The organism is Cetobacterium sp. (assembly GCF_051653945.1).
In the GTDB taxonomy this organism is placed as follows: Bacteria; Fusobacteriota; Fusobacteriia; order Fusobacteriales; family Fusobacteriaceae; genus Cetobacterium_A.
The window spans coordinates 1-57,027 of sequence record NZ_JBOFXD010000055.1 but is presented as its reverse complement, the minus strand read 5'-3'; the positions used below and the strand labels follow the sequence as shown (position 1 = coordinate 57,027).

The following is a 57,027-nucleotide window of genomic DNA, read 5'->3' as shown; positions in this document are numbered from 1 at the left end:
AATTCTTATCTCTCTACCAGCTTGAATTGCATAAGAAGATTCTACTCCATCAAATGAAGTTGCTATCTCTTCTAAACCTTCTAATCTTTTTAGGTATGTTGATAACGTTTCTCTTCTTGCTCCTGGTCTTGAAGCTGATATTGCATCTGATGCTTGAACTAAAATAGCCTCTACACTTTCAAATTCAACTTCATTATGGTGAGCCATAACAGCATTTATAACTGCTGGTTTTTCACCAAACTTTTTCAAGAACTCTCCTCCAATTATTGCATGAGAAGCTTCTATATCATGATCTAAAACTTTTCCTACGTCATGTAAAAGTCCAGCTCTTTTTGCTAACTTAGTATCTGCACCTAACTCAGCTGCTAGATTTGCAGCTAGTTTAGCTACCTCTATTGAGTGAGTTAAAACATTTTGACCATAACTTGTTCTATATTTTAACTTACCTAATGTTTTAATTATTTCCATATGCATTCCTGGAATTCCTAACTCTAAAAGAGCTTGTTCTCCAGCTTCAATAATATCTTTATCAATCTCTTTTCTAGATTTATTAACAACTTCTTCTATTTTACCTGGATGAATTCTTCCATCATTTATAAGTTTTTCAATTGCTCTTCTAGCAACTTCTCTTTTTACACCATCAAAACTTGATAAAACAACAGCTTCTGGAGTATCATCTATTATTATATCTACACCTGTTAAAGCTTCTATTGTTCTGATGTTTCTTCCTTCTCTACCTATAATTCTACCTTTCATCTCATCATTTGGTAGATTTACAACTGACACAGTCGCATCTGCAACAAATTCTGAAGAAGCTTTTCCTATTGCTGTTGATAGAATTCTTTTTGATAATCTATCTTTTTCATCTTCTAATTTATTCTCATACTCTCTTATTGCTAAAGCAGTTTCATGAACCAAATCATCTTTTAATTTAGAAATTAACATCTCTTTAGCTTCATTTCTTGTCATCTCTGAAATTCTTTCTAAAGTTTCCTCTTGAACCTTTTTTAGATCCTCTATTTCAGTTTTCTTATTTTCTAAGTTTTGATTAATCTCTTCTAACTCTACAGCTCTACTTTCAACTTTTTCGATTTTAGACTCTAAAGTTTCCTCTTTTTTAGCTAATCTTCCCTCTTTTTGTAATAACTCATTTTTAGCTATTTTTATCTCTTTTTCAGCTTCCTCTTTCATTTGGTAAACTGTTTCTTTCGCTTTTATCTCTATTTCTTTACTTTTTGCTAAAGACTCTTTTTCAGCTCTTTCTAATATCTCTTTAGCTTTTATTTTAGCTTTTAACTTTTCATCCTCTAAGTTATTAAGCTCCTCTATCTTCTTATCTATAGTAGATTTTTTATACATAATACTAAATATTATTGCAAACCCAACTATAGCTAATCCAACTCCTAACATTAAGTTCATAGTCTCTCCTTTTTTGTAAATATTATCTAAAACTAGCTATTGCTTCCTCTTCTGTTCCATAAATATCAAATAATTCATCTAATCCAATCATCTCAAATATAGTTCTTATATGATCATTTAATCCAACTAACTTTATATCTCCACCTAAATCTCTTACAACTCTTAATTTTCCTCTTAAAATACCCATAGCTAAACTGTTTATATGAACTAAATCCCCAAAATCTATCACAAATTTATTTATATCAAGCTCTATTTGTTTTGCTATTCTTTCTTTTAATTTTGGTGCCACTAGTGCATCTAATTCTCCACATACCTTGATTACTCTTATGTCGTCCACTGTTTTTTCAATTATTTCAAAATTTGTAGTCATGCTAAATTTCCTCCTTAACTCTCTTTTCAACTTTTATTTTTGTTCCATTAATCTTCTTTTCAACTTTAAAATTATCTGCCATAGCTTTTGCTAAAAAAAGCCCCATTCCGCCTTCATCTTTACTAATCTTAGATTCATCAAACCCAACTCCATTATCTTCAACTACTAAATGAATAATGTCATTGTTTTTTTGAAGCTCTATAATTATATCACCAGATTTATATTCATAACCATGCTCTATAACATTTGTTGCTAGTTCATCAACAATCGATAAAATCTTCATTATATCTTTTTGTTCAACTTTTTGATGTTCTAAATATGTTTTAGTCATTGCCCTAATGATAGAAAGATTTTTTAAAGAGGATGGAACATACAGCTTTATTTCATTCTGCATTTTTTCACCTTCTCTCTGTAAATTTGGTTATTTTCCAATCACCATTTAAATATTTATACTCTACATTAAAATAAAAAACTTCTTCACCAAACCTAATTCCTATAGTATTTTCACCTAAATTTCTAGAAATTTGTGGTTTTGTAAAGTAGAACTTTACTTTAGACAAGTCATATTCTGAAAGTTTATTTATAGTATATCTCTCACTAAAGGAGATATCTAAGCTTTCTTTTAATCTTGTCACACTGTTCACCTGTAAATCTTTTTGAATGAGCTCTAATTTAGATACCAACTTTTCGTCAATATTTGATAAATTTTCATTATATCCTTTATCTAAATTTGAACAAGAAGCAGTCAAAATCATTAAAAATATAACATAAATCTTCTTTATCATCCAACACTTCCTTTTAAAGCTTTTCTGTACAATAATACCATACGAATACTTTTTTATCAAGACTATTATTTTCGGTAATTTTATGAAATAGTAGAGTAATTAAACCTTTATAAGGCATTAAACCTTTGTAAAATATCTGAAAAAATTTCATCTTGGGTCATTTTATCTAAATCGTACCAAATATACTCATGATCATTTTTAAACCATGTAAATTGTCTTTTAGCATAATTTCTTGAATTTTTCTTTATCAACTCTTTAGCATCCTCTAAAGTTATCTCTTGATTTATATACGAAATTAACTCTGAATAACCTATGATATTTATTTTTTTCAACACATCTCCATATTTTTCATAAAGATATCTTACCTCTTCTAAAAGTCCATTTTGCATCATTATCTCTACTCTTAAATTTATTCTATCATATAGATGTTCTCTATCTCTTTCTAAAGCAACTTTTAAAAATTTAAAATTGTTTCCTTTTATATTCTTTTTAGATAAAATCGAAAACTTCTCTCCAGTTTGATAGAAAACTTCTACTGCTCTTTCAACTCTTCTTTTATTATTGGGATGAATACTCTCAGCACTTTCTGGATCAATCTCTTTTAAAATCTCAAAAAGTTTATCTCCATCTTCATTCATTAATTTCTCTCTTATAGTTGGATCACTTTCTGGTAAAGCAGACAATCCTCTTACCACTGAATCTATATAAAGTCCTGTTCCCCCTACTAATAAAATATTTTTTTCTTCATCAGAATTTAATATTTCATCAACTTTTCTCTGATAATCACCAACACTATATTTTTTTATAGGTTTAACAACATCAATCATATGATGTACAACCCCTTGCATCTCATCCTCTGCTATTTTAGCTGTTCCTATATTCATCTCTTCATACACTTGTGCAGAATCTGCCGAGATAATTTCAGCATTTAAAGCTTTTGCTAATTTTATTGATAACTCTGTTTTTCCTACTCCTGTAGGTCCGGCTATAACTATCCCTTTCAATTTTTCACCTCTAAAATTTTTAAATAGATAAAAAAGCTGAACCCTAATGGCTCAGCTTAAAAAATAATTCTTTACTACTCAACGAAATCAAATTCTGTATCAGCAATTCTTACTGTATCTCCATCTTCAACACCAGCATCTTTTAAAGCGTCTTCTAGTCCTAAATTTCTAAGCATGTGTAAGAATGTAACAACTGATTCATCATCATGAGTTATAATATATTTAGCTAGCACGCCATCAACAATTGATCCGTCAACAACAAATACTCCTTCTTCATCTTGTGTTACAACAAATGGTTCTTTTCTAGTTCTATTAGCTTTCAATACATCAATAATGTCAGCTTCTTCCTCTAGCTCTTCTCTCTCTGTTTCTTGTAAAACATGCCAAGTTCTATTTAAAACCTCTTTTAATCCATCACCTAAAATAACAGATACTGGGAACACTTCATTTCCTTGTGCTTCCACATGAGATTTAAACTCTTCATATTTATCCATATCCCAAATTAAATCCATTTTATTTGCCAAAATAATTTGTTTCTTATTTGCTAATTTTTCACTAAACTTTACTAACTCATTATTTATTCTCTCATAATCTTCAATTGGATCTCTTCCTTCAATTCCAGCCACATCTACTATATGATATATCATTTTACATCTTTCAATATGTTTTAAGAATTTATCTCCTAATCCTACACCTTCATGAGCTCCTTCAATTAGTCCTGGTATATCCGCTACAACAAATGATCTACCTTCACCAAGTCTAACAACTCCTAATTTAGGCTCTAAAGTAGTAAAATGATAGTTTCCAACTTTAGATTTAGCTGCCGATATTTTATTTATTAAACTTGATTTTCCAACAGAAGGGTATCCAACTAACGCAACATCTGCTAAAAGTTTTAATTCTAATTTAACTCTTAACTCTACACCCTCTTTTCCTTTTCCAGCCATTGTTGGTGTTCTTCTAACTGAGTTTTTGAAGTTTGTATTTCCTAAACCTCCTCTACCTCCTCTTAAAAGAACTCTCTCTTCACCAGGAATACTCATATCTAAAAGTAACTTTCCTGTTTCCATATCTCTTACTTGAGTTCCAATTGGAACTTTTATTACTAAATTTTCTCCAAATTTTCCAAACATGTTTTTCTTTGCACCATTTTCACCGTTTTCTGCTTGGAACAATTTTTTGTATTTGAAGTCTATTAGTGTATTTATATTAGAGTCAGCTACGAAAACTAAGTCTCCTCCTCTACCTCCATCTCCACCATCTGGACCTCCAAATTGTATGCATTTTTCTCTTCTAAAAGTAGCGGCTCCATCTCCACCGTTACCTGCTTTTACCGTTATAATTACCTCATCTATAAACACAATTATCTCCTCCAAATATATTCAATCTATAATATAAATTCTATTTCATTTCAATGCGTTAATTGTTATATTCTACACCTTTTTCTAATATTTTGCAATTAATTTTACTATGTTTTTATTTAATATTTCTAATGTTTTATGTTAAAATTAAATTATACACATTATTTTAATTTAGGAGGATTTTATGAATAGTTTTGGTTCTCTTTTTAGAGTACATATTTATGGAGAATCTCATGGTTCTGGCATTGGAGTTTTAATCGATGGTGTTCCATCTGGAATAAAGCTTACTCTTGAAGATTTTACTAAAGATCTTTCTAAAAGAAAATCTGGAAAAGTGGGGACTACTCCTAGAAAAGAGGATGATATTCCAAAGATTATTTCAGGAGTTTTCAACGAATTTACAACTGGAGCTCCAATAAATATTTTTTTTGAGAATAAAAATACTGATTCTAAAGTTTATACTGACTTTAAATCACACCCTAGACCTGGTCATGCTGATTTTTCTGCTACTAAAAAATATTCAGGTTTTAATGATATTCGTGGTGGAGGCCATTTTTCTGGTAGACTAACACTTGCTCTTGTTGCAGCGGGTGTAATTGCAAAAAAAATTTTAAATAATATTATGTTTTCTAGTGAAATTGAATCGATTGGTATTTTAAATAAGTTAGAGTTTAATGAGAAATTAGAAAATTATTTACTTGAAACTACACATTCTGGTGATTCTTTAGGAGGTACAATCTCCTTAACTATTAAAAATGTTCCAATTGGTTTGGGAGAACCTTTTTTTGGATCTGTAGAATCTGTTATTTCATCTATAGTTTTTTCAATTCCAGGTGTTAAAGGAATCGAATTTGGTGCTGGTTTTAAAGGAAGTGAATTTTTAGGTAGCAAATTTAATGATTGTTTTATTGATAAAAATGGTAAAACTTCGTCTAATAACAATGGAGGTATTAACGGTGGAATTACAAATGGTAATGATATCTTTTTAAAAGTTGCTATTAAACCAACCTCTAGTATTTTTAAACCTCAAGAAACTTTTAACTTTAAAACTGATAATATTCAGACTTTGAAAATTAACGGAAGGCATGATGTCGCATTTCTTCTTAGAGTTCCTATTGTTTTAGAAAACTCTGTGGCTATTGCTCTTGCAGATTTATATTTACAAAATAAATAAATATTTTTTAATTTAGGAGGATAAAATGTCAAAAAGAGCTAATTATATTGATTGGGATGAGTACTTCATGGGAGTTGCAATTCTCTCTGCAAAACGTAGTAAAGATCCTGGAACACAAGTTGGAGCATGTATTGTAACTCCTGATAAAAGAATTGTTGGAGTTGGTTATAACGGACTTCCAGCAGGTTGTTCTGATGATGAGTTCCCTTGGGACAGAGAAGGGGATTTTCTAAATAGTAAATACGCATATGTTTGTCACGCTGAATTAAACGCTATTTTAAATAGTACTAAAAATTTAAAAGGATGTACTATTTATGTTGATCTTTTTCCATGTAATGAGTGTGCTAAAAGTATTATTCAAAGTGGAATAAGTGAAATAGTTTATCTTTCAGATAAGTATATTAATACGGATTCTAATACAGCATCTAAAAAACTTTTAAATGCTGCTAATATAAAATTAAGACAATTAGATCCTAAATTTGATACACTTGTTTTAAATTTTAGAAAGAACGGATAGGAGGTATCTATATGAATAATACACTGACTAGGTTAGAAGAATGGGTTAACTCTATGACTCACTACTTTGGTGCTATTCTAGCACTTATTGGAACTGGCGCTCTTTTAGTTCACTCTTTAAAAACAGATAATATTGGCTATATCATTGGTTCTATGGTATTTTGTTTTTCACTCGTTTTACTATATACCATGTCTGGAACCTACCATATACTTTGTGTTGGAAAAATTAAAAGGCTTTTTAAAATACTCGATCACTCAGCTATTTATATTTTAATATCTGGATCTTATACTCCATATCTCCTTGGAGTTTTTGATGGAACAACTAAATGGGTTCTTTTCTTTGTACAATGGGGAATGACACTTTTAGGAATACTTTTTAAAGTCTTTTTTGTTGGGAGATTTAATTTTATTTCTACCCTAATCTATCTTTTTATGGGATGGATGGTTATGTTTGTATTTAAAGATTTACAAATGCTTGCCTCACCACTCTCTTTCAAGTTACTAATTTGGGGTGGTATCAGTTATTCTGTTGGAACTATTTTTTATCTAATGAAAAATAGAAAGTTTGCTCATGGTATTTGGCATCTTTTTGTTTTAGCAGGTAGCATTTTCAATTATTTTTCAGTGTATTTTTTAATATAATATTTTTATAGGGGGAGTATTTTGCAAGATTTAAGTTTAAAGTTTGAAAAACAGAGTACCTTAACCACCATTTTAAAGTTTAGTATACCATCATCATTTGGTGCTATTATAGGTATGCTTTGTGTTTTAACTGATAGATATTTTATTGGTCAAGTGGCAGGAAGAGAGGGCATGGCAGCTATTGCCCTCGTTTTTCCTTATGCTATGATTATAAATAGTTTTAATTTCGCATTTTCTGGAATAGCTATTATAATTGGAGTTAAGTTAGGATCTAAAGATAGAGAAGGCGCTGAAAAAGTTTTATGTACTGGATTTTTATGGATTTTTATTGTAGGAGTCCTTTTAACTCTTTTTCTTTTTCTTTTTAATATTCCAATTCTGAGAATTTTAGGAGCTAGTTCTTCTAATATTACATCAGCTATAGAATACACAAATTTTTTAATTCCCATTGCAACTTTTCAAATTATTTTGGGACAAAGTACTCTTATTAGAGGAATTGGAGATTCGCTTACAGCTATGGGGGTAAATATTTTTACAGGTGTTTTCAATGTTATTTTGGATTATCTTTTTATTATCAAATTTGATATGGGAATTGGTGGAGCTGCATTGGCTACTTTAATCGCTACAGCTTTAAGTGCTTTTTATATTCTTTTTTATTTTTTCAAATCAGATGTTATTACATTCTCTCCAAAGTATCTCTCTCTTGATTTAAAAATCTTAAAAGAAATCTTTAAAATAGGAAGCCCTCGTTTCTATAATCAACTTCTACAATCTTCAGTTATTACGGTTACAAATAGAGAGGCTGGAGTCTATGGAGGAGATATTGCTACTGCTGCAATTGGAATTATCTCAATTTGTAGAAGTGTTATTAATACAAGTTTACAAGGTTTTAACCAAGGAACAGCGGCCATAATCTCATATACATTTGGATCTAAAAACTATGAACGTGTTAAAGAAGTCCTAAAAATCCAACTTTATACAGTTGTTAGTGTTTCAACTATTCTAGTTCTTCTTATGCTTTTTAACACTGAAAAGGTTGTTTCATTTTTTATAAAAAATGATCCTCCTTTAGTTGAATTTACAGTTTCAGCTATGAGGTTAAATCTTTTTTTAATGCCTTTCACTGCAATATTTTTAGCATGTAATAACTTTTTTCAATCTATTAAGGATAGCATTATAGCCACACGTTTTTTTATGCTAAGAATTGTTATTTTAAATATTCCCCTTGTTTATATTTTAGGATACTTTTTCAAAGAGATAGGTGTTTGGTTAGCTTTTCCTATATCGGATACACTAGTAGCCATAGTTATGTTTTTCTTAACAATAAAAAAAATAAGAAAGATATCACCAGACAATTGAGTTTAAAGAAAATCTATGCTATAATAATATATAATTTAATAATTGGGGATGCAAAGGTTTCGACAGGGTTGTGAGGTTATCGGTAGCAGGCCAGGTTGATCGCTGTGAGAGATCAACTCATCGTTTAGATGGAAACAGAAATTACGCTTTAGCTGCATAATGTCAGCTCACCTCTGAACATTCTCTTCTGTAGGAGCGTTCAATCAAGGTGTCACTTAAATACAGATTACCCTAAACGATTTCTCTAAGTTATAGGGGACATTTTAGAGGATAGCTTTAGTTAGCCCTGTTTGCGGGAGTAACTATTGCGAATTTAAATAGCAAACTAAGCTTGTAGAAGCTTATGGCGCTTGCAATTTTGGACACGGGTTCGATTCCCGTCATCTCCACCAATGAATCCACCAACTAAAATTTAGTTGTTGAAATAGTAAGACCGTATTGAACTTTTCAATACGGTCTTTTTATTTTTCTATTTAAAATGTTATTTCATCGGGATCAGGACCTATTCTCTCCTCTTTATTTAATGAATCAATATATTTCATATCCTCTTCATCTAAAACAAAATCCAATTGAAAATTCTCCATAATTCTAGATGGTGTAACTGATTTAGGCAACGGTAATAATCCATTTTGTAAGTGCCACTTTAAAACTATTTGAGCTACAGTTTTTCTATTTTTTTCAGCTACTTTTTTTAAACCTTCATGATCTAAAGCTCCCTGCATTAATGGACTCCAAGCTTCTACAATAATCCCATTTTCATCACAGAATTTTTTTAATTCTCTTTGTTGTAAATATGGATGTAACTCAATTTGATTTACCGCAGGTACTATTTCAAAATTATTCATTATATGTTTTAAATGGTGTTCTTTCATATTACATACACCTATAGCTCTAACTTTACCACTTTTATAAAGTGTTTCTAAAGCTCTCCATGTCTCCCAAGTTTTATTTAAATCTTTTGGTTGTGGCCAGTGAATTAAATACATATCTATATAATCTAATCCTAACTTTTTTAAAGATTCTTCATAAGCTTTTAAAGTTGTCTCATAACCTTGTTCAGTGTTCCAAACTTTAGTTACAATAAAAAGCTCTTCTCTTGAAACATCATTATTAGTTAAAAATTCAGCTATTCCCTCTCCTACAGCATCTTCATTTCCATAAATAGCAGCTGTATCAATATGTCTATATCCCATTTCTAAAGCTGTTCTCACTGCATTTTTACACTGCTCTTTATCAGTTGCTTTCCATGTTCCAAAACCTACTTTCGGAATTTTCAAACCATTATTTAATAGATACATATTTCCCCACTCCCCTTTTATTTTAAATTATTCTTATTAAAAAGCCTTTTAAGTACTCAGTTTCAGGAACTGCTACTGAGATTGGATGACATGAACTTTGATGTAATTGATTTACTATTACCGCTTTTACTCCCGCATCTTTAACAGCATAAGCTAAAGCCATTCTTAAATCTGCACTTGTAACTGCACCACTACAACTATAAATTGAAAGTAATCCACCTTTTTTTGTAAGTTTTATTCCATTTAAAATTATATCCTTATACGCTTTTAAAGCTTTATCTAAATCTCTTCTATTTGGTGCCAATTTTGGTGGATCTAGATTTACTACATCCCATTGACGTCCTTCTTTTACTAAATCTCTTAAAACATTAAATAGATTTCCCTTTATGAACTCAACATTTTCATATTTAATCAAATTTTTTCTAGCAACATTCAAAACATCTTCACTGACATCTATTAAAGTTGATGAGTTTGCTCCATTTACCATAGCATGAAGTGAGAACCCTCCAGTATAACTACATACGTCTAAAAAATCTTTATCTTTTGATAGAGAACCCATTAAAATTCTATTATCTCTTTGGTCTGAGTAAAATCCTGTTTTTTGTCCTTTTAAGTCTATTGTGAACTTAGCCTCTCCTTCAAAAATTTCAATCTCATCTGGAACTTCACCAAAAAGAATTCCTGAAATTTCAGGAAGACCTTCTAACTTTCTTCCATCCCCTTCGCTCTTTTCATATATTCCCTTTACATTTGGAATCTCTTTTTTTAAGGCTTCTATTAAAATCTCTTTATCTTTTTCCATTCCTAAAGTTGAAGCTTGAACTACTAAATAATCTCCAAAACGATCTACTATAACTCCTGGTAAAGAATCTGATTCACTATGGATTAACCTATACCCATTACTATTTATATTTATCATTTCTCTTAAAGCATATGCTTCTTTTACTTTTTCAGAATACCAATTTAAATCTATTTTTTTATCGATATCTTTTTCTAGCATACGTACCATAAGTTTTGAATTTTTATTATAATGACCATATCCAATAAACTCTTTTTTCCAATTGTATACTTCTATAACTGATCCTGCTTCTGGATTTCCTTCTATCTTTTCCACTGCTCCAGAATACATCCATGGGTGTCCACTCTGCCACATTCTCTCTCTATCTTTTTTTATAAAAATTTTACCCAACTTTTCACGTCCTTTTAGTTTTTAAAAACTAATATATTATATTACATTTTATAACTATATCTAAAAAAATACAATTAGTTTTGTGAAAATAGAAGAGTATCACCCATTAAAAGTGTCACATCTCCTTTTGGAGTTATGTAATTTTCATCTCTTTTTATAGATACAATTAGCATTCCTTGAGGTAATTCAAGTTCTCTAATCTTTTTATTAATATATTCTGATTGTTCATCTAGTATCATTTTCTTCAAAGCTAGTTCTTCTAATTCATCTACTTCTATAATTTTATCTTCCTCTTGACCCTCTTCAAATAAATTTAATTTTTTTCCTACATATTTTAAAGTCATTCCTTGAAGAAGAACTGAAAATACCACAATATAAAAAGTTAGATTAAACATTCCTTGGGCATTAGGTAATCCCTCCGTTATAGCCATTGTGGCAAAAATTATAGGAACTGCTCCCTTTAGTCCTGCCCATGATATAAAAAATTTCTCTTTATAATTAAATTTAAATGGCCATAATAGACTATAAACAACAAGCATTCTTATAACTATTATCATAATTACAGATAATAGACTTCCTATAAATATATATCCTAACAATTGACTAGGAAAAACCAATAATCCTAACATTACAAACATCCCTATTTGCATAAACCATGTTATCAACCTCATATTTCTAATTGAATTTAATTTATAGTTAAACTTCTTATTTCCAATCATTATTCCAGCAATATATATTGCCAAAAATCCATTCCCATCTAAAACTGTTGCTAAGCCAAAACAGATAAACAGTATAGCAATTAGATGTATAGTTAAAAACTCTTCTCTCACTATTTTTATATAATTAGCTAACGGTAATGTTACCACTCCAAATATATACCCTATAATTGCTCCTAAGGTTATTTGTTTTAAAAGAAAAATTATTCCTGTTACAATTGATGTACTTTCTCCCTCTTTAAAAAATGATAATAAAAAAAGAATTAAAGCATAGGCCATTGGGTCATTACTTCCTGACTCTATTTCAACAACTGATTTTATTTCTTTCTTTAGCTTTGAATCTCCTAAAATAGACATAACTGCTGCTGCATCTGTCGATGATACCATAGCACTAAATAGTAAAGCTTCTTTTAAAGTGAAATCTGTTAGGTAATATACAGCTACTCCCGACAAACCAGCAGTTAATAAAACACCTAAGGTTGCTAATGTTCCACTAGGATAAAAGCATTTCTTTACGTCCTCTTTTTTAGTTTCTAGCCCTCCTGAAAAAATTATAAACATTAGAGCTATCGTTCCTAAATTTTGAGCGACCAAAGCATTGTCAAAATAAATTCTACCTATTCCTTCTGATCCAGCTAACATTCCTACTAATAAAAACATTATCAACAAAGGTATCTCTAACTTTTTAGATATCCTTATTGAAAATAAACTTAGTAGTATAATTATTCCAGCAATTAGTATCTCTACTCCCATATATCCACCTACCTTGAAATGCCATATTTGATTATATATTCTAATAGCTTAAAAGTAGTCACTCCTACTAACATTAAATATGACCCAACAAACATCATTAAAAATAACACTTTAAAAATCTTATCAAAAAAGCTTTCCTTTTTTCTTAAAATTTCATTCTCTTCAGTTAATAATAGTTTTTTCATTTTTTCCTCCAATTTTATTTTAATATTATTGAAAAAACTATTTCTTTAAATTCTTAACACTCGATTTTCGTATCTATTTAAAATAGTATATATTAAATCATCATTTTTGGAAAAACTTAAAAACGAACCTTCATTTAAATTAATTCTAAAAATTGGAGAAAAATTAGAATTAATAAGATAAGTTACAGTATCGTCATTTCCTAAATCGTCATCTTTTTTGTCTCGACTAAATGTTGTTATTATTTTAATATCTTTACTCGATATATTTAAAAGTACATGCCTATCATTTCTGTAATTTTTCGACTCTTTTATTTCTGAAGATACAAAAGTATATAGGTGAGATCTATCTTTAATCTCCTCCCTAATACTTCCAAAAATTGAAATAATAGAAAGAAGTAAAAATAGAGATAATCTTTTTCTCATTTTTTTCACCTCTTAAATTTATTCTATAAGTTTAAATTTTTTCTTTTTTTATCTATAAATTTAATTAGACATTATACATGTTTTTTGACCACTTTCCAATAAAAATAAAAACCATGCAATCTACTTGCATGGTTTTTCAATTAATGACCGCAGCTACATCCACATCCACCTGATGATTGTCCATTTTCATCAACGAATTGAGCGATTTGATCTAATCCTATAAAAGTTTTTGTTCCGCTACACTTCTCTACAATTAAGCATGGTACAGATCTAACTCCATACATTCCTGCTAACTCTTGATTTTCCATAGCATTTATAATCTCTACACCTTCAGTATCTGCTAAAAGCTCCTTTGCTGGACCACAATATTGACAAGTTGGTGTTGTAAATAACATAATTCTCATTTTTTCATACCTCCATTTATACTTTTTCTGTATATATTATTATCATATAAAACTTTAGTATAAAAGTCAAGAATTTTTATATCTTTAATATTTTATTTTTCATACTCCATTAAAACTATAGGATTCTCTATAAAAAATGCTGGACATTTAAATTTAGGCAAATTTTCTAGCACCCCAGCTTTTTCTTTTGTCGCTATAACTATTTTTTTTTCGGCTCTATTTATTGTTTCCATACTTAAGGTTATTCTTTTGTGTGGATGGTTTGAACTTTCAGTTATAAGAGTTGGCTCTAATACTTCTACATCATCCATTGTAAATATTGATCCTGTATGTCCATCCTCTCCTATTCCTAAATAAACTGCATCAAATTTTATATCACCTTTAAAATACTTTAGTAATCTTTTTTCATAATCAATCTTTGAATCCAATGGAGTTTTTAATATCTCTATTTTATGTATATTTTTTTCAGGAATATCAATTTTATCTAAAAGATTCTTTCTTAAAAGATTGTAATTGCTATTATTACTATCCAATGGTACAAACCTTTCGTCCACTAAAAATATATTTATTTTTTCCCATTCTATATCCTCTTTTGATAGTTTAGTAAAAAATTCTTTTGGAGTTCTTCCCCCTGAAAACGCTATATTAACAATGTCTTTTCCATATGTTGTCTCTTTAAATATATCTATTGCTTTTTTATAAAGATCACTTTTTTTAGAAACTTTGATTAATCTCATATTACTCCCTCCTTTTCATTCACTAGATTTCTCTATGTAGTATTCTTGATAATTAAACTTTGGTATTGATTTTTTTGACTTTTGGTTTACTAAGGAATAACTACCATCTTTATTTTGAACTCTCAATTTGACATTATCTTTCAAAATATCTTTTATAAGTTGAGTAACTTTTTTCCGATCCTCTTTATTTTCTAAAGGGAAGATTGTTTCCACTCTTCCATCTAAATTTCTTCTCATACAATCTGCACTTCCTAAATATAACTCCTCTTCTCCATTGTTTTCAAAGTAATATATTCTATCATGTTCTAAAAATCTTCCAACTAAACTATAAACCTTTATATTTTCACTTAATCCAGCTATTCCACTCTTTAGGCAACAAGCTCCTCTAACAATTAGAATAACTTCAATCCCTGCTTTAGAAGCATCATAAAGCTTCTCTATTATTCCTTGATCCGTTAAGCCATTTACTTTAATAACTATTTTTCCTAGCCCACCTTTTGAAGTATTCTCAATCTCTCTATCAATAAATCTATATAGTGTATCTCTTAAGTGAGTTGGTGCTACTACCAGCTTTTTCCAATCATCTATCTTTGAAAATCCAGTTAATTTATTAAAAAGATAGCTTGCATCTATTCCCATCTCCTCATCCATAGTAAAAAAAGAGTAATCTACATATAATTTTGCTGTTGAATCATTATAGTTTCCTGTTCCAAAATGTACATATCTTTTTATCCCCTCCTCTTCTTTTCTAATTATCAATAAACATTTAGCATGAGTTTTTAGTCCACTTAATCCATAAATTACATGACACCCTGCTTCTTCTAACTCTCTCGCCCACTTAACATTTCTTTCTTCATCAAATCTAGCCTTTAACTCTACTAACACCGTTACTTGTTTCCCATTTTCAGCAGCTTTTTTCAGATATTTTATTATTGGAGAATCACCACTTACTCTATATAAGGTTTGCTTTATAGCCAGAACTTTAGGATCTTGAGCAGATACTTTTACTAAGTCTACTACATGATCAAAACTTTCAAAAGGATGTCTAAGTAAAATATTTCTTTTTGATAAAACCTTAAATATATTTTCACCAGCCAACTCTTTGTAATACCTTGGAATATTTTTTTCAAATTTTAACTCTTCAACTCCATCAACATCCATCATTCCCCATAAAAATGTCAAATCTAAAGGTCCTAAAACTGGATAAAAATTCTCCTCTTCAAGTTCTATTTGCTCTTTTAAAAATTCTAAACTTTTATTCGAAACTCCACGAATATATTCAACTCTAACTGGGTTACCCCATTTCCTATTTTTTACTTCTTTTTCTATTTCAACTAATAGATCCTCTGCACCACTATTTTCATCTATACCCAAATCTTCATCTCTTGTAATTCTAAAATACCCTATATCTATTATTTCATAACCATTAAATAATCTATTAAGATTATTTTTTATTACCTCTTCTAATAAAATAAAATTATTTTCACCAGGTAGTTTGATTAATCTATTTACAACTCTTGGAATTTCAACTATAGCAAAAGATATTCCGTCCTTCTCTTTTACATTTAAAATCAAATTTATGGCTCCGCTATTCAAGTGTGGAAATGGTCTAAAAGTATCTATCGCCATTGGTGTCAATATTGGAAATAAGGTTTCATTATAATAATTTTCTATAAATCGTAACTCTTTTCCTTGTAACTCCTCATACCCCTTTATTGAAATTTTCCCTTCTACTTTTATTTCATTCATAATTGTACTATAAAGTTTATATTGTTTCTCAATAACTTTTGTGACCTCTTTTTTTATTATTGTTAACTGCTCTTTTGGGAGTAGACCTGCTATATCTCTCAACTCTAAATTTGATTCATCTTGAGCTTTTAATCCAGCAACTCTTACTTTAAAAAATTCATCAAAATTTGAACTTACAATTGCTAAAAACTTTATTTTTTCTAAAAGTGGATTATCATTTGCCTCTGCTTCAGAGAGTACTCTTTTATTAAACTCTATCCAACTTATCTCTCTGTTGTAAAAGTCCTTTCCAGTATAGGTACTCATTCTCCAAACCTCCTATTTATTTTAAGCTCTATATCTAAGTCAAAAAGATATTTAAAAAGTTTCGATTGTTTCTCAAAACTACTTTTTTCCATATAAAAATCCTCTTTTGTATCCATCTCTATTATTAAATTATTTTTAGTTAAATTTATTTTTTCGTTATACAATCTTCTTTTTTTTCCTCTATCTAAAGATGTCGCTATTTTAATAATTGCTATAATTTTTAATAGTTTTATCAACTCTTCCCCTTTAAATCCATCGTTATAAAGTGATTCTAACTTTGTATTTGACGTATGAGCTCCAACTATAAAGGCTATTTTTTCAACCATCTCTCTATTCAAACCAAATATTGTTGTATTTTCAAGTATATACACTGAATGTTTACTATGATTTTCAAAATCTATTGCTTTTCCTATATCATGTAAATAGGCTGCTATTATAAAATATTTATAATCTTTTAATCCTAAAGAGTGATACCCTTTCAATTTATCTAATAATTTTATACCTATATTTTTTACAAACTCTGAATGCTCTCTATCAAAATCAAATTTTTCACCTAAATCTATAACTGAATCCAATGTTATTTTCCACAATGTTTCCTCAAAAGAGTATCTAATTTCAGGATAAAATTTCTCTAATGCGCATAAATCTTTTATATTAAAATCTAAAAATTTAATCTCTTTCACTTCAAAATAATCAGCAAAACTTATAATTAAACAGATTGATATAACCATCAATTTTGCAGTAGGCACACTACACTTATATTTTGTAGAAATTTCATTGTATGAATGTTCTTGTAAAAACTTTAATTTTTCTTTTAATTCACTTAATGTTAAATTTTTTAAATCTTTTTTTCCAAAAATTAACTTCAAAAGTTTTTCCTCTAACTCCCCTTCTAAAATAAGTTTTTTTATAATTTTTCTTCCCACATCTCTTCTTATAAACTCAACATAACTTTCCATATAATCACAAATAAAATCAAAAGCCTTCTTTGAGTTTATATTATTCTCTTCAAGTATTAAGTACAACTTTTCTGTCCCTAAATTTATATGCTCATTTATGGATAGTTCTCCTTTATAAAATAGATATACCCCTGAACTGAAAGATTTTAAATTAAAAAATAATCTACTCTCTTTTTTTGAAAAAACCTCTTTTTCTAAATGAATCAATTTTTTTATAGAATAATATGTTTTCTCACTTAAATCTATATTTTCTACAGGTAAATTTACTTTTAGTTTTATTTGATCTAAGACCATTGGAAAATTAGTTATTGTTTTAAAAAATTCACTAAATATAATTTTCTTTTCTGTAGATCCATAATCTCTAGATAAGTTATCCATTTTTTTTAATATCTCACGTAGTTTTCTCATTTTTTCTAGAGAAATTTCATCTTTGTCCTTAATCTCTTTAAAAAGATTAATATCTTCTGTAACTTTTTCTAAAACTTTATATCCATTTTCTTTTTTTTCATATATTTTCATCTCTATAAAAGTTGAATTAATCTCTATTACTGTGTAAGTCCCCATATCTTCTCCGTTCTATTTATTTCATTTTAAACTTCAGTTTTTTATCAAAAGTATTCACAAATTTTTTCTGAGACACAAATAGATCAATAATTTTTAAATCCTCTTCATCTTTATCTTTAATAAAAAATATAATCTCATCTTTTGTAATTTCTATCTCAAAATTTTCCTCTTCTAATAATAAATCATCATAAAATATATTCGTTATATTCAGTATTTTAGAAAGCATCATCAGCTCATCTATTTCGCTATCTTTAAACATCTCTTTATATTTTTCTAATCCTTTATATTTTTTATTTCCTCTGGCTACAATTAATGATGATGCAACAAGCTCTTTGTGTTCAATACCTTTTACTCCTAAATTCAATATCATATAAGCTGAATGTAATGGATAATTTACAAAATTAATACTCTTTCCTATATCATATAAATACGTCACTATCTTTATTATTTTCTCATTTATTCCTTTAAGTTTATATTCTCTATCTAATGATGAACATATTTTTTTAAAAATTTTATACTGTTTTTCTTTTATTACTGTATTAATATCTAAAATCTCTAATATCTCTTTAAAACCATCTTCAAAAGGGTCTTGAATAACTTTTCCACATTCGCTAAGTCTTTCATATAAAACCCCCTCTCTTATTCCATAACCACTAATTATTAACTCTTTTAAAGTGAAATATGTCAATACCTCTTCTACCGCTATTGCTGCCCCTATAAATACGTCAGCTCTAGCTTTAGATAATCCTTGTACATCTTGTTTCTCCTTATAGTCTTTATCTTTTAAAAAATCTACCACTTCTTTTACACCTTCAACACTTACCTTATAATTATGTAGTAATTCTAAAGGATAGTCGTTCATATATAGATTTACTCCTCCAATATTTCTAACTGTACCTCCTACCCCTATTAAAGGCAGACCTTTTATTTTATCTTTCCACTGAACTAATTTAAGCTGATCTTGTATAAATTCCCTTAATATCTCCTCATCTTTTTTACTTAACCTATCTTTTAAATTTACAATTTCTGATAAAGTTACTGCTCCAAAATTTAAACTAACTCTTTCTAAAGCCTCTCTATTTTCAAAATGAACTATTTCTAAACTTGATCCACCTAAGTCAATTACAACTCCATCTTTTATATCTAATGTATTTATTGCTCCTTCAAAAGAAAAATATGCTTCATCCTCACCTTTAAAAATAATTACATCTATTCCTGTTGTTTTTGAAATCTCCTTTAATAGATGTTCTCCATTTGTAGCAATTCTTAAAGCAGCTGTCCCAAAAGCTACAATTTCATCTACATTATTTTTTAAACATACTTTTTTAAATAACTGTATTGTTTTTAACGCCAATTTTATTTTTTCATCCTTCAACTCTTTTTTATCATTTATCCCCTCTCCTAACCTAACTGTTTCCTTTATATCCTCTATTGGAATAAAAGATTTATTTGGGGTAATTTCATATATAACCATTCTAATAGAGTTAGAGCCAATATCCATAACGCAAATTCTTTTTCTTAAAGTCATTTTAACGCCTCCAAAACTTTTGTATTTTTAAGGATTTACTGCTTTTTTATCACTCTTCCTTTTCAAAATAAATTTCAACTTTTATTTTGAATTTATAAAAGGAAATATAGGTATTTATATGTACTCTAATTATAATAATGAAAACAAAAGGAGGAGGCTATGACTAGTACAAATAATAATTCTACTGATCTTGTTAATATAAGGGATTTGTTGCCAGAAGATATTCCAATTTTACCTCTTGTAATAAGACCTATTTTCCCAAACATTCTAACTCCAATCGCTTTCACAGGAGAGGATTTTTTACAAGCGATAAAAGATGCAGAGGAACATTACAACGGTTTTATTGGTTTAGTTTTTGTAAAAGATATTGATGATAATGATTATTTCAATTCAACTCTATATGATGTTGGAACTGTTGTTAAAATTAATAAAGTTACATCTATCTCCCAAGACTCTGTTCAAGCAATTGTTTTTGGAATAGAACGATTTAAAAAGAAAAAAGTTATACCTGGAAATTCTAGATTATGTTGGAAGGTTAAATATAACAAGGAATCAATTGATTCATCAGTTGAACTTAAAGCTTATATGCTTGCTATTATGACATCTTTAAAAGAGATTTTTGAGGTCAATCCTATCCTAAAAGAGGAGCTAAAACTTTTAGTTTCTCAAGCATCTTACGATCATCCAAGTATTTTTATAGATTTTGTTTCTTCCATGTTAAAAGCTGAAGCTAAAGATCTTCAAGAACTTTTAGAAGAGTTTAATATCGTTAATCGTTCACAACAACTTTTAACTATGTTGAAAAAAGAATTAGAAATTTCTCAACTTCAAGCTAAAATTTCTAAACAAATCGAAGATAAAGTTAGTAAACAGCAAAAAGAATACTTTTTAAAAGAACAACTTAAATTAATAAAACAGGAACTTGGATTAGAAAAAGATGAAAAATCAGCAGTTATTGATAAAATTGTAGATAAAATAAATCATATTCATCTATCTCCAGAGGCTGAAAAAATAGTTGATGAACAACTTGAAAAACTCTCTCTACTTGATCAAGGTTCTCCTGAATACCATGTGGCTCGAACATATATTGAATCCATTGTTGAACTTCCATGGGGAGTTTTTTCTAAAGATAGATTAGACATAAAAAAAGCTAAAACAATTTTAGACCGTGATCACTATGGTCTTGAGGATATTAAAAATAATATTTTAGAATTTGTAAGTACAGTTATAAAAACTGGAAATGTTAACGGGTCTATTCTTTGTTTAGTTGGACCTCCAGGAGTTGGAAAAACATCCATTGGTAAGTCAATAGCAGAGTCATTAAATAGGAAATTTTATCGTTTCTCTGTTGGTGGAATGGTTGATGAAGCTGAAATCAAAGGACATAGAAGAACATATATTGGAGCTATGCCTGGAAAAATTATTCAAGCTTTAAAACTTGTACAAACATCAAACCCTGTTATTATGATTGATGAAATAGATAAAATTGGAAATAGTTTTAGAGGAGATCCGGCATCTGCTTTATTAGAAGTTCTAGACCCTGAACAAAATAAGGATTTTTTAGATCACTATTTAGATATTAGATATGATTTATCTAAAATTCTTTTTGTTACAACTGCAAATCAATTGGATACAATTCCAAGACCACTACTTGATAGAATGGAGATTATTCATTTATCAGGTTATATTCTTGAAGAAAAATTACAAATAGCTCAAAAATACTTAATTCCTCAACAGCTTAAAGCTCATGCTTTAGATAGTAAAGAGATTACAATAAGTAAAAATGCTCTCAAATTTATAATAGATAAGTATGCTAGGGAAGCTGGGGTTAGAACTTTAGATAAATCTATTCGAAAAATTATGAGAAAAGTAAATCTTAAAATTGCTGAAGGTAATAAAGAAAAGGTTAGAATAAATGAAAATAATGTTGAGTCTTACTTAGGAGTTCCAATTTTTACTACAGAGGAACTTTATCAAAATGAAATTCCTGGAGTTACTCTTGGATTAGCATGGACATCTATGGGTGGAGCAACATTATATATCGAAGCAGCTAGTATCAGTAATAAAGAAACTGGACTAAAGTTAACAGGACAATTGGGAGATGTTATGAAAGAGTCTGCAGAGATTGCATACTCATACATTAGATCATTACTTGCTAAAGATAATACTCTTCCTACTGAAGTAAAAGAATTTTTTGATAAAAATAGAGTTCACTTACATGTACCCGAAGGGGCTACTCCTAAAGATGGCCCATCCGCTGGTATCACAATGGCCTTAGCTCTTTACTCTTTAGCTACCAATACCCCTATTAGAAGAGGTCTTGCTATGACTGGAGAGTTAACTTTAACTGGTAAAGTTTTACCTATTGGAGGAGTTCGAGAAAAAACTATTGCTGCTAGAAGAGTTGGTGTGTTTGAATTACTTCTTCCTAAAGATAATAAAAAAGACTTCGATAGACTTCCAGATTTTTTAAAAACAGGTATAACAGTTAATTATGTTGATTATTTCACTGACGTTATTAAGTATGCTATAAAAAAATAGAAAAGGAATGCTTCAATGCATTCCTTTTTACTTTATTTCAATCTCTTTTATAATATCACCATCTAAACTTTTTACACAGAAATAATTATCCTCTAAAATCCCATAACTATTTACATTTCCACCTTTCGGTAAAGATATAGAACCTGGATTTAATCTATATATACCATCTTTTTCATATGCTACAGGTAAATGAGTATGTCCATACATAAATACATCTCCTTCACATATATTAGGTAATTTTTCTTCACTATATATATGACCGTGTGTTACAAAAATTCGTTTCTCTTTTAAGAAAATCGTAGAATAATCCCCTAAAATTGGATATTGTAACATCATTTGATCCACTTCACTATCACAATTCCCTCTGACAGCAATTATTTTATCCTTATAATTATTTAATATATCTGCAACTTCTTTTGGGTTATATTCCAATGGCAAGGGATTTCTTGGTCCATGATATAATTCATCACCTAATATCAATATATATTTAGCCTCTTCTTTTTCATAAGCTTCTAACGCTTTTTTTAAGAAATAACTCGATCCATGAATATCTGATATTACAAAAATTTTCATAGTTACTCTCCTTAAGATATTTTTTTTCATTATATATCAATTTTTTAGAAAAAAAAAGGAATTTATTTATTTTTTTTTAATAATACTTTAAGAAAAAAGTTGCCATTTTAATATTAAAATGGTATACTTCTGTCGAGTATATATTCAAAATGTATATTTATACTTAATTAAATTTATTTTAGGAGGTTATCATGGCTTATAGAATTAACGAAGAAATCTGTATCGGATGCGGAACTTGCGAAGCAATCTGTCCTGTTAGCTGTATTTCAGAAGTTGACGGTGGAAAAAGAAGAATCGACGAAGACCAATGTATTGATTGTGGTGCTTGTGCAGGTTCTTGTCCTGTTGAGTGTATCTCTCCAGCTGAGTAATAACTTATAATAAGAGATCAAGAGATTGATCTCTTTTTTATTATATATTTATATTAAAAAGGAGAGATTGATGAAACTTATTTATAAAGTTGATATTGATGAAATTGGAGAGTTTATAGATAGACCTAATAGATTTACTGCATCTCTAGAGCTCAATAGCAAGGAGATTATTACTGCTCATGTCCATGATTCTGGAAGAATTAAAGAGCTTCTTTTTCCTGGAAATAAAGTTTTTTTAAGAAAAGCAAAAAATATTGAAAATAGAAAAACTTTATGGGATGTCATTGCTGCTTATGCAGATGATAATGAAGAGATTTTAATTAATTCATCTATTCATAGATATATCACTGATAACTATTTTAAAAATGAAGAGATTTCTATTTTCGGAAAAATAGATTTTATAAAACCTGAAATAAAATTTGGTAATAGTAGGTTAGATTATCTAATTAAAAAAAATGGCGAAAATATATATATTGAAACTAAAGGAGTATCTCTTTCTAACAATAAAATTGCTACTTTCCCAGATGCCCCGAGTATAAGAGCAACAAAACATTTAAATGAGCTCATTGAAATTAAAAAATCTGGTCATCGTGCTGCTGTTATTCTTATTATTTTAAGGGATTCTGATTTTTTTATTCCTAATTATGAGACTGATCCAACTTTTTATGAAGCATTTTATAAAGCCATTAAAGAAGGTGTTGAGATTTATCCATTACAATTTACTTTTATCAATGGAGAAATTTTCTTTAAACATAAAGAAATTAAAATTATTCCTTATAAACACAACTTCTAAATATAGATTTCTATACATTTTTGTATTTTCATATTTTTATGATATAATAGTAATAAAAATGTTTGGAGGTCACTGTGGAAGACAAATTTTTAATTGAATCTTTAAATAATTTACTTAAAGATGATCTTTTTAAAATCTTAGCTAAATTTAATATAAAAATTGCTAAAAGTACTGTAAAAGGAAAAATTATAGAAAAGGTTACAGAAGCTTATGAAAATAATACTTCAGCTTTTTTAGAGATTTTTTCTAAGGATACTATATCTTTAATCTCTCAATTTAGTTTTGAGAAAAACCAAGTTAGTGAACAAGACTTCTTTGAGTACGAAGAGTTTTTACTACCACTACAAAGTTTTGGATTTATATCTAAAAATATTATAAAAGAGAAAGATAATAACCACTATATTATCTCAACATGGTTTATCGAAACTATAAACTCTATTTCTCAAAAAGAAGAGAACAAGGTCTTAATTGACTCTTACCAAGAGCTTGAGATGCTAATTTTAGGAATGATTAGATTCTATGGTGTTATTGATGAGCATAAGTTATTAGAACTTTTACTTCCTACATTTAAAGATTTTACTTTAGAAAAAATTCATGCCTTTATTGATTCTAGATGGATTTTAAATGTATTTATATCAAAATTGGAAGATTCTGGAAGCAAAACTATCTATTTGGTAGCTGATTCTGTTTCTGAACCTGTTGATATTCTGCATGAAACAATTAAATACGATGGTTTAGAGTATAAAATATTAACAAATGATGAATACAAAAACTATTGGAATTACTTCTTCATTGAAAAAACTCAAGAGGTTGCTGATTTAATAGCTCTTCTGATGTCTCATAAAATGCAAGGAGCTCAAATTGGATTTGAAATTACAACAATAATTGATAGATTAAAAAATAATATGGCTATAGAAGAGATTGTTTCTGATTGCAAAACAAGAATTGAATTTGACAATTCTAATTCTGAATCTATCTTTGTAGCTCTTATAACTAAAATTTCTAAATCTTTACCTCTTTGGACTCTAAAAGGACATTCATATATTGAAGTTTTTGGTGAAAATCAACCACCAAGAGTGGTTAATAAAGTTGGTAGAAATGAAAATTGTCCATGTGGATCAGGAAAAAAATATAAAAAATGTTGCGGAAAATAAAAAAAATAGGAGCTTGGCTCCTATTTTTTTATTCAATTATATTTGGTTTTAGTTAATTTCTATACCTTAATAGTATAGTATTTGTGCGATTTTGTCAAGAATTTATTTTTTTCTTCATTTTAATGTATTTTTTATGTATAATATATAGAAAAATAAAGGAGTTTTGTATGAATTTTTTAAACAATTTTTTTAAGATCAAAGAAAGGCATAGTAGTATCAAACATGAAATTATTGGAGGAACAACTACTTTTCTAACCATGGCTTATATTATTTTTATCAATCCCGCAATTCTTAGTGAATCTGGAATGGATAAAGGAGCCCTTATTACCGTTACTATTATTTCAGCAGCTATTGGAACTCTTATATCTGCTCTTTTAGCTAATGCACCTTTTGCTTTAGCTCCTGGTATGGGATTAAATGCATTTTTCACTTACTCTCTTGTTATTGGAAGAGATATTCCTTGGGAAACAGCATTAGGTATTGTTTTTCTTTCTGGAGTATTTTTCTTTTTTTTATCAATTGGAGGAATTAGAGAAAAAATTGCAAACGCTATTCCACTTTGTTTAAAAATATCTGTTACTGGAGGAATTGGTCTTTTTATCGCTTTTATTGGTCTAAAAACTTTAGGAATTGTTTCTTCTAATCCAGCAACAATTATTGGTTTGGCAAGATTCAACTCACAAATTTTAATTGGAGTTATTGGTTTATTTATTGCAATTATATTAGAAATAAAGAAAGTTAAAGGTGGAATACTAATAGGTATAATCTCATCTACTGTTATCGGTTTATTTACTGGTGATACTGTAATGCCTAGCTCTATTGTATCTATGCCACCTAGTATTGCACCAATAGCTTTTAAATTAGATATTTTAGGTGCTCTAAAATTATCTTTGTTAGGTCCTGCATTTTCTTTTATGTTTGTTGACCTTTTTGATTCTCTTGGAACTCTAATCGCATGTTCTAAAGAGATTGGACTTGCTGACAAAAATGGAAAAGTTAAAGATCTTGGAAAAATGTTATATGCTGATGTTACCTCTACTATAATTGGTGCAGTTCTTGGAACAAGTACTGTTACTACTCTTTCAGAAACTGCTGCTGGAATTGCTGCTGGTGCTAGAACTGGATTAGCTTCAGTTGTAACTTCTCTTTTCTTTATAGTTGCATTATTCTTTACACCTTTAGTTTCTATTGTTCCATCATTTGCAACATCGCCAGCTCTTATTATCGTTGGAGTTTATATGTTTAAAAATATTTACGAACTAGATTGGAAAGACTATAAAACTCTTTTCCCATCTTTTGTTACGATACTAATGATGCCTTTAACATATAGCATCAGTACAGGACTAGCATTTGGTTTCATATCTTATATAATTATCCATGCTGGAACTGGGGATTTCAAAAAATTAAACCCTACCCTTATCTTTATTGGAACTTTGTCAGTTCTAAGTCTAATTGTATAAAAGTAAAAGACAGCTATTTTTTTAGCTGTCTTTTATTAATTCGATCAATATTTCAATTAATCTTTCTCTAGCTGGAGATTTTGTCATTGGAACATGGTCAGAATCCAATGTTATATACTTCCACTTTCTTTTTTCCACTCTTTTCCTCATAATCTTTTTAGGTTTTTCTAAGTGCTCAAACCCAGTACTATCTAAACAATCTATATAGGCTCCTGGAATTTTTTTTCCACTTCCCTTAAATTTAACTTTTTCTTTATATGGAGTAAAAGGCATATCTTTTATTAATGGATGCTCTTTTCCAAATAATCTTTTAGGCAAATATTTTCCTTCTCCTTCATCCTGACATATTTCATGTAACTCACTCTCTCTTTTTTCTCCAAATAAAGTTAAAATACTTTCATCATCTTCTAGAAAAAAACTATCAATATATACTTGATATCTTATTCTTTCAGGAATTAGTTCTACCACTGCTGATACCACTGCTCCTCCAAAAGAATGCCCTATTAAATAGACATTATCTAAATTATTTTCTAATATTAAATGCTCTATCTCTTTTGCGTAAGTAGTCAAATTAATTTTATTTTCTAATATTTTTTTTCTATCTCCTATTCCCGATAGATTTGGACAGTAAACATTACTACCATAAAGTTTTAATATTTTTTCTATATCTCTAAAAACCCATCCACCTACTCCCGCTCCATGTATCAAAATTATATTTTTTTTCATTTTCACCTCTATAAATAATAAAAGGCTTGAAATTAATCAAGCCTTAATATATTACAGTCCTTTTAATAACATCTGTACCTCTGGTCCAATTGGTAATCCACTTAACATCCAAGCAGCTAAGAAAATCGACCATCCAATTAAGAATGTTATTGAATAAGGAAGCATTACTGATATCAATGTTCCTAAAGAAGCTTTCTTATCATATTTTTGCATAAATACAATTATCATTGCAAAATATGACATTAAAGGAGAGATTATATTTGTACTTGAATCTCCTATTCTATAAGCTAGTTGTGTAAATTCTGGTGAATATCCTATTCTCATTAACATTGGGATAAATACTGGTGCTAATATAGCCCATTTAGCTGAAGCTGATCCCATAAACAGATTTAGGAATCCTACTATTAATATAAATCCTATTACTAATGGAATTCCACCAATTCCAGCTGTTTCTAAGAAATCCGCTCCCTTTACAGCTAAAATAGTTCCTAAATTTGTATATCCAAAGTATGCTATAAACTGAGATGCGAAGAATACTAGAACTATATATCCTGACATTCCTTGCATTGACTTAGTTAACATTCCCATTACATCTGAATCACTCTTTATTGTCCCTACAGATTTTCCATAAGCTAATCCTGGAAGTGCGAAGAATATCACGATTATTGGTACTAATCCGCTTCCTAAGAAGTTTTTACCTAATGCAAAGTAAATTGGTACTAATAAAACTAACATGATTATTGTTGCTATCCCTGCTGCTCTTAAACCTTTTTTCTCTTCTGTACTAACCTCTTGGAAATCAATAGCTTCATCACCAGTATATTTTCCTAATCTTGGCTCTACTATTTTATCATTAATTAAAGTTCCTAAAAAAGCTATTAAAAATGTTGATGCCATCATGAAATACCAGTTTGCTGTTGGCAATACCTCATATGTTGGATCAAGTATTCTAGCAGCCTCTGTTGAAATTCCACCTAAAAGTGGATCTATTGTTCCTATTAATAAGTTAGCTGAAAATCCTCCAGAAACTCCAGCAAATGCTGCTGCTAATCCTGCTATTGGATGTCTACCAAACGATAAGAAAATTAGAGCTGCTAACGGTGGTAGTACAACATATCCTGCATCAGATGCCACGTTTGACATGATTCCTAAGAAAATAACCATCACTGTTACTAATTTTTTTGGTGTTGATAATGCAACTTTTTTTAATATCGCTGCCATTAACCCAGATCTTTCAGCAATTCCTATTCCTATTATTGCAACTAATACTGTTCCTAAAGGTGCAAACCCAGTAAAGTTTTTAACCATAGATGTAAATATATAATTTACTCCTTCTTTAGTCATCAGAGATTTTGTCGATATAATCATCTCTTCTGTTTTCATTGTCTTACTATTAATTCCAACGAAATCAACAGACCAACCTAAAGCTCCACCTATTCCAGATATTATAACAACTACTACTGCTAATATTGCAAAAAGTGTTGCTGGATGTGGTAGGGCATTTCCTCCCTTTTCAATTATGTTCAAGAATTTGTCAATAAAACTCTTGTTCTTAAGTTCGTTCTTTTTTAATTCAGCTTCCATTTTCCCCTCCATATTGATAATTTATTTTCATTTTATAACAAAATGATTAATAAACTTTCTACTATAGATAAAGGATACCATATTTTATACAAAATTAACAAGATTAATTTTATATATTTTTTATAAAAAAAATATATATTGTTCTGCAGTTAGTACTTTTTACGAACGTTTTTTTGTTTTTTTATATTATTTAATATATTATTTAATTTTTTTAAATGACTTATCCAATGATGTTAAAATTTCATAAGAATCTTTTTTTACTAAAACATCATCTTCGATTCTTACTCCACCAAAATTTGGAAGATAAATTCCAGGCTCAATTGTTATTATCATTCCCTCTTTTAATATTTTATTCTCTGCCTTAAAAGAAACTCCTGGATACTCATGAATTTGAAGTCCGATACCATGTCCTAATCCATGACCAAAGTATTCTCCGTATCCTTTTTCTTTAATAAAATCTCTAGCTATTGCATCTAATTCATGGACTGAAATTCCTGCTCTAACCTCTTTTATTGCTTTTTCGTTTGCTTGTTTTACAATCTCATATATCTCTAAATGTTTTTCTGACGGATTATTCCCTACGTAAAATGTTCTTGTTATATCTGAAGCATATCCTTTATAAAAACATCCATAATCTATTGTCAAAAAACCTTCCTCTATTTTTTTATCACTAGCTACACCATGAGGTAAAGCTGATCTTTCATTAGATACAACAATAAGGTCAAACGATGGCTTTGAAGCTCCTAATTTTCTCATTTGATATTCTAGTTCTGCTGCAATCTCACTCTCTTTTACTCCAATTTTAATTTTAGGAATTGTTAACTCTAAAGCTTTTTCTGCAATCTCTACAGATTTTTTTATTATTTCTATCTCTTTTTCTGACTTTATTTCTCTTATCTTTATAAAATTATCATCTAAATATACATATTCTAAACTTGGGAAGTTACTCTCAAAAAGTTTAAATTGGTCTAACGTCACATTTTGATTTTCAATACCTAACTTCTCAACTTTGAATTCTTTTAATATCTCTCCAATTTTTTTTAATGTAGATATATTTTCACAAATTAATTCATAACCATTTTTTTCCACTTGTTCTTTCCCCTGAGCTACATATCTAAAATCAGTTATAAAAAATCTCTTTTCTCCTACTATCAATGCTACTCCTGTTGTTCCTGTAAATCCTGTAAAATATCTTACATTAAGCAGATTAGTAATTAAAATTGCATCAACATTTTTTTCCTTCATTAACTTTTTTAAATTCATCAAATTACCCCCTTAAAATATTATTTTTCCTCCACCTATTACTAAGTCATCGCTATATATTACTAAATGCTGGCCTTTTGCATTTTGTGGATTTTCATCTTCATATTCAAAATATATTTTTTCGTTTTCTTTAATTACTTTACCATAAAAACCTTGGCTTGAAAACCTTGGTTTTGCTAAAACTCTCATTGCTTCTAATTCATCAAAAGAAATATGTGCCTTAAAGTTTTCTAGCTCCACTATTTTTTTATACAGCTCTGAGTAATCGCCTAAAATTATTTCATTTGTTTCTGGTAAAATATCAACAATAAAATATATTTTAGAAAATAGGACTCCCAGTCCTCTTCTTTGACCAATTGTATATAGTTGATATCCTTGGTGTTGACCTAAAATTTTACCAGTTTTATCTAAATAGTTTCCAGGTTTAATCTTATCACCCAACATTTTTTTTAAAAATTCTAAATATCCCTCTTTAGCAAAACATATGCCTTGACTATCCTTTTTATCAAAAACTTTTACTCCATATTTTTTAGCCTTTTCCCTAACAATAGTTTTTTCATATTTAGCTAGAGGAAATATCATTCTCTCTATTATTTCAGGCTCTATTCTATATAGCATATATCCCTGATCTTTTCTTACGTCCTTTGGTTTTTTAAATAGATTTCTTTTAAATCTATTTTCTTTACTTATCTCGCAGTAGTGACCAGTTGCTATATAATACGCTTCTTTCAAATTAGCAATCTCTATTAATTTTTTTATTTTTATTATCTCATCACAAACTACACAAGGTGATGGTGTCATTCCTTTTGAATACTCGTCTATAAAATACTTAACAATTTTTTCATTAAATTCATCTACAATATCCAAAACTATATGCTCTATATTTAACTCTTTTCCAAGAGATATTGCATCTTTCAAATCTTGTGATTCTCTCTGCTCTTTACTAACTACTAAAGTAACTCCAATTACTTCAAATCCATCCTCTTTTAACATATATGCTGAAGTTGATGAATCTACTCCACCACTCAGTCCTAAAACTATTCTTTTCTTATTCATATTTTCCTCTATTTTTTTGATATGTGAATTGATCCAATATTATATTTTTTTATTTCATTTCCTACAAATACCTCTAACATTCCATCCTCTAAAATATCTCCAGCTATCCCACTTTCCTCTTTATCAAATGTAACGATATTTATTCTTTTACCATACAGATAATTAACTTTATTAATTTTCTCTAGTATCTCTTTCCATTTTCCTTTTTTAAACTCTTGAAAATTATTATAAAAATCTTCAACAACAGTTACTATAACTTTCTCTAAATCATATGTTTTACCTGTTTTTTCTCTCAGAGATATTGCAATATTTTTAGCTTCCTCTAAATTTAGATTATTTACATTTAAACCTATTCCAATAATATAGTTATCTCTTATTTTTTCTACTAAAATTCCACTTATTTTTTTTTCATCCAAATATAAATCATTCGTCCATTTAAACTTATAATCTAAATTCTCTATTTTTTTTAATGAGTATAAAAGAGAGTACCCTATCAAAAGAGGTAGTTTCATATACTCCTCTTCTGGTATTTCTATATCATGTTTTAACACAAATGAAAACAATGCAGCTCCTTCAGTAGAAACCCATTTGTTCCCTCTCCTTCCTCTTCCCAATGTTTGAACTTTTGCTATTGCTAAATCTCCTTCTCCTACATCAGCTTTTTCTCTTAAAAACTTATTTGTTGAATCTATCTCATCAAATCTATATATTCTCATTATTTCTCCTTATAAAGAAAAAATTAGGCAGAATTCTGCCTAATTTTTTTTAGTCGTTATATCCCTCAGGATTTTCTTTATGCCACTTCCAAGCTGTTTCTATTATTGAATCTAACGATGCGTACTTAGGTTTCCATTTTAACTCGTTCATTGCTTTTTCTGAGCTAGCAACTAATTTTGCTGGATCTCCTGCTCTTCTTGGAGATACCTCTGCTGGTATTGGATGCTTTGTTACTTTTCTTGCTACATCTATAACTTGCTTAACTGAGAATCCCTCTCCATTACCTAAATTATAAACTGTACTTTCTCCACCATTTTTTAATCTATCTAAAGCTAAGATGTGTGCATCTACTAAATCCATTACATGAACGTAATCTCTTATACATGTTCCATCCTCAGTTGGATAATCATCTCCATATATACCTATTTTTTCTCTCTTTCCTAATGCCACTTGTAATATTATTGGAATAAGATGAGTTTCTGGGCTATGATCTTCTCCAATTTCTCCTGTTGGATAAGCTCCCGCTACATTAAAATATCTAAGAGCTGTATATTTTATTCCATATGCATAGTCATACCACTTTAATAATTTTTCAACCATTAATTTACTCTCACCATAAGGATTTGTTGGCAAAGTTTCATCTGTTTCTAAAATAGGTATATTTTTAGGTTCCCCATATGTTGCTGCTGTCGATGAAAATACAATATTCTTTACATTGTATTCTTTCATTGTATTTAGTAAATTCATCGATCCAACTACATTATTTTCAAAATATTTAGCTGGATTTGTCATACTTTCTCCCACTAGAGAATCAGCTGCAAAGTGTATAACACCCTCTATTTTATTATCTTTAAAAACTCTTTTTAAAAACTCTAAATCTCTCAAATCTCCTAAAGCTAATTTTATATTTTCTGGAATAGCTTCCACATGCCCTGTTTGCATATTATCTAAAACAATTACCTCTCTTTTTGCTTCTAATAAAGCTTTTACTGCATGACTTCCAACGTAGCCAGCTCCACCACAAACTAATATTGCCATCTTTATCCTCCTATGGTTTTTTCTTTATTATATTTGCTTTTTAATGTCCAGTCAATCCTTTTAAAACCCTTTATGCTGTATCTTATTTAATTTATTTAAAAAAGATTACATTTGTAAAAATAGCTAGATTATAAATCTAGCTATTTTTTACTATCTTATTTTATTTAAAATTCCCATTCCATATACAGGTCCTGTATGTGAAGCTATAGTTGCTCCTATTTCCATTCTACCTCTATAATCTAATTTTTTTGTTTTTTCTGCAATACTTCTCAGTTGGTCTGCAGCTTCTAATTCACTACGAGTTCCACCCCAACCAGTATACATTATTATTGAATTTTTTTCGTTTTTAATTAGTTTTTCCATATATGATAAAGCTCCTCTTTCTCCAAGAGCTTTCGCTTCTATACATACTTCTCCATTCTCTAATTTTAAAACTGGTTTAATTTTTAAGAATCCACCAATAACTGATGATGCTCTTCCTATTCTTCCACCTTTTTCTAAATACGAAAGTTCTTTTACAACAAAATAAACTTTCATTTTACTTTTTGTTTCGTCAATCCATTCGATTATCTCATCAAATGACTTTCCTTCTTTTACCATTTTTGCTGCTTCTAAAACTATATGTGCTAAAGCAAATGTTACGGCTTTAGAATCTACTATAGCAATATCATCCTCTTTATTAAGCATTCCTCTCGCTACTCTAGCAGCTTGTTGAGTTCCACTTAATTTACTTGAAATATGAATCGAAATAATTTTTTTATAACCTTTTTCAAGTAACTTTTCATAAAGTTCTTTAAACTCAGCTGGTGATGGTTGAGATGTTTTAGGAACTATATTTTCTTTTAATAATTGCTTCCAAAACTCTCCTTTAGAAATATCTACACCATCTCTATAATATGTATCTCCTGCTAATTTTATTTTTAACGGGATTATATCCACATCTAAGCCTTTTATCATGTCTGGTGTTAAATCAGACGTAGAATCTGTTACAATGGCAATTTCAGGCAACTCAGGGTTTCTATTTGTTATATATATATAATATGGATAATTTTCTTGTCCTATTACTAAATCTGAATATTTAATTGTAGATTTTATTCCTTTAAGAATTTTATTTGCTTCCTCAGTAGAACCTTTTCCAATACATGCAAATATATTTAATGTTTCACTATTTACACACTCTTTATATGTACTTTCAATAATCTCTTCTAATGTAGCTGCTCTTAATTTTATTTTTCCATTAATTAACGCTATATAATCTCCTTGAGATATTGATAATTCATCAACTTTAGTATCTCTAACTGCCTGAGTTATCTCAATAGAGGTATTAAATGGAAGTTGCTTTAAGATTTCATCCATTCCAAAATCTTTATTTTTTACAACATACTCTCCTTCTAACATTGTTTTAGTTTCTAAAACAGTAACTTCTTTAGAAGATCTTTCTGCTGCCATTTTAGCAGATGATATAATATTTTTATTATTTGGTAAAATAACTATCTTATCAGCTTTTATTTTATTAATTCCCTCTTCTATATCAGCAACACTTGGATTTTGTGTTTGTCCTCCTATTAATACAGCTGTAGCTCCATTATCTAAAAATAAATTTCCTAATTCCATATTATCAACAATAGCAAAATATGCTATAGGTTTACTATTTTCATTTTGAACTAGAACTTTACCTTTTCTATCAATTTTATATTGTTCAGCATCTGTCAAAAGCATATTCTTATGCTGAATCTCCATATTATCAATTTTTATATTTGATAAATTACCTAATTTACCAGCTATTTCCAGTATTAATCCTGGATTATTTGTATGTACATGAGTTTTTGTTTTCTTTGATGTTTGAGCACATACCATTGAATCTCCATAGTTTACTATTTTTGACTTGTAATCATCCAAGTCAAAATCTCCAGATTCAATTACAAACTCTGTACAATATTTAAATTTTATATCTTCAAATACATGATTTCCAGAGTGTTCCATTATATCTTTTCTTTTAGCTTGAGATTGAACTATTCTCTCCAAATCATGAAGCATTTCTGGATCAGTAATTGACTTTTCAAATCCTTCTAAAATATAGAATATTCCCTGTCCTCCAGCATCTACCACACCAGCCTCTTTTAATTTTGGTAATTGATTTGGCGTTTCTTCTACAGCTTCTTTTGCTGCCTCTTTTAAGTAAACTAAAAATGGAATAAAGTCATCTGATGAACCATTATATAGTTCCGCTTCTTCAGCTACTCTTCTTATAACAGTTAGCATTGTTCCTTCTACAGGCTCACTTACAGCTTTATATGCCTTTTCTTTAGCTAATCTAAAAGCTATCTTTACATCATCTACTGTAACTTCCTCTTTAGTTCTAACTCCCTCTAAAAATCCTTGGATAATTTGAGATAAAATCGTTCCAGAATTTCCTCTTGCTCCTAAAAGAATTGCTTCTGAAACTATATCAGCTAATTCTTCCATATCTGGCTCATGATTTAACTTTATTAATTCATTTTCAACTGCTTGTAATGTCATAGACATGTTTGTTCCTGTGTCTCCATCTGGTACTGGATATACATTTAAATCGTTTAAAACATCTGAATACTTTGATAACCATCTACTTGCAGCTATCAATAACTTTGTTAGCCTAGTAGAGTTTAATACCTTTACTTCTATATTCATTATTTTCCTCCATTTTTAGAATGTTGGTGGATTTACCACCCAAAGAGCTCTCGCTCTTTTATCTGAATTATTTTTAAATCTATGCTTTTGACTAGATTTAAAATAGAAACTATCTCCTTCGTGTAAACTATGGACAGTTTCTTCTATATATATATCTAAACTTCCCTCAAGAATAAATATAAACTCTTCTCCGTGATGAGTATAGTAACTTCGACCACTTTCACCACCTGGTCCAATTTCATATAAAATTGGTTCCATACTTTTCTCTATATTTGATGATGTTAATAAAGAGATGGTTGTATTTGAATCCACACTCTCTACATATTTTCTTTCTTTTGCCCTAATTAAATCTGAATTTTTCTTTACCTCTTCATCTTCAATTAGATAACTAACTCTTACATCTAATGAATTTGCTATTTTTTTTAAGTTCTCAATTGAAGGAGATGCTTTTCCTTGCTCTATTTGTGATAAAAAACTAGCTGATAAATCAACCATCGTCGCTAACTCTCTTAATGATAATGATTTTTCATTTCTACTTTTTTTTATTCTCTCTCCTATACTCACTTTTTATTCATCCTCCTCTAAGATTTTATATAGTTCAAATAGACTATGGAGAACTGCTTTTTTTCTTATCTTTTCCCTATCCCCTGTGAAATTGAACTTAAAACTTACCACTTTCTCTTTAACTTTAACTCCAATATAAACTAATCCTACAGGTTTTTCTTGGGTTCCACCATCAGGACCTGCAATTCCTGTCGTAGAAATTCCTACGTCGGTTGTTAATCCATTCACCATTTTTTCTGCTACTTCTTTACTAACAGCTCCATATTTTTCTATTAAATTTTTATCTACTTTTAATCGACTTACCTTTGATTCGTTACTATATGTTATTATTCCCTCTTGAAAATATTTTGATATTCCTGGTACTGTAACAATCGTTGAAGACAACATTCCTCCCGTACATGATTCCGCTACAGAAAATGAATAGTTTTTCTTTTTTAAAATATTAAAAATTTTTTCTTCAATTTTTTCTTTATCTTCACCTAATATATATTTTCCTATACTATTATATATCTTTTCCTTAATTTTTTCCACTGTGATTTTATGTCTATTTGATGTTTGCATTCTAACTATTATACCATAATCTTTGACTAAAAATTCATACTCTATATTAGGATCTATAAAATACTCCTTAATCTTCTCTTCAAGTATTGATTCTGGAATTCCAGAAACTATTATATCCTTAATATAAATTGGATCTAAATCAACACAAAATTTTTCTATATAAAATTTTAAAAATTTAGGAAACATATTATATAGTTCTCTAGGTACTCCTGGAAATGCTGCGATTCCATCTATATAAAATGCTGGTGCCATCCCCACATCATTTTTTATTGAAATTGCTCCTTCTGGCTTTTCAACCTCTTTATGATTTTTATCTAAAAATTGGATATTTAATTTTTTAAATTTTTCTTTTAACTCTTTTAATTCATCATCATCTATTGTAAATTTTTTATTCAAAAATTTTCTTATTGCCTCTTTAGTTAAGTCATCATCTGTTGCACCTAATCCTCCAGATAATATAACTAAATCACTTGTTTGTTTAGCAAATACTAAAGCCTTTTCTATTTTTTCTAATGAATCTCCTACCGTTAATTTAAAATCAATTTTTATTCCAACTTTATTTAACTCTTCAGCCATAAATACACTATTGGTATCTAAAGTTGCTCCATTTAAAAGTTCTGTTCCAACTAATATTAAAGTACATCTCATTTTATCTACCTCTTAGAAAAATATTGTCCATATACAAACCATTAAAAAATTCCCGATAACTCCAGCTAAAAAATCATCTAAAACTACTCCAACACCATTTCCAAAAAACTGCGATTTATAAATTGGACCTATTTTAGTTATATCAAAAAATCTGAAGATTACAAATCCTATTATTATAGCCATAATAGTTTGAAATATACCCACTGGATTTATTAAAAAAAGTGTTGTCAAAAATCCTAGTACTTCATCTATAACAACTTTTTGTGGATCTTTCTCTTTAAAAATCTCTCTTTCTGCTATATCACAAACATAGACAGAAATTGCAAAGAATGTCATCAAAAACATAAAATAGAAAGAATTGTAAATCATATTATTAGGAAATATTTTTTTTAAAAGTACCAATCCTATGTATATCGGAATTCCTCCTAGTGTTCCAAAAGTTCCTGGAGCTACAGGCATCTCTCCCAAACCAAACACTGTTGCTAAATTTTTAACTATTTTTCTATTCATTAAAACACTCCTTTTTCATAGTTATAAGGTCTATATATTCCCTTTCCATCTAGAATATCTTTTATCTCTTCAGGTGTTTCAGTTGTAAACTCTAAAACTAATTCAGAGACTCCAATTTTTTCTAAATATTTTCTATCTTTAAGTATATTTAATGGCTTTTCTAAATAAATTTCACTATTCCCTATACTATTTTTTATTATTGTAAACTTATCTCCTTGCTCATTTTCTATAACCTTTACTTCTTCATCTCCCAAAGATAACTCTGTGTACATAGCTCTTGGTCTTCCATAAGCCAATATAGCTTTTTTTATTTTTGTTTCTCCCATCTCTTCCAATCTTCTATAACTAATTTCAGGAGATACTATAATTGTATCTATTTTCGCTATATTAGAGAAGTGATCAAAGGCATAACGATTTGATATATTTAAATTCCATCCCAATGTTATTTGTGTATTTTTATTTTCTAAAGCCTGATATAAATTAGTTGCCATCTTATTTGATAAATCTATTTTATCTAAATTTTCTTCTCTTGCTACATCATATCCTTTAAAATATATTTTATCTATTCCGTAAGAATTCAAAATATTTATTTGCTCATCTGTTGAAACTATTGCTGATAGTATACTTCTTTTTTCGCTAGATTCTATTCTAGGTAACTTTATTAGCTCACTACAACTCTCTTTTCTATAGCTTAATATTAACTTTTCTAAAAGAATTTTTACAACATCTCTTTTTAATTGTTTTAAAGTAGAAATTGGTAAAAATATATTCTCATCCATTTCAATACTTTTTATAAATCCAACAAATGTTGTATCACCTATCTCTAACAATTTCTCACTTATTATATCTTGTGTTGTTCCTTTATTTTTAGCTTGTTCTATTATACTTTCACTTTCTAAAGATACTTTTATTAGTTCAAATCTATTGTTTAATGTTGAAACTGTTATTTTAGCCTTCTCTCCTACTTTACCTTTAAATTCTATATCTATAACATGTTTTTTATCTGTTGTTTTCATTTTTGATTCAATTAAATCACTAACTTCTTTAGAATAATTTCTAAATATATATTTAGTTCCTTCAGGAATATCTCTCAATATAAAAGTTTCTCCAGCTTTTGCTTCTCTTTTATTTCTTTCGAATTTTGTATCTATTTTATTTATGTATGTTCCACCAATTTTTTCGTAATCTTCAGATAAAAAAGTTACTCCATCTCCTAAGATTATTCTTTCTTTTAATTTTAGTTCTTTTCCATTTAATTCACCAAGATTTTTTCCTAAATGACTAGCAAAACTTTTATTCATTATATCTTTTCTATTTTTATAAAAATATCCCTTACTATAACCTCTATTAAATATTTGTGAACTTTTTTCTTCAACATTATTTCCATTAATTAATTCTTTATAATAACTTACCGTTTGAAAAACATAGTTAGGTTCTTTCATTCTTCCTTCTAATTTAATACTATCTATTCCAATCTCTTTTAATTTTTGAATCTCTTCATATCCATATAATTGATCTTTTGGACTCAATGTATATCCCTCGTCATTTCCATCAGAAGTGTATTTTTTTCTACATGGTTGTGCACACATTCCTCTATTTCCACTACGTCCACCTATAAAACTACTCATATAACAATTTCCTGAATAAGATATGCATAATGCTCCTGAAACAAATATCTCTAACTCAATATCACTATTCTCTCTTATCTCTTTTATCTCTTCAAAAGTTAACTCTCTAGGCAAAACAACTCTTTCAAAACCAATAGATTTTAAATAATTTGCCTCTATATGATTTGCTACAGTCATCTGAGTACTACCATGTAGCTCTAACCCAGGAAAATTAGTTTTTATAAACTCTGCTAATCCAAAATCCTGAACAATAACTGCATCTAATCCATGTTTATACAGCTCTCTTAAGTTTATAGCTATTGCTTCTATCTCAACATCCATCATTATAGTATTTAATGTTAAGAATACTTTTACTCCCCTTGCGTGTGCATAATCTAATGCGTCTTTATACTCTTCTAAAGTCAAATTTACAGCATTTCTTCTTGCACCAAAACCTTTTAATCCCATGTATATCTCATCTGCACCTGCTTTTATAGCAGCGTGAAATCTTTCAATGCTTCCTGCTGGAGCAACTATTTTCATATTTTTCCTCTTTCTATATCTTTGATTATTTTTTCTATTTTTTGTTTTAAATCTTCTAAACTTCCATTATTTTCAATTAAAATATCTGCTTTCATATTTCTTTCTTCTCTAGACATCTGAGTAGCTATTATTTTATTTATTAGAGCAACATCAATGTTATCTCTTTTTTTAATTCTTTCTACTTGAACTTTTAAGTCTATATCCACAACTATTATCTTATCACAATATCTCTCTAAATTAACTTCAAACAATAATGGAACATCAAAAATTACAATCTCTTTTTTATCTTTAAACTCTAAATATTTTTTTATATATATATCCACAACTTTCGGATGAACTATTCCATTTAGTATTTTTAATTTTTTTGAATTATTAAAAATCTCTTTTTTTAACAACTCTTTGTCTACAGAATTACTTTTTAAATTTATAAACTCTTTTCCAAGTTTTTCTTTTATTTCCTCTTTTACTTCTTCAGTTTCTAAAATATCTTTAGCTATTAAATCAGCATCAAAAACTTTAATTCCCATAGATAAAAAGATTTTACTAACTGTAGATTTACCACTTCCTATACCACCAGTTAATCCTAATATCATTGTCATCTCCTTAAAATAGAATATACTATATTCTAACATATTTTCTGATTTTTTTATAAAAAAAAGAGTGAAATATTAATTTCACTCTTGGTTTCATATCTATATTAAGCTGCTGTTACTTCTTTAGCTATTGGTCCTTTATTTCCATCTTCTACGATAAATGAAACATTTTGCCCCTCTTCTAAAGTTCTAAATCCATCCCCAATAATTCCAGTAAAGTGTACAAAATAATCTTTTCCCTCTTCACATGTTACAAAACCAAATCCTTTTTCTTTGTTAAACCATTTAACAGTTCCCTTTAACATCTTAACCTCCGAATAATATAAAAGTATATATAAGTCCCCCTAGGCACTTTATGGATATATTATACATTAAACAACTCCAATTTGCAATACATTTTGTTTGTTTTTTGAAGAAAAAAAAGTTTTTGTATACAATAATTAAAATTAGGACATTTTTTTATTTTGTTTATTATTATAGTATTTAAATAAAAAAAGAGAACTACAATGTAGTTCTCTTTTCAAACGAATTAGAATTAAACTAATTCGATTATAGCCATCTCAGCAGAATCTCCCTTTCTTACAGAAGTTCTGATGATTCTTGTGTATCCACCGTTTCTTTCAGCGTACTTTGGCGCTAAGTCGTTAAATAACTTAGCTACAGCCTCTTCGCTTCTTAAGAAAGCGAATGCTTGTCTTCTGTGCGCAAGAGTTCCTTTTTTACCAAGAGTAACCATTCTCTCAGCAAACTTTCTAAGCTCTTTTGCTCTAGTAACAGTAGTTTCTATTCTATCTGATAAAATTAGAGATATTGTTAAGTTCATTAACATAGCTTTTCTATGGTCAGCTCTTCTCCCTAACTTTCTATATGATTTATTGTGGTTCATTAGTCAGTTAGCCTCCTTATCTAATTATTCTACAGATCCGTTTCCATTTAGATCGAACCCAAGTTCTTTCATCTTTTCAAGGATCTCATCTAGTGATTTTCTTCCTAGATTCTTTATTTTTAGAAGTTCGTTCATTGACATTCTTGCCAACTGTCCAACTTCCTCTATCCCAGCTTTCTTTAAACAGTTAAATGATCTAACTGTTAAATCTAGCTCTTCTATTCTTGTATTTAATACATCATCAGCCTTAGCAGTTGATGTAGGAGTTTCCTCCTCTTCCTCAAGATCTACTCTTAAGTGGTCCATTCTATTTCCTAAGTCAAGGAATGGATCTAAATGATACTTTAGAAGCTCTATTGCATAAGAAATAGCATCTCTTATTTCAACACTTCCGTCTGTTTCTATGTTTAAAGTTAACTTATCGAAATCAGTCATTCTTCCAACCATTGTATCCTGAACTGAGTAAGATACTTTTCTGATTGGTGTATATATAGCATCAACTGCTATAAAGTCTACAGCCCAATCTTTCTTCTCTATCTCTTCAGCAACAACAAATCCTTCACCAGTATCAACTATGAATTCCATATCGATCTCTCTATCTGTAGTTAATGTACAAATAATTTGATCTGGATTTACAATTTCTAATCCGATATCTGGTATTATATCAGCAGCTGTAACAGTCTTAGGTCCCTTTGCAGAAAGAGTCATTTTTCTTTCTCCAGCAGTTTCTGCCTTTATTACTACCTCTTTTACATTTAGCATTATCTCAGTTACAGCCTCTTTTACACCTTCCATAACTGAAAACTCGCTTAGTACTCCGTCGATTCTAACACCTTTAACGGCAGCACCAGGTATAGATGATAGTAAAACTCTTCTCAAAGCATTACCAATTGTATGTCCATATCCTCTATATAAAGGTTCTATAACATATTGACCAGAAAAGTCACTTGTTTTTAATTCGGTAATGTTAATACCCTTAGCATGTTTTTCTATTTTTAACATTTAATCAACTCCTGTCAAAGGATTTATTATCTTGAATAGAACTCAACTATTAAAGCTTCGTTTAAATCGAAATCTAAATCGTCTTTAGTTGGGTTCTGAAGAACTTTTCCTGCGAAGTTAGCTTTATCTAACTCTAACCATGCTGGAACTGTTTTCTCTTCTACTGCAGATTTGATTAACTCGATATTTTTTGAGTTCTCAATTACAGATACTACATCCCCTGCTTTTACTCTATAAGATGCGATGTTAACTCTTCTTCCGTTAACAGCAACGTGTCCGTGAGACACTATTTGTCTAGATTGTCTTCTAGTCTTAGCGAATCCTAGTCTGTAAACTACGTTCTCTAATCTTCTCTCTAAATATTGGATTAAAGTTAAACCAGTAACTCCATCCTTTCTTGAAGCCTCATCATATAATTTTCTGAATTGCTTCTCCATTACATTGTATATAAATTTAGCTTTTTGCTTTTCGTTTAACTGAATTGCATACTCTGTAGGCTTTCTATTTGCATTTGGTCTTGGCCCTCTATTAGAAGATTTGTTAACTCCTAAAACAACTGGGTCGATTCCAAGAGCTCTACATTTCTTTAAAACAGGTTGTCTATTTCTTGCCATCTCTTTATTGTTCCTCCTTACACTTAATAAATTTCTACGATAATGAGCTTAGAAAAGTGTACTACACTCTTCTTCTTTTTGGTGGTCTACATCCGTTGTGTGGAACTGGAGTTACGTCAGTTATTTTTGTAACCTCTAATCCTGCTGCTTGTAGAGATCTTATACATGCTTCTCTACCTGATCCAGGTCCTTTCACTTTTACTTCAACCTTCTTCATTCCGTTTTCCATTGCAATATGAGCTGCTTGCTCTGCTGCGATTTGAGCTGCGAATGGAGTTCCTTTTTTAGTTCCTTTAAAACCAGAAGTTCCTCCTGATTTCCAGCTTACTACTTTACCTTCCACATCAGTAATTGCTACTATTGTGTTGTTGAAAGTTGAGTGTATATGAGCTACTCCGTTAGGAATATTTTTCAATTTCTTCTTGATTTTAGCTACTTTCTTCTTAGCCAATTTAGCTACCTCCTTACGATAAAATTCCGTTCTTATATACTACAATTAGCTTTAAACTATCTCTTTATAGGCTTTTTAGGTCCTTTTCTAGTTCTTGCATTTGTTTTTGACTTTTGTCCTCTTACTGGTAAGTTCATCTTGTGTCTTGAACCTCTGTAACATCTAATGTCCATAAGTCTCTTTATTGCAAGTCTGATCTCTTTTCTAAGATCTCCCTCTACCTTGATAGTTTCAACAATGGCTCTGATTTTGTTTAACTCTTCTTCAGTTAAATCCTTTACTCTAGTGTCAAAGTTTACTCCTGCTTCTGTTAATACTTTTTGTGAAGTTGGTTTTCCAATTCCATAAACGTAAGTTAGAGCAATCTCTATTCTTTTGTTTCTAGGAATATCTACTCCTGCGATTCTAGCCAAAATTCTTCCTCCTCTTCCGAAAATTTTATATATCCGTCAGTATATTAACTGACTAAGACTTTCTTCGGTATGCCTCTTTCGAGTACTAGCTCTACAGCCTAACATACCTTTACAGTACTTCCCATGTCAGTACTAGTTTGCAAAACTTTTCAAGTTATCCTTGTACTTGTTTGTGCTTAGGGTTTTCACAGATTACTCTGATTTTCCCGTGTCTCTTGATAACTTTACATTTGTCACAAATAGGCTTAATTGATACTCTTACTTTCACTTAATTACCTCCTCTCGTGATCATAACTTTACTTTTTTCTGTATACTATTCTTCCCCTAGATAAATCATACGGGGAAATTTGTACCGTTACTTTGTCTCCAGGTAAAATTTTAATATAATTCATTCTCATTTTACCAGAGATGTGCCCTAAAATTGTGTGTCCATTTTCTAATTCAACCTTAAACATCGCATTTGGAAGGGCCTCTAATATAGTTCCTTCTAATTCGATAACATCCTTTTTCGACATACTACCTCCTATCGAACAGAAATTCATATTATTTTAACATTTATTTTACAAAAAGTCTAGCTAATTTTTTAACATTTTTATTGTTATTTTTATTAATCTAACTCAGTTAAAACAACAGGTTTTCCATCTATTATGGCAACAGTGTGTTCAAAATGTGCTGAACGCTTCCCATCTCTTGTTACTACTGTCCATCCATCATCAGTTATATTCACTTTGTAAGTACCAATATTAACCATTGGTTCTATGGCTAAAACCATTCCTTCCTCGATTTTTAATCCTCTTCCTTTTCTACCAAAGTTCGGGATACAAGGATCTTCATGCATAGCTTTTCCTACTCCGTGCCCAGCAAAATCTTTAACTACAGTAAATCCATTTGACTCTACATATTTTTGGATTGCATTTCCTATGTCACCAAGTCTATTTCCTGCAACTGCTTCTTCAATTCCAATTCTTCTTGCTTCTCTAGTAACATCTATTAATTTTTGTGACTCTTCATCGATTTCACCAACTGCAAATGTTATTGCTGAATCTCCATAGAATCCATCCATTCTTGCCACTACATCAACACTTACTATATCTCCATTTTGAAGAATTCTATTATTCTTTGGAACTCCATGAACTACCTCTTCATTTACAGATATACAAGAACCTGCTGGATAAGGATTTATTGGCCCACCAACTCCTATTGTTGCTGGTTCAGCTCCATTTTCAATTAAATATTCTTCAATTACCTTATTTAATTCATACGTTGAAATACCTGGTTTAATATATTTTGGTAAATATTCCGTGTATAATCTCGCTATCAATTGACAAGGTTTTTTTATTTTTTCTATTTCTTCTCTAGTTTTTATTATAACCATAACTTTCCTTTCTGGTTTCTAAAGTTATCCTAAAATATTAAAGATTTCCTTTGCAATCTCATTTATCTCTTTAGTTCCATCTAACTCTACCATTACTCCTCTTTCAGAGTAGAAATTAAATAGAGGAGCTGTTTGCTCATGATATGCAGATAATCTTTTTTCCACAGTGTCCTTATTATCATCTTTTCTTATGATTAAATCTGATCCACAGTAGTCACACTTTCCTTCTACCTTTGGAGGGTTATTTTCTATATGGAAAGATGCTCCACAGTTTGGACAAACTCTTCTTCCAACTACTCTTCCAACTATTAATTCATCTGGAACATTTAAAGAAATAACTTTATCTAAACTCATATTTAACTCTTTTAATAATATTTCTAACGCTTCAGCTTGAGCTAATGTTCTTGGAAATCCATCTAGAATAAATCCTTTTTTACAATCTTCTTGCGACAATCTATCTTTTATTATTCCTATGATAGTTGAATCTGGAACTAATTTTCCTTCATCCATAAATTTTTTAGCTTCCATTCCCATTTCAGTTCCTTCTGATATAGCTGCTCTTAGCATATCTCCAGTTGAAATTTGTGGAATTCCATACTTATCAATTATGAATTTTGCTTGTGTTCCTTTTCCAGCACCAGGTGCTCCGAATAACATTATATTCATTACTTTCATCTCCTTTATTTAAAATAAAAAGGGCACGACATATGCCGTGCCAAGATTTTATAAAAATCCCTTATACTCTTTCATGATAAGGTGAGCATCTATCTGTTGTACAGTATCTAGTGCTACCCCTACTACTATTATTATTCCTGTACCACCAAAGAATATTGGTAGTCCAAAAGCTTTAAATAGTACCATAGGTGCAATTGCGATTAAAGCTAAAAATATAGCTCCACCCCAAGTTATTCTAGTTACAACTCCTTCAAGATAATCAGCCGTATCTGCTCCAGGTCTAATACTTGGAATCGTACCTCCACCTTGTTTTAAGTTTTCTGCAACCTTTTCAGGATCGAAAACTATTGAAGTATAGAAGAACGAGAAGAATATAATTACAGCAGCATATAGTATTAAATATACAGGATGCTGGTCACCAAATATTCTAGCAAGTATTACCTTTCCAGAAAACTCTCCGGGAAGCATGTTTACTACTAAAGAAGGTATCATCATCACCACTGAAGCAAATATTACAGGCATTACTCCTGAACTATTCAACTTCAATGGAATATATGAATTCTGACCCATTCCATTATTTCCAGCAAATCCTCTTCCTACGTAGTGAACTGGTATTTTTCTTTGCCCTAATTGGAATACAACAATTCCCGCAATTGTTATAATTGCAGCAATCCCCACTAATAACAAAACAGGAATAAGAAACTTACTCCCTCTCATATCTTGTATAGTTTGAATAACAGCTCCTGGAGCTCCTGAAATAACATTTAAAAAGATTAGTAGCGAAACTCCGTTACCTATACCTTTGATAGATATCTGTTCCCCTACCCACATTAAAAATATTGTTCCTGCCGTTAAAGTTGTTATTGTTGTTAAGAAAAATGTAAACCCTGGTGTTGTTACTAATCCTACCGATTGTAACCAAGTGCATACTCCAATTCCTTGGACTATAGCTATTACAATTGTTAGGTATCTAGTCCATTGAGTAATCTTGTTTCTTCCTGATTCTCCCTCTTTTTGAATCTCTTCAATCTTAGGAATAATTACAGCAAGTAAACTAAATACAATTGATGAATTGATATATGGTACAATTCCCAATGCAAATATAGATACTCTTTGGAAAGCCCCACCTGAGAACATATTAATATATCCTAGTAAATCACTTTGCGCAGTCATTTGAGCTAAACGATCAATGTCCACACCAGGAGCAGGGATATATGTCCCTACCCTAGCTACTAGGAACATTAATAAGGTGAAGATGATTCTCTCTCTCAGTTCCGGAATTTTAAATATACCTCTAAGCTTCGTTTCAAACTTTTCAATTAAACCCAAAATTCTTCACCTCACATTGAAATAACTAGTCTTTTAATTACTTGTTATTCTTTGCTACATCAGCAAAAGTTTTAACTTCAAGAATCTCTACAGATCCACCTTTTGCTTCAATAGCTGCTTTCGCAGAAGCAGAAACTTTGTGAGCTTTTACAGATACTTTCTTCTCAAGCTCTCCATTTCCTAAAACTTTGATTCCAGCAAGAGTTTTCTTTATAACACCAGCAGCTACTAATAACTCTGGAGTTACTTCTGTTCCCTCTTCGAATCTATTTAAATCACATAAGTTTATTATTGCATAATCTTTTCTGAATATTGCGTTAGAGAATCCTCTCTTTGGAGTTCTTCTGTATAAAGGCATTTGTCCACCCTCGAAGTAAGGTTTTACCCCTCCTCCAGCTCTAGAGTTTTGTCCATTGCTTCCTTTTCCAGCAGTCTTTCCTAATCCAGAAGACTCTCCTCTTCCGATTCTTTTTCTAGCTTTTCTTGGTACAGAAGGCTTTAATTCATTTAATTTCATTGATTATTGCACCTCCTCTACTTTTATTAGGTAAGATATTTGAGCAATTTTCCCCATTAATTCTGGAGTTACATTGTGCTCTCTAACATCATTCATCTTCTTAAGCCCTAGCGACTTTGCAGTTGCTATATGGTTAGGCTTTCTTCCGATTATGCTTTTTACAAGCTCTATTCTAAGCTTTGCCATCTTTTTTTACCTCCTAGCTTAAGATTTCCTTTACTTCTTTTCCTCTTAAAGCTGCAACTTCTTCAGCAGTTCTTAATGCTGCTAATCCTTCAATTGTAGCTCTTGCAACGTTGAACTTATTTCTTGATCCTTTAATTTTTGTAAGGATGTTATGTACTCCTGCTAACTCAAGAATCTCTCTACAAGATGATCCTGCGATAACTCCAGTACCTTCATAAGCTGGTGCCATCCATATAGATGTTGCTCCCCATTTACCAACGATTTCGTGAGGAATAGTCGTTCCTTTTAATGAAACCTTTACCATGTTTTTCTTAGCAGCAGCGATTGCTTTTCTGATTGCATCAGGTACACCATTCGCTTTTCCTAGTCCTATTCCTACGTTTCCTTCAGCGTCTCCTACAGCAGCTAAAACAGAGAAAGATATAGTTCTTCCTCCTTTAGTTGTCTTAGAAACTCTAGAAATCTTCAATAATTTCTCTTGAAATTGTTTTTCTTCTTTAACTAACTTAGACAAGTGAAGTCCTCCTCTCTACAAGAATTAGAATTTAAGTCCTGCTTCTCTTGCAGCCTCTGCAAGGGCAGCTACTCTTCCTGTGTATTTATATCCAGATCTGTCAAATACTATAACAGATATCTCTTTTGCTACAGCTCTCTCAGCGATTGCTTTTCCAACTAGCTTAGCTGACTCGATGTTTCCACCGTTCTTTACATTTCCTTTGATCTCTTTATCGATAGTAGATGCAGAAACTAAAGTTACTCCATTTACGTCATCAACTAATTGAGCAAAAATGTTGTTGTTTGATCTATATATAGAAAGTCTTGGTCTCTCAGCTGTACCAGAAATCTTGCTTCTGATAGATAAGTGCTTTCTTCTTCTAATAGCGTCTCTATTAACTCTCTTAAACAACTTTTTAACCTCCTTATTCTCAGCACACTAACTTTTATTAGTTAGTATTATGATTTCTTACCTTCTTTTCTTCTGATTACTTCGTCAGAATACTTAACTCCTTTTCCTTTGTAAGGCTCTGGAGCTCTTTTAGATCTGATGTCAGCAGCAACTTGTCCTACTACATCTTTCTCTATTCCTTCAATGTGGATAGTTGTATTTTTCTCAACTGTCATTTTGATTCCTTCAACAGCAGTGATTACAACTGGGTGAGAATAACCTAAAGCCATCTCTAATCCCGCATCCTTCTCAGTAGCTCTGTATCCAACTCCAACAAGTGTAAGAGTTTTCTTGAAACCTTCAGCTACTCCAACAATCATGTTGTTTAAAAGTGCTCTTGTAGTTCCGTGTATAGCTCTTACAGCTGGTAGATCGTTTGGTCTTGCAACTGTGATCTCATTGTTTTCTACATTTATTGTTAACTCTTCGTTAAACTTTTTAGTTAAAGTACCTTTAGGTCCTTTTACAGTAACTACGTTTCCTGCAGCTAATGTAACTTCTACCCCAGCAGGTACCACTATGATCTTTTTACCTACTCTTGACATATGGCTACCTCCTAGTTATTACCAAACGAATGCAAGAATTTCTCCACCCATGTTTTCTCTTCTAGCAGTTCTATCTGTTACGATTCCTTTAGAAGTTGAAACAATAGCGATTCCTAAACCTGATAATACTCTTGGCATATCCTCTACAGAAGAGTAAACTCTTCTTCCTGGCTTAGATATTCTCTTGATTCCTTTGATTACTCTTTCTTTTCCGTCATACTTTAAGTATACTCTTATATTCTTTTTATTTCCATCTGTTACAATTTTATAGTTAGAAATATATCCCTCTTCTTTTAAAATCTCAGCGATTCTCTCTTTTATGTTAGAGTGAGGAACATCTGTTTTCTCATGCATTACAGCATTTGCATTTCTAACTCTTGTTAACATATCTGCAATTGGATCTGTTAAAAACATCTATTAAATCCTCCTTTCATCAATTACCAAGATGACTTCTTCACACCTGGAATAAGTCCAGCACCTGCTAATTGTCTGAACTTAACTCTCGAAATTCCGAATTCTCTCATGAATCCTCTTGGTCTTCCATCTAATTGACATCTATTTTTCTTTCTAACTTCTGAAGAGTTCTTAGGTAATTTGTTTAGCTCAAACATAGCTTCCATATCTCCCTCGTTGATTCTCTTCTTCAGCTCAGCTCTCTTTTCAGCATATTTGTCGCATAAAGTTGTTCTTTTAACTTCTCTAGCGATCATTGACTTTTTAGCCATTTATTATTAACCTCCTCACTATTTACTTTTTAAAAGGCATTCCAAATGCCTTAAGTAAAGCTCTTCCTTCTTCATCTGTTTTAGCTGAAGATACTATAGTGATAGACATTCCTAAAAGCTTGTCAACTTTATCAAATTCGATCTCAGGGAAAACTAATTGATCTCTTAATCCTAAAGAGTAGTTTCCTCTTCCGTCGAATGAATCCGCTGGAACTCCTTCGAAGTCTCTTACTCTTGGAAGAACTACATTTACTAATCTATCTAGAAAATCGTACATTCTCTCTTTTCTTAAAGTAACTTTTGCACCGATTGGCATTCCTTCTCTTAACTTAAATCCAGCTTCTGATTTTTTTGCTTTTCTTACAACTGGTTTTTGTCCTGTGATTATTGCTAAATCAGCCATTGCAGCATCGATTAACTTAGTGTTTTGAGTTGCCTCTCCTACTCCCATGTTAACAACGATTCTGTCTAATTTTGGACATTCCATAACGTTAGATAATCCTAACTCTTTTACTAAGTTAGCAACTATCGTTTCGTTATATAACTTATGATATCTAGAAACGTATTTAGACACTTACGTTCTCCTCCTCTCTTATAAAGTTTCTCCAGATACTTTAGAGTATCTTACTTTTTTACCGTCCACAAACTTGTATCCAACTCTAGTTGGTTTACCAGCTTTCTCATCAAATAACATTACTTTTGAAGAGAACATTGGAGCTGGTTTAGTTACAACTCCACCTTGTGGGTTTATTTGTGAAGGTTTCATATGTTTTGTGATCATATTGATGTTCTCAATAACGATCTTTCCTTTTTTAGGGAATACTTTTAAAACCTTACCTGTTTTTCCTTTATCTTTTCCAGATATTACGTAAACTGTATCTCCAGTTTTTACATGTAATGACTCTGGTACAAATTTAATCTTAGGTTTAGCCACGACAATTAGCCTCCTCTCTCAATTATATTACTTCTGGAGCTAGTGAAACTATCTTCATGAAGTCTTTAGCTCTTAATTCTCTTGCAACTGGTCCGAAGATTCTTGTTGCTTTTGGGTCATTATTGTTATTTAAGATAACAGCTGCGTTATCATCAAATTTAATATATGATCCATCTTCTCTTCTTAACTCTTTTCTTGTTCTAACAATAACTGCTTTTACTACGTCTCCTTTTTTAACGTTTCCACCAGGTATTGCTTCCTTAACTGATGCCACAACAATGTCACCGATTCTTCCGAATCTTCTTCTAGATCCTCCAAGAACTCTTATAACCATAAGTTTTTTAGCTCCCGAGTTATCAGCAACATTAAGGATAGTTTGTTGTTGTACCATTAAATTATCCTCCTCTCAACAATAATTTGGATTATTATCTAGCTTTCTCTATAATATCAACTAGTCTCCATCTCTTATCTCTAGATAATGGTCTAGTTTCCATGATTCTTACTTTATCTCCAGTTTGAGCTACGTTGTTCTCGTCATGTGCTTTGAACTTCATAGTCTTCTTAACTCTCTTTTTGTAGATTGGGTGTAATGTCATTGTTTCGATAGCAACAACTATCGTCTTGTCCATCTTATCAGAAACAACGATTCCTTCTCTTACTTTTCTCTCGTTTCTCAAGATTTTGACCTCCTCTTCTTAAGAATCTATATTCTAACTTTAAGATTTAATTATCTTTCGTTTAATATAGTGTTTATTCTTGCGATCTCTCTTCTTACTTCTCTAATCTTAGCAGTGTTAGTTACTTGTCCTAATGAAAGTTGAAACTTTAGGTTGAAAAGTTCTTCCTTAAGCTCTTTACACTTTACTACTAAGTCTTCAGTAGATATTTCTCTTATTTCCTTAGCTCTCATTAGTTCTCACCACCATTCTCTCTTTTTACAATCTTACATCTGATAGGAAGTTTCATAGAAGCTTTTCTTAAAGCTGCTATTGCTTTCTCTTCAGTAACACCAGATACCTCGAACATTATTCTTCCAGGTTTAACTACTGCTACCCAACCTTCTACGTTTCCTTTACCTTTACCCATTCTTACTCCAGCTGGTCTAGCAGTAATTGGCTTATCTGGGAATATTCTAATGAAAGTCTTACCTTCTCTTTTGAATGTTCTGTTGATTCCAACTCTACAAGATTCAATCTGTCTGTTTGTTATCCATGCTGGCTCAAGGGCTTGTAATCCGTAATCTCCGAAAGCAACAGTGTTACCTCTTTGAGCTGTACCCTTCATTCTTCCTCTAAACATTTTTCTATGTTTCGTTCTTTTAGGCATTAACATGATTACGCTTCCCCTCCTTCCTTCTTAGTTGGAAGTACTTCACCGTGGAAGATCCAAACCTTGATTCCAAGAGCTCCATATGTTGTATGAGATGTAGCTGTTGCGTAGTCGATATCTGCTCTTAATGTGTGTAGAGGTACTTTTCCTTCTACTACCCACTCAGATCTTGCGATCTCAGCACCATTTAATCTTCCAGAAACCATAACTTTGATTCCTTTTGCTCCTGCTTTCATTGCTCTCATAACAGCTTGACTTACTGCTCTTTTGTAAGCTACTCTTTTCTCGATAGATGTAGCTATATTTTCTGCAACTAAAGTTGCATCTTTATTAAACTCTTTAACCTCTTGAACTTTAACTGTAACTTTTCTTCCAGTCATTGCTTCAAGTTTAGCTCTTAATGATTCTATTTCAGAACCTTTTCTTCCGATGATTATTCCAGCTTTAGCTGTGTGTATTAAAACTACAACGTGTGACGGAGAAGTTCTCTCGATTTTTACCTTCGAAATTCCCGCGTGGAAGTAGTTCTTTTTGATCATTTCTCTGATCTTTGTATCTTCATGGAAGAACTTTGCGTATTCTTTTTTATCTGCATACCAGATAGAATCCCAAGTTCTTGTTATTCCAAGTCTCAGTCCTCTAGGGTCTACTTTTTGTCCCACAGTCTTACCTCCTTACTACTTTTCAGACACTGCCACAACAATGTGTGCTGTTGGTTTTCTTATTATATCTGCTCTTCCCATCGCTCTTGGCATTATTCTCTTAAGCGCTGGTCCGTCGTTTATCATTATAGTTGATACTACTAACTTCTCCTCGTCCATGTTGAAGTTGTTAGTTGCATTAGCAATTGCTGATGCTAGTGTTTTCTTTATAAATCTAGCTGCTTTTTTGTTAGTAAACTCTAACGTATCCAAAGCTTCTAATGCTGATTTTCCTCTCACTAAGTCTGCTACAAGTCTAGCTTTTCTTGGAGATAATCTTACGAATCTAGTTATTGCTCTAGCTTCCACTAGTCCAACCTCCTTTTCCTACTATCAATTTATTAATTTAAAATCGATTATTTTTTCTTTTTCTTTTTGTCTACACCGTGACCATAGTATGTTCTAGTTGGTGCGAACTCACCTAGTTTATGTCCAACCATTTGCTCAGTTACATGAACTGGTATGTGCTTTTTACCATTGTAAACACCAAATGTCAATCCTATAAAGTTAGGGAATATTGTTGATCTTCTAGACCAAGTCTTTATTACCGCTTTTATATTCTCAGTAGCTACTGCTTCCTCAACTTTTTTCATTAAGTGGTGGTCACAAAAAGGTCCTTTTTTTAATGATCTAGCCATTACCTATTAGCCTCCTCTCGAAAATTACTTTTCGTTTCTTCTTCTTACGATAAACTTGTCCGAAGTTTTTCTTCCTCTTGTCTTAACACCATGAGCTGGTTTACCCCAAGGAGTCATAGGAGATTTTCTTCCAACTGGAGCTTTACCTTCTCCTCCACCGTGTGGGTGATCACAAGGGTTCATTACAGATCCTCTTACGTGAGGTCTTCTTCCTTTGTGTCTGTTTCTTCCAGCTTTACCTAGTGATACTAGGCTGTGCTCAGAGTTTCCTACTTCACCGATAGTTGCCATACATTCTCCGTGAATTAATCTTAATTCACCTGATGGTAACTGAACGTGACAGTAAGTTCCTTCTTTTGCAACTAGTCTTGCTGCAGTTCCTGCAGATCTAACTAATTGTCCACCCTTTCCTCTTTGTAACTCAACGTTGTGTATCTGTGATCCAACAGGCATCTCTTTTAATTTAAGAGCATTTCCTGGCTTTATTTCAGCATTTGAACCAGCCATTACGATATCACCTTTTTTAAGTCCCTTTGGAGCAAGAATATATCTCTTTTCTCCGTCTGCGTACGATAGTAATGCAATGTTTGCAGTTCTATTTGGATCGTACTCTAGTGATACTACCTTTGCAGGTACATCTAATTTATTTCTTTTAAAGTCGATGATTCTGTAAAGTCTTTTGTGTCCCTTGTCTCTATTTCTACAAGTTCTGTGTCCATAGTTATCTCTACCATAAGCAGATTTTAATGGAGTAGTTAAAGACTTTTCAGGTCTAACTTTATCTAAATCTTCGTTAACTAATCTAGACATATGTCTAGTACCATTAGTTATAGCATTTAACTTTCTAATTGCCATTTTGTTAACCTCCAAAATTTCCTGACCTATAATTATCTTTAGCTTTATCCTTTTATATATAAAGAACTAAACCTCTAATTATCTTTCAATTATACTTCTGCGAAGTAAGTTATTGTGTTCCCAGCAGCTAATTTAACAATAGCTTTTTTCTTAGCTTGAGTCTTGTAAAGTTTCATTCCATGTCTTTTTGTAATTGACTTTACGTTGATTGTAGCTACAGATTCAACTTTTACGTTAAATATAGTTTCGATAGCTTTTCTGATCTCAACTTTATTTGCTTTAGGACTTACCTCAAATGTGTACTTGTTGTAATCTCTTCTTAAAATCTCAGTTTTTTCAGTGATTACAGGCTTCTTTACGATATCGTAAGCAGTCATTATGCAAGCACCTCCTCGATTGTCGTTAACGCTTCCTTAGTTACGATAACTTTCTCTTGCTTTAATAACCAGTAAACTCCAATCTCATTCGGTTGAAGAACTACTGCGTTCTCTAAGTTTCTAGCTGATAAGTATAAGTTGTAATCAGCTTCTGTAGCAAGGTCATTTACAACGAATAATTGCTTTGTGTTTGCTGTTAAAGCATTTGTTAAAGCGATTATTGTTTTTGTTTTTGGAGTTTCGATAGTTCCATCAAGAACTAAGATTTCTCCAGCAGCAACTTTCGCAGAAAGTGCTGATCTTAAAGCAAGATTTCTTACTTTTTTGTTTACTTTTTTCTCATATGATCTTGGTTGTGGTCCGAATGTTACTCCTCCACCTACCATATGTGGAGCTCTTATAGAACCTTGTCTAGCTCTTCCAGTTCCTTTTTGTTTAAAAGGCTTTCTTCCTCCACCTTTAACCATAGCTCTAGTTTTAGTAGCTGCAGTTCCTTGTCTAGCAGCTGCTAACTCTGCAGTTAATACTTCATGTAATACTGCTTGATTAGGCTCGATTCCAAATACAGAATCTTTAACTTCTACAGTACCAGTTTGGTTCCCTGCTAAGTCATATATGTTTAAAACTGCCATTATTTTCCTCCTTCCTCATCTACTAACTAATTATTTCTTTACAGCTGGCTTTACAACGATATATCCGTTCTTTGGACCAGGTACTGCACCTTTAATTAGTAGTAAGTTGTTTTCTGCGTCAACTTTAACAATTTTTAAGTTTTGAACTGTTACAGTTGCATTTCCGTATTGTCCAGCCATTTTCTTGTTCTTAAGAACTTTTCCAGGCCAAGACGACATTCCTATAGATCCTCCAAGTCTGTGGTTTCTTGAAACACCGTGTGAAGCTCTGTTTCCACTAAAGTTATGTCTCTTCATAACTCCTGATGTTCCTTTACCTTTTGAAGTTCCTGTAATGTCTACGAAAGCAACCTCTGCTAAAGCATCTACTTTGATCTCTTGTCCAAGTTCGATTCCTTCTACTGAATCAACTTTTAACTCTTTAACAAATCTTAACGGCTTTACACCAGCTTTGTTAAAAATTCCCATTAATGGCTTTGTAGTATTTTTTTCTCTTTTTTCGTCAAATCCTAATTGTAAAGCTGAGTAACCATCATTCTCTACAGTCTTCTTTTGAAGAACATAGTTAGGTCCAGCTTCAACAACTGTAACTGGAATAAATTTTCCATCTTCGAAAATTTGAGTCATTCCAATTTTTTTTGCTAAAATTCCTGACATGTGTTTTACCTCCATCAAATAATATATTGGTTGACAACTTGCCCTCGTGGTTCCACCACTTTTTCTTTAAAAAAAACGCCAACTTGTATTATTCTGTAAGGATAATTTAATTCTTCAATTAGCATCAAATTACCCGAAAATCAGCCGTCTGCTTTTTTCTCAGAATCTTTTCATTCAAACAATTATGCTTGCTTTATTTCGATTCCAACACCAGCTGGTAAGTTAACTGCTGTTAAAGAAGCAATTGTCTTAGGGTTAGAGTTTTTAATCTCTACCATTCTTCTGTGCACTCTCATCTCGAATTGCTCTCTCGAGTCTTTGTTTACGTGTACTGATCTTAGTACAGTATATTTTTTAATCTTTGTAGGTAGTGGCATAGGTCCTGCAATTTCTGCTCCAGATTTCTTTGCTACTTCTACTATTTTTTTAGCTGATTGATCTAATAAAGTGTGATCATAAGCTTTTAAGTAAATTCTTAACTTGTTAGAAGCCATTTTACTTTTCGCACCTCCTTAAAAGTTTCGATTAAAAGAATCAAATAATTCTTTTGTACACTCTGGTAATTATATCACATTTTTTACAAAAAGCAAATGTTTTTTGTTTTTATTTAAAAGTTTTTTTATCTAGCTTTTTTAAGAATATAAAAGGGGACGAAGTCCCCTTCTATATGAACTAATTTTCACTATATATTTAAGTAAGATTACTTAGTAATTTCTGCAACAACTCCAGAAGCTACTGTTCTTCCTCCCTCTCTGATCGCGAATCTTAATCCTGGCTCCATTGCAATCGGGTGGATTAACTCTACCGTCATCTCAATGTTGTCTCCTGGC

At 30.6% G+C, this 57,027-nt stretch carries 70 protein-coding genes, 1 other RNA gene and 1 pseudogene (1 of these 72 only partly in view); 10 read left to right on the top strand and 62 right to left on the bottom strand.

Features of this window, described 5'->3' with window-relative positions; genetic code table 11:
* From rny to obgE, 6 genes are all read right to left on the bottom strand, one after another.
* Positions 1–1,419, bottom strand: the 5' portion of a protein-coding gene (gene rny, locus ACRC8M_RS06130; RefSeq protein WP_040406862.1) for a ribonuclease Y. 147 nt of this gene lie to the left of the window's left edge; the window shows 1,419 of its 1,566 coding nt (coding positions 1–1,419); its start codon is at positions 1,417–1,419; its stop codon lies off the left edge, out of view.
* Positions 1,420–1,441: 22 nt separating this feature from the next.
* A complete protein-coding gene (locus ACRC8M_RS06125) occupies positions 1,442–1,789 on the bottom strand; it encodes an STAS domain-containing protein (protein ID WP_438528331.1) in 348 nt (115 codons plus the stop codon).
* Between the two features lies 1 nt (position 1,790).
* Positions 1,791–2,183 (bottom strand): ATP-binding protein, encoded by a 393-nt coding sequence (locus ACRC8M_RS06120; protein WP_023050292.1) that lies wholly within the window; start codon positions 2,181–2,183, stop codon positions 1,791–1,793.
* A gap of 4 nt (positions 2,184–2,187) precedes the next feature.
* Entirely contained in the window at positions 2,188–2,574 is a 387-nt protein-coding gene (locus ACRC8M_RS06115) for a hypothetical protein (protein WP_438528330.1), read from the bottom strand.
* Positions 2,575–2,681: 107 nt separating this feature from the next.
* Positions 2,682–3,578 (bottom strand): tRNA (adenosine(37)-N6)-dimethylallyltransferase MiaA, encoded by an 897-nt coding sequence (miaA, locus tag ACRC8M_RS06110; protein ID WP_438528329.1) that lies wholly within the window; start codon positions 3,576–3,578, stop codon positions 2,682–2,684.
* Positions 3,579–3,652: 74 nt separating this feature from the next.
* Entirely contained in the window at positions 3,653–4,939 is a 1,287-nt protein-coding gene (obgE, locus tag ACRC8M_RS06105; RefSeq protein WP_438528328.1) for a GTPase ObgE, read from the bottom strand.
* A 184-nt stretch (positions 4,940–5,123) separates the two neighbouring features.
* On the opposite strand from obgE, the gene ACRC8M_RS06100 reads away from it, so the two are divergent.
* The 5 genes from ACRC8M_RS06100 to ssrA all read left to right on the top strand — a co-directional run bounded on the left by ACRC8M_RS06100 (position 5,124) and on the right by ssrA (position 9,022).
* The gene (locus ACRC8M_RS06100; protein WP_438528327.1) at positions 5,124–6,113 is read left to right on the top strand and encodes a chorismate synthase; all 990 of its coding nucleotides are present in this window, start codon (positions 5,124–5,126) and stop codon (positions 6,111–6,113) included.
* Positions 6,114–6,138: 25 nt separating this feature from the next.
* Entirely contained in the window at positions 6,139–6,630 is a 492-nt protein-coding gene (locus ACRC8M_RS06095; RefSeq protein ID WP_438528326.1) for a deoxycytidylate deaminase, read from the top strand.
* An 11-nt stretch (positions 6,631–6,641) separates the two neighbouring features.
* A complete protein-coding gene (gene trhA, locus ACRC8M_RS06090) occupies positions 6,642–7,271 on the top strand; it encodes a PAQR family membrane homeostasis protein TrhA (RefSeq protein ID WP_438528325.1) in 630 nt (209 codons plus the stop codon).
* A 21-nt stretch (positions 7,272–7,292) separates the two neighbouring features.
* The gene (locus ACRC8M_RS06085; protein WP_438528324.1) at positions 7,293–8,630 is read left to right on the top strand and encodes an MATE family efflux transporter; all 1,338 of its coding nucleotides are present in this window, start codon (positions 7,293–7,295) and stop codon (positions 8,628–8,630) included.
* A 44-nt stretch (positions 8,631–8,674) separates the two neighbouring features.
* Positions 8,675–9,022: a transfer-messenger RNA gene (gene ssrA / locus ACRC8M_RS06080) on the top strand.
* A gap of 81 nt (positions 9,023–9,103) precedes the next feature.
* On the opposite strand, the gene ACRC8M_RS06075 is transcribed toward ssrA, so the two are convergent.
* From ACRC8M_RS06075 to ACRC8M_RS06030, 10 genes are all read right to left on the bottom strand, one after another.
* The gene (locus ACRC8M_RS06075) at positions 9,104–9,928 is read right to left on the bottom strand and encodes an aldo/keto reductase (RefSeq protein WP_438528323.1); all 825 of its coding nucleotides are present in this window, start codon (positions 9,926–9,928) and stop codon (positions 9,104–9,106) included.
* Between the two features lie 22 nt (positions 9,929–9,950).
* Entirely contained in the window at positions 9,951–11,117 is a 1,167-nt protein-coding gene (locus tag ACRC8M_RS06070; RefSeq protein WP_438528322.1) for a class I SAM-dependent rRNA methyltransferase, read from the bottom strand.
* A 74-nt stretch (positions 11,118–11,191) separates the two neighbouring features.
* A complete protein-coding gene (locus tag ACRC8M_RS06065; protein ID WP_438528321.1) occupies positions 11,192–12,586 on the bottom strand; it encodes a potassium/proton antiporter in 1,395 nt (464 codons plus the stop codon).
* A gap of 8 nt (positions 12,587–12,594) precedes the next feature.
* Positions 12,595–12,771, bottom strand: coding sequence for a hypothetical protein (locus ACRC8M_RS06060; protein WP_438528320.1), 177 nt, complete (start codon positions 12,769–12,771; stop codon positions 12,595–12,597).
* 45 nt (positions 12,772–12,816) lie between these two features.
* The gene (locus ACRC8M_RS06055) at positions 12,817–13,194 is read right to left on the bottom strand and encodes a hypothetical protein (RefSeq protein WP_438528319.1); all 378 of its coding nucleotides are present in this window, start codon (positions 13,192–13,194) and stop codon (positions 12,817–12,819) included.
* Positions 13,195–13,334: 140 nt separating this feature from the next.
* Positions 13,335–13,598: a glutaredoxin domain-containing protein gene (locus tag ACRC8M_RS06050; RefSeq protein ID WP_438528318.1), complete on the bottom strand. Its 264-nt coding sequence runs from the start codon at positions 13,596–13,598 to the stop codon at positions 13,335–13,337.
* Positions 13,599–13,690: 92 nt separating this feature from the next.
* Entirely contained in the window at positions 13,691–14,335 is a 645-nt protein-coding gene (gene pgl, locus ACRC8M_RS06045) for a 6-phosphogluconolactonase (RefSeq protein WP_438528317.1), read from the bottom strand.
* A 15-nt stretch (positions 14,336–14,350) separates the two neighbouring features.
* Entirely contained in the window at positions 14,351–16,390 is a 2,040-nt protein-coding gene (gene ppk1 / locus ACRC8M_RS06040; RefSeq protein ID WP_438528316.1) for a polyphosphate kinase 1, read from the bottom strand.
* Entirely contained in the window at positions 16,387–17,913 is a 1,527-nt protein-coding gene (locus ACRC8M_RS06035) for an HD domain-containing protein (RefSeq protein ID WP_438528315.1), read from the bottom strand. Before ACRC8M_RS06035 ends, ppk1 begins: the two co-directional genes overlap by 4 nt.
* A gap of 16 nt (positions 17,914–17,929) precedes the next feature.
* On the bottom strand, positions 17,930–19,441 hold the full coding sequence (locus ACRC8M_RS06030) for a Ppx/GppA phosphatase family protein (RefSeq protein ID WP_438528314.1): 1,512 nt from the start codon (positions 19,439–19,441) through the stop codon (positions 17,930–17,932).
* A gap of 159 nt (positions 19,442–19,600) precedes the next feature.
* On the opposite strand from ACRC8M_RS06030, the gene lon reads away from it, so the two are divergent.
* Positions 19,601–21,982: an endopeptidase La gene (gene lon, locus ACRC8M_RS06025; RefSeq protein WP_438528313.1), complete on the top strand. Its 2,382-nt coding sequence runs from the start codon at positions 19,601–19,603 to the stop codon at positions 21,980–21,982.
* 27 nt (positions 21,983–22,009) lie between these two features.
* Here lon and yfcE read toward each other — a convergent pair whose 3' ends face one another.
* On the bottom strand, positions 22,010–22,555 hold the full coding sequence (gene yfcE / locus ACRC8M_RS06020) for a phosphodiesterase (RefSeq protein WP_438528312.1): 546 nt from the start codon (positions 22,553–22,555) through the stop codon (positions 22,010–22,012).
* A 191-nt stretch (positions 22,556–22,746) separates the two neighbouring features.
* On the opposite strand from yfcE, the gene ACRC8M_RS06015 reads away from it, so the two are divergent.
* The 4 genes from ACRC8M_RS06015 (at position 22,747) to ACRC8M_RS06000 (ending at position 26,333) form a co-directional block, all read left to right on the top strand.
* Positions 22,747–22,926: an indolepyruvate ferredoxin oxidoreductase subunit alpha gene (locus tag ACRC8M_RS06015; protein WP_438528311.1), complete on the top strand. Its 180-nt coding sequence runs from the start codon at positions 22,747–22,749 to the stop codon at positions 22,924–22,926.
* A 70-nt stretch (positions 22,927–22,996) separates the two neighbouring features.
* A complete protein-coding gene (gene sfsA / locus ACRC8M_RS06010; RefSeq protein ID WP_438528310.1) occupies positions 22,997–23,719 on the top strand; it encodes a DNA/RNA nuclease SfsA in 723 nt (240 codons plus the stop codon).
* A 74-nt stretch (positions 23,720–23,793) separates the two neighbouring features.
* Positions 23,794–24,873: an SEC-C metal-binding domain-containing protein gene (locus tag ACRC8M_RS06005; RefSeq protein WP_438528309.1), complete on the top strand. Its 1,080-nt coding sequence runs from the start codon at positions 23,794–23,796 to the stop codon at positions 24,871–24,873.
* 167 nt (positions 24,874–25,040) lie between these two features.
* Positions 25,041–26,333: an NCS2 family permease gene (locus ACRC8M_RS06000; protein ID WP_438528308.1), complete on the top strand. Its 1,293-nt coding sequence runs from the start codon at positions 25,041–25,043 to the stop codon at positions 26,331–26,333.
* A 21-nt stretch (positions 26,334–26,354) separates the two neighbouring features.
* Here the strand turns inward: ACRC8M_RS06000 and ACRC8M_RS05995 are convergent, their stop codons facing one another.
* The 45 genes and pseudogenes from ACRC8M_RS05995 to tuf form a co-directional block, all read right to left on the bottom strand.
* A complete protein-coding gene (locus ACRC8M_RS05995; protein WP_438528307.1) occupies positions 26,355–27,059 on the bottom strand; it encodes an alpha/beta hydrolase in 705 nt (234 codons plus the stop codon).
* A gap of 51 nt (positions 27,060–27,110) precedes the next feature.
* Positions 27,111–28,643, bottom strand: a complete 1,533-nt coding sequence (locus tag ACRC8M_RS05990; RefSeq protein WP_438528306.1) for an AbgT family transporter — start codon at positions 28,641–28,643, stop codon at positions 27,111–27,113.
* Positions 28,644–28,841: 198 nt separating this feature from the next.
* Positions 28,842–29,906, bottom strand: a complete 1,065-nt coding sequence (locus ACRC8M_RS05985) for a M24 family metallopeptidase (RefSeq protein ID WP_438528305.1) — start codon at positions 29,904–29,906, stop codon at positions 28,842–28,844.
* Positions 29,907–29,918: 12 nt separating this feature from the next.
* Positions 29,919–30,962 (bottom strand): tRNA 2-thiouridine(34) synthase MnmA, encoded by a 1,044-nt coding sequence (mnmA, locus tag ACRC8M_RS05980; protein ID WP_438528304.1) that lies wholly within the window; start codon positions 30,960–30,962, stop codon positions 29,919–29,921.
* 8 nt (positions 30,963–30,970) lie between these two features.
* Positions 30,971–31,678 carry a biotin--[acetyl-CoA-carboxylase] ligase gene (locus ACRC8M_RS05975; RefSeq protein WP_438528303.1) on the bottom strand — a complete coding sequence of 236 codons (708 nt, stop codon included), beginning with the start codon at positions 31,676–31,678 and terminating at the stop codon, positions 30,971–30,973.
* A gap of 49 nt (positions 31,679–31,727) precedes the next feature.
* Positions 31,728–32,717, bottom strand: coding sequence for a UDP-glucose 4-epimerase GalE (gene galE, locus ACRC8M_RS05970; protein ID WP_438528302.1), 990 nt, complete (start codon positions 32,715–32,717; stop codon positions 31,728–31,730).
* A gap of 150 nt (positions 32,718–32,867) precedes the next feature.
* The gene (locus ACRC8M_RS05965) at positions 32,868–35,384 is read right to left on the bottom strand and encodes a DegV family protein (protein WP_438528301.1); all 2,517 of its coding nucleotides are present in this window, start codon (positions 35,382–35,384) and stop codon (positions 32,868–32,870) included.
* A 15-nt stretch (positions 35,385–35,399) separates the two neighbouring features.
* Positions 35,400–35,948, bottom strand: a complete 549-nt coding sequence (locus tag ACRC8M_RS05960) for a helix-turn-helix domain-containing protein (protein ID WP_023050838.1) — start codon at positions 35,946–35,948, stop codon at positions 35,400–35,402.
* 3 nt (positions 35,949–35,951) lie between these two features.
* Positions 35,952–37,157: a CinA family nicotinamide mononucleotide deamidase-related protein gene (locus tag ACRC8M_RS05955; protein WP_438528300.1), complete on the bottom strand. Its 1,206-nt coding sequence runs from the start codon at positions 37,155–37,157 to the stop codon at positions 35,952–35,954.
* 12 nt (positions 37,158–37,169) lie between these two features.
* Positions 37,170–37,667: a phosphatidylglycerophosphatase A family protein gene (locus tag ACRC8M_RS05950; RefSeq protein WP_438528299.1), complete on the bottom strand. Its 498-nt coding sequence runs from the start codon at positions 37,665–37,667 to the stop codon at positions 37,170–37,172.
* Positions 37,667–39,817 carry a peptidase U32 family protein gene (locus ACRC8M_RS05945; protein WP_438528298.1) on the bottom strand — a complete coding sequence of 717 codons (2,151 nt, stop codon included), beginning with the start codon at positions 39,815–39,817 and terminating at the stop codon, positions 37,667–37,669. Before ACRC8M_RS05945 ends, ACRC8M_RS05950 begins: the two co-directional genes overlap by 1 nt.
* Positions 39,814–40,410 carry a dephospho-CoA kinase gene (gene coaE, locus ACRC8M_RS05940; protein WP_438528297.1) on the bottom strand — a complete coding sequence of 199 codons (597 nt, stop codon included), beginning with the start codon at positions 40,408–40,410 and terminating at the stop codon, positions 39,814–39,816. Before coaE ends, ACRC8M_RS05945 begins: the two co-directional genes overlap by 4 nt.
* A 104-nt stretch (positions 40,411–40,514) precedes the next feature.
* Positions 40,515–40,715, bottom strand: a complete 201-nt coding sequence (locus ACRC8M_RS05935; RefSeq protein WP_438528296.1) for a cold-shock protein — start codon at positions 40,713–40,715, stop codon at positions 40,515–40,517.
* Between the two features lie 230 nt (positions 40,716–40,945).
* Positions 40,946–41,296, bottom strand: coding sequence for a 50S ribosomal protein L17 (gene rplQ / locus ACRC8M_RS05930; RefSeq protein WP_023050832.1), 351 nt, complete (start codon positions 41,294–41,296; stop codon positions 40,946–40,948).
* Between the two features lie 24 nt (positions 41,297–41,320).
* Complete coding sequence (locus ACRC8M_RS05925) at positions 41,321–42,298, bottom strand: DNA-directed RNA polymerase subunit alpha (protein WP_023050831.1); 978 nt, start codon at positions 42,296–42,298, stop codon at positions 41,321–41,323.
* A gap of 26 nt (positions 42,299–42,324) precedes the next feature.
* Positions 42,325–42,912 carry a 30S ribosomal protein S4 gene (gene rpsD / locus ACRC8M_RS05920; protein ID WP_438528295.1) on the bottom strand — a complete coding sequence of 196 codons (588 nt, stop codon included), beginning with the start codon at positions 42,910–42,912 and terminating at the stop codon, positions 42,325–42,327.
* 61 nt (positions 42,913–42,973) lie between these two features.
* A complete protein-coding gene (gene rpsK, locus ACRC8M_RS05915) occupies positions 42,974–43,363 on the bottom strand; it encodes a 30S ribosomal protein S11 (protein ID WP_023050829.1) in 390 nt (129 codons plus the stop codon).
* A 56-nt stretch (positions 43,364–43,419) separates the two neighbouring features.
* A complete protein-coding gene (gene rpsM / locus ACRC8M_RS05910) occupies positions 43,420–43,776 on the bottom strand; it encodes a 30S ribosomal protein S13 (RefSeq protein ID WP_023050828.1) in 357 nt (118 codons plus the stop codon).
* A 154-nt stretch (positions 43,777–43,930) separates the two neighbouring features.
* Positions 43,931–44,044, bottom strand: a complete 114-nt coding sequence (gene rpmJ, locus ACRC8M_RS05905; protein ID WP_040407302.1) for a 50S ribosomal protein L36 — start codon at positions 44,042–44,044, stop codon at positions 43,931–43,933.
* Between the two features lie 28 nt (positions 44,045–44,072).
* Positions 44,073–44,291, bottom strand: coding sequence for a translation initiation factor IF-1 (infA, locus tag ACRC8M_RS05900; RefSeq protein WP_040407300.1), 219 nt, complete (start codon positions 44,289–44,291; stop codon positions 44,073–44,075).
* A gap of 92 nt (positions 44,292–44,383) precedes the next feature.
* Positions 44,384–45,151, bottom strand: coding sequence for a type I methionyl aminopeptidase (gene map / locus ACRC8M_RS05895; RefSeq protein ID WP_438528294.1), 768 nt, complete (start codon positions 45,149–45,151; stop codon positions 44,384–44,386).
* A 24-nt stretch (positions 45,152–45,175) separates the two neighbouring features.
* Positions 45,176–45,817: an adenylate kinase gene (locus tag ACRC8M_RS05890; RefSeq protein WP_438528293.1), complete on the bottom strand. Its 642-nt coding sequence runs from the start codon at positions 45,815–45,817 to the stop codon at positions 45,176–45,178.
* A 57-nt stretch (positions 45,818–45,874) separates the two neighbouring features.
* Positions 45,875–47,155 carry a preprotein translocase subunit SecY gene (gene secY, locus ACRC8M_RS05885; RefSeq protein WP_023050824.1) on the bottom strand — a complete coding sequence of 427 codons (1,281 nt, stop codon included), beginning with the start codon at positions 47,153–47,155 and terminating at the stop codon, positions 45,875–45,877.
* A gap of 37 nt (positions 47,156–47,192) precedes the next feature.
* Complete coding sequence (gene rplO / locus ACRC8M_RS05880) at positions 47,193–47,672, bottom strand: 50S ribosomal protein L15 (protein WP_023050823.1); 480 nt, start codon at positions 47,670–47,672, stop codon at positions 47,193–47,195.
* A gap of 3 nt (positions 47,673–47,675) precedes the next feature.
* Positions 47,676–47,858, bottom strand: coding sequence for a 50S ribosomal protein L30 (rpmD, locus tag ACRC8M_RS05875; protein ID WP_023050822.1), 183 nt, complete (start codon positions 47,856–47,858; stop codon positions 47,676–47,678).
* 13 nt (positions 47,859–47,871) lie between these two features.
* Complete coding sequence (rpsE, locus tag ACRC8M_RS05870) at positions 47,872–48,372, bottom strand: 30S ribosomal protein S5 (RefSeq protein WP_438528292.1); 501 nt, start codon at positions 48,370–48,372, stop codon at positions 47,872–47,874.
* A gap of 24 nt (positions 48,373–48,396) precedes the next feature.
* Positions 48,397–48,765 carry a 50S ribosomal protein L18 gene (gene rplR, locus ACRC8M_RS05865; RefSeq protein ID WP_438516026.1) on the bottom strand — a complete coding sequence of 123 codons (369 nt, stop codon included), beginning with the start codon at positions 48,763–48,765 and terminating at the stop codon, positions 48,397–48,399.
* A 47-nt stretch (positions 48,766–48,812) separates the two neighbouring features.
* Entirely contained in the window at positions 48,813–49,349 is a 537-nt protein-coding gene (rplF, locus tag ACRC8M_RS05860) for a 50S ribosomal protein L6 (RefSeq protein ID WP_438528291.1), read from the bottom strand.
* 18 nt (positions 49,350–49,367) lie between these two features.
* Positions 49,368–49,763: a 30S ribosomal protein S8 gene (gene rpsH / locus ACRC8M_RS05855; protein ID WP_297431503.1), complete on the bottom strand. Its 396-nt coding sequence runs from the start codon at positions 49,761–49,763 to the stop codon at positions 49,368–49,370.
* 23 nt (positions 49,764–49,786) lie between these two features.
* Entirely contained in the window at positions 49,787–50,074 is a 288-nt protein-coding gene (gene rpsN, locus ACRC8M_RS05850) for a 30S ribosomal protein S14 (RefSeq protein WP_023050817.1), read from the bottom strand.
* A 22-nt stretch (positions 50,075–50,096) separates the two neighbouring features.
* Entirely contained in the window at positions 50,097–50,648 is a 552-nt protein-coding gene (gene rplE / locus ACRC8M_RS05845) for a 50S ribosomal protein L5 (protein WP_438528290.1), read from the bottom strand.
* 18 nt (positions 50,649–50,666) lie between these two features.
* Entirely contained in the window at positions 50,667–51,008 is a 342-nt protein-coding gene (gene rplX, locus ACRC8M_RS05840; protein WP_297431507.1) for a 50S ribosomal protein L24, read from the bottom strand.
* Between the two features lie 22 nt (positions 51,009–51,030).
* Positions 51,031–51,399, bottom strand: coding sequence for a 50S ribosomal protein L14 (gene rplN / locus ACRC8M_RS05835; protein ID WP_320313941.1), 369 nt, complete (start codon positions 51,397–51,399; stop codon positions 51,031–51,033).
* Positions 51,400–51,433: 34 nt separating this feature from the next.
* Positions 51,434–51,685, bottom strand: a complete 252-nt coding sequence (gene rpsQ / locus ACRC8M_RS05830; protein WP_023050813.1) for a 30S ribosomal protein S17 — start codon at positions 51,683–51,685, stop codon at positions 51,434–51,436.
* Between the two features lie 50 nt (positions 51,686–51,735).
* Complete coding sequence (gene rpmC, locus ACRC8M_RS05825) at positions 51,736–51,918, bottom strand: 50S ribosomal protein L29 (protein ID WP_023050812.1); 183 nt, start codon at positions 51,916–51,918, stop codon at positions 51,736–51,738.
* A complete protein-coding gene (gene rplP, locus ACRC8M_RS05820; RefSeq protein WP_023050811.1) occupies positions 51,918–52,340 on the bottom strand; it encodes a 50S ribosomal protein L16 in 423 nt (140 codons plus the stop codon). The genes rpmC and rplP overlap by 1 nt, the downstream gene beginning before the upstream one ends.
* Before the next feature lie 2 nt (positions 52,341–52,342).
* Entirely contained in the window at positions 52,343–52,999 is a 657-nt protein-coding gene (gene rpsC / locus ACRC8M_RS05815) for a 30S ribosomal protein S3 (protein ID WP_023050810.1), read from the bottom strand.
* A gap of 15 nt (positions 53,000–53,014) precedes the next feature.
* Positions 53,015–53,347, bottom strand: coding sequence for a 50S ribosomal protein L22 (gene rplV, locus ACRC8M_RS05810; protein WP_023050809.1), 333 nt, complete (start codon positions 53,345–53,347; stop codon positions 53,015–53,017).
* 47 nt (positions 53,348–53,394) lie between these two features.
* Positions 53,395–53,676: a 30S ribosomal protein S19 gene (gene rpsS / locus ACRC8M_RS05805; protein ID WP_023050808.1), complete on the bottom strand. Its 282-nt coding sequence runs from the start codon at positions 53,674–53,676 to the stop codon at positions 53,395–53,397.
* 24 nt (positions 53,677–53,700) lie between these two features.
* The gene (rplB, locus tag ACRC8M_RS05800; protein ID WP_023050807.1) at positions 53,701–54,531 is read right to left on the bottom strand and encodes a 50S ribosomal protein L2; all 831 of its coding nucleotides are present in this window, start codon (positions 54,529–54,531) and stop codon (positions 53,701–53,703) included.
* 89 nt (positions 54,532–54,620) lie between these two features.
* Positions 54,621–54,908, bottom strand: a complete 288-nt coding sequence (gene rplW, locus ACRC8M_RS05795; RefSeq protein WP_297431515.1) for a 50S ribosomal protein L23 — start codon at positions 54,906–54,908, stop codon at positions 54,621–54,623.
* Complete coding sequence (rplD, locus tag ACRC8M_RS05790) at positions 54,908–55,540, bottom strand: 50S ribosomal protein L4 (protein ID WP_294094494.1); 633 nt, start codon at positions 55,538–55,540, stop codon at positions 54,908–54,910. Before rplD ends, rplW begins: the two co-directional genes overlap by 1 nt.
* Positions 55,541–55,570: 30 nt before the next feature.
* A complete protein-coding gene (gene rplC, locus ACRC8M_RS05785) occupies positions 55,571–56,197 on the bottom strand; it encodes a 50S ribosomal protein L3 (RefSeq protein WP_438528289.1) in 627 nt (208 codons plus the stop codon).
* Positions 56,198–56,379: 182 nt separating this feature from the next.
* Positions 56,380–56,691, bottom strand: a complete 312-nt coding sequence (gene rpsJ, locus ACRC8M_RS05780; protein WP_023050803.1) for a 30S ribosomal protein S10 — start codon at positions 56,689–56,691, stop codon at positions 56,380–56,382.
* Between the two features lie 206 nt (positions 56,692–56,897).
* Positions 56,898–57,027, bottom strand: a pseudogene (tuf, locus tag ACRC8M_RS05775) (elongation factor Tu); the annotation flags it as partial.

Coding starts and splice junctions, on each gene's coding strand:
- ACRC8M_RS05950 (WP_438528299.1), bottom strand. CDS start 37,667: ATGAATAGAAAAATAGTTAAAAATTTAGCAACAGTGTTTGGTTTGGGA.
- galE (WP_438528302.1), bottom strand. CDS start 32,717: ATGGCAATATTAGTTTGTGGTGGAGCTGGCTACGTTGGAAGTCATGCA.
- lon (WP_438528313.1), top strand. CDS start 19,601: ATGACTAGTACAAATAATAATTCTACTGATCTTGTTAATATAAGGGAT.
- ACRC8M_RS06015 (WP_438528311.1), top strand. CDS start 22,747: ATGGCTTATAGAATTAACGAAGAAATCTGTATCGGATGCGGAACTTGC.
- ACRC8M_RS05925 (WP_023050831.1), bottom strand. CDS start 42,298: ATGTTAAAAATAGAAAAACATGCTAAGGGTATTAACATTACCGAATTA.
- ACRC8M_RS05945 (WP_438528298.1), bottom strand. CDS start 39,817: ATGAAAATAGTTGCTCCAGCAGGAAGCATTGAAAGATTTCACGCTGCT.
- ACRC8M_RS06050 (WP_438528318.1), bottom strand. CDS start 13,598: ATGAGAATTATGTTATTTACAACACCAACTTGTCAATATTGTGGTCCA.
- infA (WP_040407300.1), bottom strand. CDS start 44,291: ATGTCGAAAAAGGATGTTATCGAATTAGAAGGAACTATATTAGAGGCC.
- ACRC8M_RS06060 (WP_438528320.1), bottom strand. CDS start 12,771: ATGAAAAAACTATTATTAACTGAAGAGAATGAAATTTTAAGAAAAAAG.
- sfsA (WP_438528310.1), top strand. CDS start 22,997: ATGAAACTTATTTATAAAGTTGATATTGATGAAATTGGAGAGTTTATA.
- yfcE (WP_438528312.1), bottom strand. CDS start 22,555: ATGAAAATTTTTGTAATATCAGATATTCATGGATCGAGTTATTTCTTA.
- coaE (WP_438528297.1), bottom strand. CDS start 40,410: ATGATATTAGGATTAACTGGTGGTATAGGAAGTGGTAAATCTACAGTT.
- rplO (WP_023050823.1), bottom strand. CDS start 47,672: ATGAAATTAAATGAATTAAAGCCTTCTGTACCAAGAAAAGCTAGAAAA.
- rplW (WP_297431515.1), bottom strand. CDS start 54,908: ATGACTGCTTACGATATCGTAAAGAAGCCTGTAATCACTGAAAAAACT.
- ACRC8M_RS06065 (WP_438528321.1), bottom strand. CDS start 12,586: ATGGGAGTAGAGATACTAATTGCTGGAATAATTATACTACTAAGTTTA.
- ACRC8M_RS05965 (WP_438528301.1), bottom strand. CDS start 35,384: ATGAATATAGAAGTAAAGGTATTAAACTCTACTAGGCTAACAAAGTTA.
- rplD (WP_294094494.1), bottom strand. CDS start 55,540: ATGGCAGTTTTAAACATATATGACTTAGCAGGGAACCAAACTGGTACT.
- rplP (WP_023050811.1), bottom strand. CDS start 52,340: ATGTTAATGCCTAAAAGAACGAAACATAGAAAAATGTTTAGAGGAAGA.
- ACRC8M_RS05985 (WP_438528305.1), bottom strand. CDS start 29,906: ATGAATTTAAAAAAGTTAATGAAGGAAAAAAATGTTGATGCAATTTTA.
- rplQ (WP_023050832.1), bottom strand. CDS start 41,296: ATGAACCACAATAAATCATATAGAAAGTTAGGGAGAAGAGCTGACCAT.
- rplB (WP_023050807.1), bottom strand. CDS start 54,531: ATGGCAATTAGAAAGTTAAATGCTATAACTAATGGTACTAGACATATG.
- trhA (WP_438528325.1), top strand. CDS start 6,642: ATGAATAATACACTGACTAGGTTAGAAGAATGGGTTAACTCTATGACT.
- mnmA (WP_438528304.1), bottom strand. CDS start 30,962: ATGAATAAGAAAAGAATAGTTTTAGGACTGAGTGGTGGAGTAGATTCA.
- rpsN (WP_023050817.1), bottom strand. CDS start 50,074: ATGGCTAAAAAGTCAATGATCGCTAGAGAAGTTAAAAGAACAACTTTA.
- rplF (WP_438528291.1), bottom strand. CDS start 49,349: ATGTCAAGAGTAGGTAAAAAGATCATAGTGGTACCTGCTGGGGTAGAA.
- rpsD (WP_438528295.1), bottom strand. CDS start 42,912: ATGGCAAGAAATAGACAACCTGTTTTAAAGAAATGTAGAGCTCTTGGA.
- pgl (WP_438528317.1), bottom strand. CDS start 14,335: ATGAGATTAATCAAAGTTTCTAAAAAAAGTGATCTTTATAAAAAAGCA.
- ACRC8M_RS05955 (WP_438528300.1), bottom strand. CDS start 37,157: ATGAGATGTACTTTAATATTAGTTGGAACAGAACTTTTAAATGGAGCA.
- rplN (WP_320313941.1), bottom strand. CDS start 51,399: ATGGTACAACAACAAACTATCCTTAATGTTGCTGATAACTCGGGAGCT.
- ACRC8M_RS05890 (WP_438528293.1), bottom strand. CDS start 45,817: ATGAATATAATGTTATTCGGAGCACCTGGTGCTGGAAAAGGAACACAA.
- map (WP_438528294.1), bottom strand. CDS start 45,151: ATGGTTATAATAAAAACTAGAGAAGAAATAGAAAAAATAAAAAAACCT.
- ACRC8M_RS05995 (WP_438528307.1), bottom strand. CDS start 27,059: ATGAAAAAAAATATAATTTTGATACATGGAGCGGGAGTAGGTGGATGG.
- rpsH (WP_297431503.1), bottom strand. CDS start 49,763: ATGTTTTTAACAGATCCAATTGCAGATATGTTAACAAGAGTTAGAAAT.
- ACRC8M_RS06115 (WP_438528330.1), bottom strand. CDS start 2,574: ATGATAAAGAAGATTTATGTTATATTTTTAATGATTTTGACTGCTTCT.
- ACRC8M_RS05935 (WP_438528296.1), bottom strand. CDS start 40,715: ATGTTAAAGGGAACTGTTAAATGGTTTAACAAAGAAAAAGGATTTGGT.
- ACRC8M_RS05975 (WP_438528303.1), bottom strand. CDS start 31,678: ATGAGAATATATAGATTTGATGAGATAGATTCAACAAATAAGTTTTTA.
- ACRC8M_RS06000 (WP_438528308.1), top strand. CDS start 25,041: ATGAATTTTTTAAACAATTTTTTTAAGATCAAAGAAAGGCATAGTAGT.
- rpmC (WP_023050812.1), bottom strand. CDS start 51,918: ATGAGAGCTAAGGAAATAAGAGAAATATCTACTGAAGACTTAGTAGTA.
- ACRC8M_RS06055 (WP_438528319.1), bottom strand. CDS start 13,194: ATGAGAAAAAGATTATCTCTATTTTTACTTCTTTCTATTATTTCAATT.
- ACRC8M_RS06125 (WP_438528331.1), bottom strand. CDS start 1,789: ATGACTACAAATTTTGAAATAATTGAAAAAACAGTGGACGACATAAGA.
- ACRC8M_RS06075 (WP_438528323.1), bottom strand. CDS start 9,928: ATGTATCTATTAAATAATGGTTTGAAAATTCCGAAAGTAGGTTTTGGA.
- ACRC8M_RS06095 (WP_438528326.1), top strand. CDS start 6,139: ATGTCAAAAAGAGCTAATTATATTGATTGGGATGAGTACTTCATGGGA.
- ACRC8M_RS06030 (WP_438528314.1), bottom strand. CDS start 19,441: ATGACTTTAAGAAAAAGAATTTGCGTTATGGATATTGGCTCTAACTCT.
- rpsS (WP_023050808.1), bottom strand. CDS start 53,676: ATGGCTAGATCATTAAAAAAAGGACCTTTTTGTGACCACCACTTAATG.
- ACRC8M_RS06100 (WP_438528327.1), top strand. CDS start 5,124: ATGAATAGTTTTGGTTCTCTTTTTAGAGTACATATTTATGGAGAATCT.
- ppk1 (WP_438528316.1), bottom strand. CDS start 16,390: ATGAGTACCTATACTGGAAAGGACTTTTACAACAGAGAGATAAGTTGG.
- ACRC8M_RS05990 (WP_438528306.1), bottom strand. CDS start 28,643: ATGGAAGCTGAATTAAAAAAGAACGAACTTAAGAACAAGAGTTTTATT.
- rpmD (WP_023050822.1), bottom strand. CDS start 47,858: ATGGCAAAGCTTAGAATAGAGCTTGTAAAAAGCATAATCGGAAGAAAG.
- ACRC8M_RS06120 (WP_023050292.1), bottom strand. CDS start 2,183: ATGCAGAATGAAATAAAGCTGTATGTTCCATCCTCTTTAAAAAATCTT.
- ACRC8M_RS06035 (WP_438528315.1), bottom strand. CDS start 17,913: ATGGGGACTTACACAGTAATAGAGATTAATTCAACTTTTATAGAGATG.
- rplC (WP_438528289.1), bottom strand. CDS start 56,197: ATGTCAGGAATTTTAGCAAAAAAAATTGGAATGACTCAAATTTTCGAA.
- rpsJ (WP_023050803.1), bottom strand. CDS start 56,691: ATGGCTTCTAACAAGTTAAGAATTTACTTAAAAGCTTATGATCACACT.